Annotated in this window: 45 protein-coding genes, 2 pseudogenes and 1 riboswitch (1 of these 48 cut by a window edge); of the genes and pseudogenes, 24 read left to right on the top strand and 23 right to left on the bottom strand. The window is 61.5% G+C overall.

Going from position 1 to position 57,671, the window contains the following annotated elements; all coding sequences use genetic code 11:
- On the bottom strand, positions 1-84 hold the beginning of the coding sequence (locus AC1D2N_RS17090) for a DUF1003 domain-containing protein (RefSeq protein WP_026188414.1). The gene continues 447 nt to the left of window position 1, outside the view; 84 of the gene's 531 nt are visible here — the first part of the coding sequence; its start codon is at positions 82-84; its stop codon lies off the left edge, out of view.
- Positions 85-276: 192 nt separating this feature from the next.
- Here AC1D2N_RS17090 and AC1D2N_RS17085 point away from each other — a divergent pair, with 192 nt between their 5' ends.
- Positions 277-1,956 carry an NAD+ synthase gene (locus tag AC1D2N_RS17085; protein ID WP_130652518.1) on the top strand — a complete coding sequence of 560 codons (1,680 nt, stop codon included), beginning with the start codon at positions 277-279 and terminating at the stop codon, positions 1,954-1,956.
- Between the two features lie 25 nt (positions 1,957-1,981).
- A complete protein-coding gene (locus AC1D2N_RS17080) occupies positions 1,982-2,809 on the top strand; it encodes a TolB family protein (protein ID WP_130652517.1) in 828 nt (275 codons plus the stop codon).
- On the opposite strand, the gene AC1D2N_RS17075 is transcribed toward AC1D2N_RS17080, so the two are convergent.
- From AC1D2N_RS17075 to AC1D2N_RS17060, 4 genes are all read right to left on the bottom strand, one after another.
- On the bottom strand, positions 2,806-3,861 hold the full coding sequence (locus AC1D2N_RS17075) for a 3-deoxy-7-phosphoheptulonate synthase (RefSeq protein WP_130652516.1): 1,056 nt from the start codon (positions 3,859-3,861) through the stop codon (positions 2,806-2,808). The genes AC1D2N_RS17080 and AC1D2N_RS17075 overlap by 4 nt on opposite strands.
- A 399-nt stretch (positions 3,862-4,260) precedes the next feature.
- Complete coding sequence (locus tag AC1D2N_RS17070) at positions 4,261-4,842, bottom strand: hypothetical protein (protein WP_115157465.1); 582 nt, start codon at positions 4,840-4,842, stop codon at positions 4,261-4,263.
- Between the two features lie 60 nt (positions 4,843-4,902).
- Positions 4,903-6,777 (bottom strand): methyl-accepting chemotaxis protein, encoded by a 1,875-nt coding sequence (locus AC1D2N_RS17065; protein WP_130652515.1) that lies wholly within the window; start codon positions 6,775-6,777, stop codon positions 4,903-4,905.
- A gap of 270 nt (positions 6,778-7,047) precedes the next feature.
- Positions 7,048-8,451 carry an MFS transporter gene (locus AC1D2N_RS17060; RefSeq protein WP_130652514.1) on the bottom strand — a complete coding sequence of 468 codons (1,404 nt, stop codon included), beginning with the start codon at positions 8,449-8,451 and terminating at the stop codon, positions 7,048-7,050.
- A 174-nt stretch (positions 8,452-8,625) separates the two neighbouring features.
- Positions 8,626-8,813: riboswitch (cobalamin riboswitch) on the top strand.
- 42 nt (positions 8,814-8,855) lie between these two features.
- On the opposite strand from AC1D2N_RS17060, the gene bluB reads away from it, so the two are divergent.
- The gene (gene bluB, locus AC1D2N_RS17055) at positions 8,856-9,542 is read left to right on the top strand and encodes a 5,6-dimethylbenzimidazole synthase (RefSeq protein WP_130652513.1); all 687 of its coding nucleotides are present in this window, start codon (positions 8,856-8,858) and stop codon (positions 9,540-9,542) included.
- Positions 9,539-10,216: pseudogene (locus tag AC1D2N_RS17050) on the top strand (molybdopterin-dependent oxidoreductase); the annotation flags it as partial. The gene bluB and the pseudogene AC1D2N_RS17050, both read left to right, overlap by 4 nt.
- A gap of 109 nt (positions 10,217-10,325) precedes the next feature.
- On the opposite strand, the gene AC1D2N_RS17045 reads toward AC1D2N_RS17050, so the two are convergent.
- Together AC1D2N_RS17045 and AC1D2N_RS17040 are read right to left on the bottom strand one after the other, a co-directional pair.
- The gene (locus AC1D2N_RS17045) at positions 10,326-11,510 is read right to left on the bottom strand and encodes a phosphatase PAP2 family protein (protein ID WP_018242252.1); all 1,185 of its coding nucleotides are present in this window, start codon (positions 11,508-11,510) and stop codon (positions 10,326-10,328) included.
- A 531-nt stretch (positions 11,511-12,041) separates the two neighbouring features.
- The gene (locus tag AC1D2N_RS17040; protein ID WP_130652512.1) at positions 12,042-12,884 is read right to left on the bottom strand and encodes a PhzF family phenazine biosynthesis protein; all 843 of its coding nucleotides are present in this window, start codon (positions 12,882-12,884) and stop codon (positions 12,042-12,044) included.
- Between the two features lie 307 nt (positions 12,885-13,191).
- Between AC1D2N_RS17040 and AC1D2N_RS17035 the strand changes: the two genes are divergently transcribed.
- Positions 13,192-13,938, top strand: coding sequence for an SDR family NAD(P)-dependent oxidoreductase (locus tag AC1D2N_RS17035; protein WP_018242250.1), 747 nt, complete (start codon positions 13,192-13,194; stop codon positions 13,936-13,938).
- Positions 13,939-14,055: 117 nt separating this feature from the next.
- Here AC1D2N_RS17035 and AC1D2N_RS17030 read toward each other — a convergent pair whose 3' ends face one another.
- Together AC1D2N_RS17030 and AC1D2N_RS17025 are read right to left on the bottom strand one after the other, a co-directional pair.
- Positions 14,056-15,141, bottom strand: a complete 1,086-nt coding sequence (locus AC1D2N_RS17030) for a DUF2865 domain-containing protein (protein WP_130652511.1) — start codon at positions 15,139-15,141, stop codon at positions 14,056-14,058.
- 355 nt (positions 15,142-15,496) lie between these two features.
- Positions 15,497-15,652: a hypothetical protein gene (locus AC1D2N_RS17025; protein WP_162804580.1), complete on the bottom strand. Its 156-nt coding sequence runs from the start codon at positions 15,650-15,652 to the stop codon at positions 15,497-15,499.
- Here AC1D2N_RS17025 and AC1D2N_RS17020 point away from each other — a divergent pair.
- Positions 15,636-16,169: a ribonuclease H family protein gene (locus AC1D2N_RS17020; RefSeq protein ID WP_130652510.1), complete on the top strand. Its 534-nt coding sequence runs from the start codon at positions 15,636-15,638 to the stop codon at positions 16,167-16,169. The genes AC1D2N_RS17025 and AC1D2N_RS17020 overlap by 17 nt on opposite strands.
- A 157-nt stretch (positions 16,170-16,326) precedes the next feature.
- On the opposite strand, the gene AC1D2N_RS17015 is transcribed toward AC1D2N_RS17020, so the two are convergent.
- The gene (locus AC1D2N_RS17015) at positions 16,327-18,639 is read right to left on the bottom strand and encodes an NADP-dependent malic enzyme (protein WP_130652509.1); all 2,313 of its coding nucleotides are present in this window, start codon (positions 18,637-18,639) and stop codon (positions 16,327-16,329) included.
- A gap of 234 nt (positions 18,640-18,873) precedes the next feature.
- On the opposite strand from AC1D2N_RS17015, the gene AC1D2N_RS17010 reads away from it, so the two are divergent.
- On the top strand, positions 18,874-20,313 hold the full coding sequence (locus tag AC1D2N_RS17010) for an FAD-binding oxidoreductase (RefSeq protein WP_026188413.1): 1,440 nt from the start codon (positions 18,874-18,876) through the stop codon (positions 20,311-20,313).
- Positions 20,314-20,611: 298 nt separating this feature from the next.
- Here the strand turns inward: AC1D2N_RS17010 and AC1D2N_RS17005 are convergent, their stop codons facing one another.
- Positions 20,612-21,361, bottom strand: a complete 750-nt coding sequence (locus AC1D2N_RS17005) for a histidine phosphatase family protein (protein ID WP_018242245.1) — start codon at positions 21,359-21,361, stop codon at positions 20,612-20,614.
- Positions 21,362-21,568: 207 nt separating this feature from the next.
- On the opposite strand from AC1D2N_RS17005, the gene AC1D2N_RS17000 reads away from it, so the two are divergent.
- Together AC1D2N_RS17000 and AC1D2N_RS16995 are read left to right on the top strand one after the other, a co-directional pair.
- Positions 21,569-22,408 carry a UDP-2,3-diacylglucosamine diphosphatase gene (locus AC1D2N_RS17000; RefSeq protein ID WP_018242243.1) on the top strand — a complete coding sequence of 280 codons (840 nt, stop codon included), beginning with the start codon at positions 21,569-21,571 and terminating at the stop codon, positions 22,406-22,408.
- Positions 22,409-22,573: 165 nt separating this feature from the next.
- On the top strand, positions 22,574-23,794 hold the full coding sequence (locus AC1D2N_RS16995; protein WP_018242242.1) for an MFS transporter: 1,221 nt from the start codon (positions 22,574-22,576) through the stop codon (positions 23,792-23,794).
- Here the strand turns inward: AC1D2N_RS16995 and dgcA are convergent.
- A complete protein-coding gene (dgcA, locus tag AC1D2N_RS16990) occupies positions 23,746-24,729 on the bottom strand; it encodes an N-acetyl-D-Glu racemase DgcA (protein ID WP_018242241.1) in 984 nt (327 codons plus the stop codon). The two genes, AC1D2N_RS16995 and dgcA, sit on opposite strands and share 49 nt — an antisense overlap.
- A gap of 100 nt (positions 24,730-24,829) precedes the next feature.
- On the opposite strand from dgcA, the gene AC1D2N_RS16985 reads away from it, so the two are divergent.
- The 5 genes from AC1D2N_RS16985 to AC1D2N_RS16965 all read left to right on the top strand — a co-directional run bounded on the left by AC1D2N_RS16985 (position 24,830) and on the right by AC1D2N_RS16965 (position 30,263).
- Entirely contained in the window at positions 24,830-25,999 is a 1,170-nt protein-coding gene (locus AC1D2N_RS16985; protein WP_018242240.1) for an ABC transporter permease, read from the top strand.
- 1 nt (position 26,000) lies between these two features.
- A complete protein-coding gene (locus AC1D2N_RS16980) occupies positions 26,001-26,846 on the top strand; it encodes an ABC transporter ATP-binding protein (protein ID WP_003559847.1) in 846 nt (281 codons plus the stop codon).
- A 9-nt stretch (positions 26,847-26,855) separates the two neighbouring features.
- Positions 26,856-28,226 (top strand): MlaD family protein, encoded by a 1,371-nt coding sequence (locus tag AC1D2N_RS16975; protein WP_018242239.1) that lies wholly within the window; start codon positions 26,856-26,858, stop codon positions 28,224-28,226.
- 24 nt (positions 28,227-28,250) lie between these two features.
- Positions 28,251-28,862, top strand: coding sequence for an ABC-type transport auxiliary lipoprotein family protein (locus AC1D2N_RS16970; RefSeq protein WP_018242238.1), 612 nt, complete (start codon positions 28,251-28,253; stop codon positions 28,860-28,862).
- Between the two features lie 147 nt (positions 28,863-29,009).
- Positions 29,010-30,263 (top strand): sensor domain-containing diguanylate cyclase, encoded by a 1,254-nt coding sequence (locus tag AC1D2N_RS16965; protein WP_130652508.1) that lies wholly within the window; start codon positions 29,010-29,012, stop codon positions 30,261-30,263.
- Between the two features lie 145 nt (positions 30,264-30,408).
- Here AC1D2N_RS16965 and AC1D2N_RS16960 read toward each other — a convergent pair whose 3' ends face one another.
- The gene (locus AC1D2N_RS16960) at positions 30,409-31,284 is read right to left on the bottom strand and encodes a D-alanyl-D-alanine carboxypeptidase family protein (RefSeq protein ID WP_130729040.1); all 876 of its coding nucleotides are present in this window, start codon (positions 31,282-31,284) and stop codon (positions 30,409-30,411) included.
- 434 nt (positions 31,285-31,718) lie between these two features.
- Here AC1D2N_RS16960 and AC1D2N_RS16955 point away from each other — a divergent pair.
- Positions 31,719-32,930: pseudogene (locus AC1D2N_RS16955) on the top strand (caspase family protein); the annotation flags it as partial.
- Between the two features lie 181 nt (positions 32,931-33,111).
- Here AC1D2N_RS16955 and AC1D2N_RS16950 read toward each other — a convergent pair.
- Positions 33,112-40,023 (bottom strand): apolipoprotein A-IV repeat region-like domain-containing protein, encoded by a 6,912-nt coding sequence (locus AC1D2N_RS16950; protein WP_130652505.1) that lies wholly within the window; start codon positions 40,021-40,023, stop codon positions 33,112-33,114.
- A 462-nt stretch (positions 40,024-40,485) separates the two neighbouring features.
- On the opposite strand from AC1D2N_RS16950, the gene AC1D2N_RS16945 reads away from it, so the two are divergent.
- Both AC1D2N_RS16945 and AC1D2N_RS16940 read left to right on the top strand, forming a co-directional pair.
- Positions 40,486-40,869, top strand: coding sequence for an Hpt domain-containing protein (locus tag AC1D2N_RS16945; RefSeq protein ID WP_017964526.1), 384 nt, complete (start codon positions 40,486-40,488; stop codon positions 40,867-40,869).
- 262 nt (positions 40,870-41,131) lie between these two features.
- Positions 41,132-41,452, top strand: a complete 321-nt coding sequence (locus tag AC1D2N_RS16940) for a 2Fe-2S iron-sulfur cluster-binding protein (RefSeq protein WP_003540151.1) — start codon at positions 41,132-41,134, stop codon at positions 41,450-41,452.
- Positions 41,453-41,768: 316 nt separating this feature from the next.
- Here the strand turns inward: AC1D2N_RS16940 and AC1D2N_RS16935 are convergent, their stop codons facing one another.
- Positions 41,769-42,395, bottom strand: a complete 627-nt coding sequence (locus tag AC1D2N_RS16935) for a DUF922 domain-containing Zn-dependent protease (protein WP_018242231.1) — start codon at positions 42,393-42,395, stop codon at positions 41,769-41,771.
- A 101-nt stretch (positions 42,396-42,496) separates the two neighbouring features.
- On the opposite strand from AC1D2N_RS16935, the gene folP reads away from it, so the two are divergent.
- From folP to folK, 3 genes are read left to right on the top strand one after another with little or no spacing between them, the layout of a single operon-like run.
- Complete coding sequence (gene folP, locus AC1D2N_RS16930; RefSeq protein ID WP_018242230.1) at positions 42,497-43,366, top strand: dihydropteroate synthase; 870 nt, start codon at positions 42,497-42,499, stop codon at positions 43,364-43,366.
- The gene (gene folB, locus AC1D2N_RS16925; RefSeq protein WP_003540148.1) at positions 43,363-43,728 is read left to right on the top strand and encodes a dihydroneopterin aldolase; all 366 of its coding nucleotides are present in this window, start codon (positions 43,363-43,365) and stop codon (positions 43,726-43,728) included. Before folP ends, folB begins: the two co-directional genes overlap by 4 nt.
- Positions 43,721-44,239, top strand: a complete 519-nt coding sequence (gene folK, locus AC1D2N_RS16920) for a 2-amino-4-hydroxy-6-hydroxymethyldihydropteridine diphosphokinase (RefSeq protein WP_197728286.1) — start codon at positions 43,721-43,723, stop codon at positions 44,237-44,239. Before folB ends, folK begins: the two co-directional genes overlap by 8 nt.
- A gap of 68 nt (positions 44,240-44,307) precedes the next feature.
- Here the strand turns inward: folK and AC1D2N_RS16915 are convergent, their stop codons facing one another.
- A complete protein-coding gene (locus tag AC1D2N_RS16915) occupies positions 44,308-44,859 on the bottom strand; it encodes a hypothetical protein (protein ID WP_003540146.1) in 552 nt (183 codons plus the stop codon).
- A 9-nt stretch (positions 44,860-44,868) separates the two neighbouring features.
- Between AC1D2N_RS16915 and AC1D2N_RS16910 the strand changes: the two genes are divergently transcribed.
- Positions 44,869-45,006 (top strand): hypothetical protein, encoded by a 138-nt coding sequence (locus AC1D2N_RS16910; RefSeq protein ID WP_165403092.1) that lies wholly within the window; start codon positions 44,869-44,871, stop codon positions 45,004-45,006.
- Positions 45,007-45,069: 63 nt separating this feature from the next.
- Here the strand turns inward: AC1D2N_RS16910 and AC1D2N_RS16905 are convergent, their stop codons facing one another.
- From AC1D2N_RS16905 to AC1D2N_RS16895, 3 genes are all read right to left on the bottom strand, one after another.
- Entirely contained in the window at positions 45,070-46,149 is a 1,080-nt protein-coding gene (locus AC1D2N_RS16905; RefSeq protein ID WP_130652503.1) for a YcjF family protein, read from the bottom strand.
- Positions 46,146-47,621: a YcjX family GTP-binding protein gene (locus tag AC1D2N_RS16900; protein ID WP_130652502.1), complete on the bottom strand. Its 1,476-nt coding sequence runs from the start codon at positions 47,619-47,621 to the stop codon at positions 46,146-46,148. Before AC1D2N_RS16900 ends, AC1D2N_RS16905 begins: the two co-directional genes overlap by 4 nt.
- 76 nt (positions 47,622-47,697) lie before the next feature.
- Positions 47,698-48,192 carry a SixA phosphatase family protein gene (locus AC1D2N_RS16895; protein ID WP_018445180.1) on the bottom strand — a complete coding sequence of 165 codons (495 nt, stop codon included), beginning with the start codon at positions 48,190-48,192 and terminating at the stop codon, positions 47,698-47,700.
- Positions 48,193-48,468: 276 nt separating this feature from the next.
- Here AC1D2N_RS16895 and dksA point away from each other — a divergent pair, with 276 nt between their 5' ends.
- Entirely contained in the window at positions 48,469-48,888 is a 420-nt protein-coding gene (gene dksA, locus AC1D2N_RS16890) for an RNA polymerase-binding protein DksA (RefSeq protein WP_017964517.1), read from the top strand.
- A gap of 138 nt (positions 48,889-49,026) precedes the next feature.
- On the opposite strand, the gene AC1D2N_RS16885 is transcribed toward dksA, so the two are convergent.
- Positions 49,027-49,662 (bottom strand): DUF1062 domain-containing protein, encoded by a 636-nt coding sequence (locus tag AC1D2N_RS16885; protein WP_130652501.1) that lies wholly within the window; start codon positions 49,660-49,662, stop codon positions 49,027-49,029.
- A gap of 417 nt (positions 49,663-50,079) precedes the next feature.
- On the bottom strand, positions 50,080-51,138 hold the full coding sequence (locus tag AC1D2N_RS16880; RefSeq protein WP_130723520.1) for a flagellar biosynthetic protein FliO: 1,059 nt from the start codon (positions 51,136-51,138) through the stop codon (positions 50,080-50,082).
- 297 nt (positions 51,139-51,435) lie between these two features.
- Here AC1D2N_RS16880 and cckA point away from each other — a divergent pair, with 297 nt between their 5' ends.
- Positions 51,436-54,039 (top strand): cell cycle histidine kinase CckA, encoded by a 2,604-nt coding sequence (cckA, locus tag AC1D2N_RS16875; RefSeq protein ID WP_130652500.1) that lies wholly within the window; start codon positions 51,436-51,438, stop codon positions 54,037-54,039.
- Positions 54,040-54,283: 244 nt separating this feature from the next.
- Here cckA and AC1D2N_RS16870 read toward each other — a convergent pair whose 3' ends face one another.
- Entirely contained in the window at positions 54,284-55,210 is a 927-nt protein-coding gene (locus tag AC1D2N_RS16870; RefSeq protein WP_018445184.1) for a pseudouridine-5'-phosphate glycosidase, read from the bottom strand.
- A gap of 88 nt (positions 55,211-55,298) precedes the next feature.
- The gene (locus AC1D2N_RS16865) at positions 55,299-56,243 is read right to left on the bottom strand and encodes a carbohydrate kinase family protein (RefSeq protein ID WP_130652499.1); all 945 of its coding nucleotides are present in this window, start codon (positions 56,241-56,243) and stop codon (positions 55,299-55,301) included.
- 229 nt (positions 56,244-56,472) lie between these two features.
- Here AC1D2N_RS16865 and recA point away from each other — a divergent pair, with 229 nt between their 5' ends.
- Entirely contained in the window at positions 56,473-57,567 is a 1,095-nt protein-coding gene (recA, locus tag AC1D2N_RS16860; RefSeq protein ID WP_003540131.1) for a recombinase RecA, read from the top strand.
- Positions 57,568-57,671 lie beyond the last annotated feature (104 nt).

The following is a 57,671-nucleotide window of genomic DNA, read 5'->3' as shown; positions in this document are numbered from 1 at the left end:
CGCCAGCACGCGCTTTTCGACGTCGCCGAGTTCGTCGGCCGGCTTGTCGAAATGATGGTGCACGAAGTCCGAAAGATTAGACATTGCCTGTTTCCGATGCCGGTTGTCGATACGGTCGCTTTCGGCGCCAGTATTCCGCTCCGCTAACAAATTGCAATGCGTATCGATGCCGCGCTGTGCCATGCGCGATCCGTTCATAAAAATTTCGTCGTCGCGAAGTGTCGCTTTCGACGCGAACGTGTTGCGGTCGCGAAAGGCGCAGGCTAAATAAATGACATGACACAGGAAAACGCTCTTTCTGATATCTTCCGTATCGCCATCGGCCAGCTCAACCCGACGGTCGGTGATGTCGCAGCCAATCTCGCGAAAGCGCGCGAGGCCCGCGCCGATGCGAGCCGGGAGGGCGCGCATCTGCTCGTCCTGACCGAGCTTTTCATCTCCGGCTATCCGCCGGAGGACCTAGTGCTGAAGCCCGCCTTTATCCGTGCCTGCTGGAAGGCGGTCGAGAGCCTGGCTGCCGACACTGCCGATGGCGGGCCCGGCGTCATCATCGGTTTTCCCCGGCAGGACGAGACCGGGCGCTACAATTCCGTCGCCGTGCTCGACGGCGGCAAGGTGATTGCGGTGCGCGACAAGATCGACCTGCCGAATTACGGTGAGTTCGACGAGAAGCGGGTCTTCGACCAGGGCGCCATGCCGGGGCCGGTGAATTTCCGCGGCGTGCGCATCGGCATTCCGATCTGCGAGGATATCTGGGGCGATCTCGGCGTCTGCGAGACGCTGGCCGAAAGCGGGGCTGAAATCCTGCTGTCGCCGAACGGTTCGCCCTATTATCGCGGCAAGGTCGATATCCGCCATCAGGTGGTGCTGAAGCAGGTGATCGAGACCGGGCTGCCGCTGATCTATGCCGCCCAGCTCGGTGGCCAGGATGAACTCGTCTTCGACGGCGCGAGCTTCGCCTTCAATGCCGACAAGTCGCTTGCGTTCCAGATGAGCCAGTTCGAAACCGCGCTGGCGGTGACGACATGGAAGCGCGGCGACAGCGGCTGGCACTGTGCCGAGGGACCGATGGCGCATATTCCAGAGCGCGAGGAAGCCGATTACCGCGCCTGCCTGCTGGGCTTTCGCGACTACGTCAACAAGAACGGCTTCAAGACCGTCGTGCTCGGCCTTTCCGGCGGCATCGACTCGGCGATCTGCGCGGCGATCGCCGTCGACGCACTGGGCGAAGAGCGGGTGCGCACCGTCATGCTGCCTTACCGCTACACCTCCGAGGATTCGCTGAAGGACGCGGCCGATTGCGCCAAGGCGCTCGGTTGTCGTTACGACATCGTGCCGATCGAACAGCCGGTGACGGGTTTCAGCAGCGCGCTCGCCAGCCTTTTCGAAGGCACGGATAGCGGCATTACCGAAGAGAACCTGCAGAGCCGGGCGCGCGGCGTCATCCTGATGGCGATTTCCAACAAGTTCGGCTCGATGGTGGTGACGACGGGCAACAAGTCGGAAATGTCGGTCGGCTACGCCACGCTCTACGGTGATATGAACGGCGGCTTCAACCCGATCAAGGATCTCTATAAGATGCAGGTCTATGCGCTTTCCCGCTGGCGCAACGAAAACGTACCGCCGGGTGCGCTAGGGCCGTCGGGCGAGGTGATCCCGCAGAATATCATCGACAAGGCGCCTTCGGCCGAGCTTCGTCCCGACCAGAAGGACCAGGATTCGCTGCCGCCCTATCCCGTTCTCGACGATATTCTCGAGTGCCTGGTGGAGAAGGAAATGGCGGTCGAGGAGATCGTCGCGCGCGGCCACGATGTTGCGACCGTCCACCGGGTCGAGCATCTGCTCTATCTCGCCGAATACAAGCGCCGGCAATCGGCGCCGGGGGTAAAGATCACCAAGAAGAATTTCGGTCGCGACCGGCGCTATCCCATCACCAATCGGTTCCGGGACCGCTGAGACCATAGAAATATCGGGAGGAAACATGCGCAGCTCGGTCGAGATCTACAACGTCAGGACGGGCAGGGCCCGCGAGGTCTGGCAGACGGAGAAACTGGTCGAGGCGCCAAATTTCTCGCCCGATGGTTCCTACCTGCTCTTGAACGGCGACGGGTTGCTCTACCGGTTGCCGCTCGATGGCGGCGAGATGGTCAGGGTCGATACCGGCTTTGCCGTCAACTGCAACAATGATCACGGCATTTCGCCCGACGGGACGAAGATTGTCATCTCCGACAAGACCGAATTCGGCAAGTCGGCGATCTATACCTTGCCGATCGAAGGCGGCACGCCGCGGCTTGTCACTCAGAACCTGCCGTCCTACTGGCATGGCTGGTCGCCGGATGGGCGCCAGCTTGCCTATTGCGGCATCCGCGACGACGTCTTCGATATCTACACCATCTCCGTCGACGGCGGTGCCGAGACGCGGCTGACGCATGGCGAAGGCCGCAATGACGGGCCGGATTATTCCGCCGACGGGCAATGGATCTATTTCAATTCCAGCCGCACCGGGCTGATGCAGATCTGGCGCATCCACCCCGACGGCACCGGGCTCGAGCAGGTGACCTCCGACAATCAGGGCAACTGGTTCGCTCATCCGTCGCCTTCGAATGACAAGGTGTTGATCCTCTCCTACGACCCCTCGGTTTTCGACCATCCGCGCGATCTCGACGTGCGGCTGCGGCTGATGGACATGGACGGCGGCAATCTGAAGACGCTGTTCGAGCTCTTCGGGGGGCAGGGCACAATCAACGTGCCCTGCTGGTCTCCTGATGGCGAAGAATTCGCCTATGTCCGCTATTTTCCGGCTGACTAGGTCCGGCGCCGCTCCTGGGCGGATTTTGCCAGATCCTCCAGCACCGCGACCGACATATCCCAGTCGATGCAGCCATCGGTGATGGACTGGCCATAGACCAGCGGCTTGCCGGGAACGAGGTCCTGGCGGCCGGCGACGAGGTTGCTTTCGATCATCATGCCCTTGATGTCGCTGTTGCCGGCGGCAATCTGCGCGGCGACGTTCCTGACGACGAGCGGCTGGTTCATCGGATCCTTGCCGCTATTGGCATGGCTGGCATCGATGAGGATGCGCGGGGCGACGCTGAGCCTGACGGCTTCGCCGGTGACCGCTTCGACATCGGCCACTTCATAGTTCGGCCGCTTGCCGCCGCGTAAGATTATGTGGCAGTCGTCATTGCCAGTCGTCGAGGCAATTGCTGCCTGGCCGTCCTTGGTCACCGCCGGGAAGTGATGCGGCTGCGAGGCTGCGAGGATGGCATCCAGCGCGACGCGAACGCCGCCATCGGTGCCGTTCTTGAAGCCGATCGGGCAGGAAAGGCCGGAGGCAAGCTGACGATGGACCTGGCTTTCGGTCGTGCGCGCGCCGATCGCACCCCAACTGACGAGATCGGCAATATATTGCGGCGTGATCGTGTCGAGAAATTCGACGCCGGCCGGAAGACCCATCGCATTGATATCGAGTAGCAGGCGTCTCGCAATCCTCAACCCTTCCTCGATCCGGTAGCTGCCGTCGAGATGCGGGTCGTTCATCAGGCCCTTCCAGCCGACGGTCGTGCGAGGCTTTTCGAAATAGACGCGCATGACAATCTCGAGATCGTCGGCGAAGCGGCGTCGCTGTTCCTCCAGCCGTGCGGCATATTCCCGAGCCGCAACGGGGTCATGGATGGAGCAGGGGCCGATGACGACGATCAGGCGATCGTCTTCGCCCTGGAGGATCTTATGGATCGCATCACGGTTGCTGGTCACGGTGTCCGTGACAGTAGCATTGCGGTGAATTTCCGCGATGATATCGGCAGGTTTGGTGAGTGGGGTGATCTCGACGATACGCAGATCATCAATGGTATCAGACACGGTATGGCTCCTGTTTGGTCATACCGTGCGGAACAAAAAAGCCGCCAGGTAGACTAGCGGCTGTTCGGGTTGTCGTCGCGTCGAATTCAGTTACGCATGGACCCGCATCCGCTGAGAGCAGCGGTACCAATAAAATCCCAAGGCGTTGATTGATGTGATCGACATGGGGCGTATGTAGCGCCACGCCTGCGTGATGTCACGTAGAATTTTCTGTCTGAAAATCTAGCGCTCCGGGGGACGGCAACGGCTTCTACGGAGGGATACCCCGGCGAGGCAAGAAGCGCGTCGCGCTCGATCTCGTGCATGCGACGCGCTCTAAGCTTTGTTTAAACCTGTCGCTCTAAAGATGCTCTCGGGCGACGGTCATTCGCACTGTTCTAGAAAACGCAGTTCCTGAGATCACAGGGCGTCGACGTTCACGCCGACGGTGATGGCGCCGATCGGCGTTCCCGCGTCGTCTGATATCGTGACGCTTGCCTGCGACTGGAGCGTCTGGGTCGATTCATCCTTTTCGATCTCATCGACGAAGACGGCGTCCTTGCCGGCTCCGAAGGACTTCTGGAACTTGCCCTCATCGCCCTGCCAGTAATCGGATGTGGTGTCGCTTTGACCGACATTCAGCCCCTTTGCGTCCATGACGAAGATCTCGGTGATCTTGCCGCCAGAAGCTTCCTTCTTGCCCTGAAGGAATTTCGACAGCGCATTGTTGAGCACGCCGTCGATCATGGCGTGGTCGGAGCCATCGACTTCGGCACGCCACTTCTTGTCGAGGGCGTCGATATCGGCAGCGCTGAGATTGGCGTTGGCAGCATTCTGCGCCTTGACGGCCTCGATGATGGCAGGGTCGTTCAGCCAGGGCTTTACGTCGCTCGTCACGTAGTCGGAGATCGGGGCAAGCTTGGCATCCTGTGCCAGGGATACGCCCATCGGCATGGCAAATGCGGTGCAGGCCAAAAGAAATGCGGGCACGAGTTTCGTCATAACTGTTTCCTTCCTGATTATAGGTTGTTGAGAACTAAGGCTTATCGGGCGAAGACGACGTCAGAACTCCTCCCAGGCCCCGGGAGCAGCGGCAACGGCGGCATTTCCTGCATGCCGCTGCACGGAGGCTCTCGGCTCGGGACGAGATTGGCGGGTGGGTTGAACGGCTTTGGGCTGGCTTGCCGCAGACGCGCCGACGATGAACCTGCCGGCCGAGTCCTGCAGCAGGCGTCCTTGCGACAGCAGTTCGTGGCAGGCCGCGTTGGTTTCCTCGACCATTGCCGCGTTCTGCTGTGTCGTCTGATCCATCTGGTTGATCGCGCTGTTGATTTCCTGCAGGCCCGTCGCCTGTTCGCGATAGGATTGGACGATGGAAGCGATGCTGTCGCTGATGCGGTTGATCTGCTCCTCGATCTTCAGGAGGGCATCGCCGGTCTGGTTCACCAGCCCGACGCCCGCAGCAACTTCGTCGCCGGACACATTGATCAGGTTCTTGATTTCCTTGGCTGCATTTGCAGACCGCTGGGCGAGCTCACGCACTTCCTGCGCAACAACCGCAAAACCCTTGCCGGCTTCGCCTGCACGCGCCGCCTCGACGCCGGCGTTCAGCGCCAGCAGGTTCGTCTGGAAGGCGATTTCGTCGATGACGCCGATAATGCGGCCGATCTGGCTCGACGAGGTTTGAATCCGGTCCATCGCCCCGATCGCATCACGCACCACCGTCGCCGAGACATGGGCGCTCCGCTTTGTCTCCTCGACCAACTGCCCGGCATTTTCAGCCCGTTGCGACGATGTTCTGACCGTCGTGGTCACCTCATCCAGTGCGGCGGCGGTCTGTTCCAATGCTGCTGCCTGTTGCTCGGTCCGCCTGGCGAGTTGATCTGCGGAGGTCGCCAGCTCGCTCGAGCCGGTTTCAACCGCCACGGAAGCGGTCTTGATCTCTGTCAGAGCGGCCGCGACCGCATCGACCATGTTGTTGAAATCCTGCCGCAATTTGTCGAATTCGGGACCGACATCGGCCAGGTGTATCGAGAAGTCGCCGGCGGCGAGCCCTTCCAATGCATTCGCGAGAGCGTTCATGACCAGCCGTTGCGTGTTGCTGGCCTCTTCGGTCAACAATGCGTTGCGCGCCCGTTCGGCGTCGAGCGAAGCACTCTGCTCGGCAGCGGCCTGCTCTCTCTCGACTTTCGCAATCGCCTCGTGACGGAAAACTTCCAGTGCACGCGCCAGAAATCCGATCTCGTCGCCATTTTCCCTGTAGGTGACGGGAGAGACCAGATCGCCTTTCTGCAACGCACTAATTCGTTCGCTGATCACCCTGATGGGCCGGCCGACCAGGCTGCGCATGGCGAGAAGGAAGGCAACGACGGCCATGGCGGTGATCGCGGACTGCGTGAGCAGCGAAATGAGAACTTTCTGCCTGACTTCGGAAGCGATTTTTTCGACAGACCAGTTCGTGACGATGTAGCCGGTGGCCTTGCCTGCCTTATCCAGCGGAAGCGGCGCGATGATCGTGACCACGCCGGCGGAGGTTCCGCTATCATCGACAGTCGTCTTTTCCGGTTTCGCGCTGAGACGCTTCGCCAGATCGGCGGGTGCAGGCAAACCGTTGATGCCGTCGCGTGTCCACGTATCGACGGAGGCCGGTTCCGCGTTGAATGCGGCAAACTGTACAAGATCGAGCGAGGGGTCGTCGCGGTAGAGCGAATAAGCCTCGCGAACGGCGTTCGCCTTCCCCCATTTCACGCCGCCGGCGGCCAGAGATGCAAACTGCTCCGCATCCTTGGACCAGTTCGCCTTGGCGCCATCGATCAACGCCCGGGTTTCGTACATCCAGGTATAGGTGGCGAAAGCGGAAATGCCGCAGAGGTTTACGGCAACGATAATCGCCGCCAGCTTGGCTGTCAGAGGCATCGTTTTCAAAAATTGGAACATTCCGCGGCGGCCTAGAATTGCGGCTCAGTCGGACATGTTCCCGACTGGCGTATCAATACGGGCATCGACGCTGACGGTCGCATCACGAGCGCTCATGCCCATGTCCAGATAGCAACCCAAAACGCGCAAATGCAGTGTGTATTTGATGTGTGAATAAATCATAAAGTAGAAAGGAATGCTGAGCACACGCGTGCCATTCGCGCCTGCTGCCGCCGGCGCGGAGCCTTGCGAACCGGTGGGTGCAGGAATGCTTCCGTGGCGTCAGGGAGATCAGCTATTTTCAGCCACGGCCTCTTCGGGTTCGGCGTGCCGGCGCTTGCGGCCGCGCGCCGTCAGTTCAGCGCCGGCATCTTGGGGCAGGCGCAGGAAGGTGATGCAGGCCAGCGCCGAAATCGCCGAGACGCTGAAGAAGGCGATGTGGAAATCCGAGACCAGCAGCCTGTCGTCGTGGAAGCTGCTGGAAATTTCGAGGATGCCGCCGGCGATCGCCACACCCATCGCCATGGAGATACGCTGGGCAACGGCATTGATTGCGGTTGCCTGGCTGCTGTCGGCATCATCGACGTCGCCGAAGGCCATGGCGTTGACGCCCGAGAAAGCCATGGAGCGGAACAGGCCGCCGATCAGCAGGCAGGCCATGATCAGGAACAGTGGCGTTTCGGCGGTGAAAAGGCCGTTGATGCCGAGGAAGATCGCCGCCAGCAAGGTGGTGAGGGAGATCACTGTGCGGAAGCCGAAGGCGTTGAAGGTGCGCGAGGCGGCGAATTTCGAACCCATGGAGCCGAGCGCGCTGACGAAGGTGACCGAGCCCGATTGCAGCGGTGTCAGGCCGAAGCCGAGCTGGAGCATCAGCGGCATCAGGAAAGGCAGGGCGCCAAGTCCCATGCGGAAATTCGAGGCGCCGAGGATCGCCGCCCGAAACATCGGGTAACGAAACATCTTCGGATCGAGAAGCGGATAAGGCACGCGGCGGGCATGCAGGAGGTAGAGGAGGCCGGCAAGGATGCCGATCGCAACCGTGACATAACCGTAGATAACGGGCACGGCCGGCAGGCTGATCACCGACAGGCCGAAGACGAAGCCGGAGAAGCCTAGGCCGCAAAGGAAGAAGCCGGGGAAGTCCATCGGCCGCAGAGTGCGCGGCTCGACCGCCGGCAGGAAACGGGTGACGAGGATGATGCCGAGCACGCCGATCGGGACGTTGATCCAGAAGATCCAGTGCCAGGTGAGGTAGGTTGTGAGGAAGCCGCCGATCGGCGGACCCATGATCGGACCGATCAACGCTGGAATGGTGAGCCAGGCCATGGCATCGACGAGTTCGTGACGCGGCGTTCCCCGGACCAGCAGCAGGCGGCTGACCGGCGTCATCATCGAGCCGCCGGCGCCCTGGATCAGGCGTGAGATCACGAAGGCCGTGATCGAATTGGAAAAGGCGCAGGCGATCGAGCCGATCATGAAAACGAAGATCGCCATGCGGAAGATGTTGCGCGCGCCGAAACGATCGGACATCCAGCCGCTGATCGGGATGAAGATCGCCAGCGCCACGAGATAGCTGGTAACGGCGAGCTTCAGCGCGATCGGCGAGGTGCCGATATCGGCTGCGATCGCCGGTAGGCTGGTGGCGATCACGGTCGAATCCATCTGTTCCATGAACAGGGCGACCGCAAGGATCATGGGCGTGAGGCGGGGCACGGGCAACCAAAGTGCAAAGAGAAAAAGTGCGGCGCCATGGGCGTCGGTCAGGATGGGTTTGTTTCTAAGGCAGCGATGCGCCTCTGTCCATGAAGTCGATGTCGCATGCAACGTGTCGGCGGTATGAGGGCCGGCTTGCCGCCGCCGCGCTTTCCTGAAATAGATGCGCCGTCAGGTGCCCGCCGTCCAGGCGGGAGAATCGGGAATCCGGTGCAAAGCCGGAACGTGCCCAACGCTGTAAGGCCGACGCTTGCCGCTTCATCACGCCACTGGCTTCTCGCCGGGAAGGCTGCGGCAGGCGGATGACGCCGAGTCAGAAGACCGGCCTGGCTAGATAGACCGATCCGCGCGGACGGCGGGGCGGTTGCGTTGTTGGGGATTTGACGATGCGACCCTTTGATGAGGATGCCCTTTCGGCGGCGTCCGGTTTTTCCTTGGCCGAACGCGAGGCCGTCTATCATGCGATCATGACGCGGCGCGACGTTCGCAGCGAGTTCCTGCCCGATCCCTTGCCGGATGACCTTGTGCAGCGGCTGCTGACGGCTGCCCATCATGCACCCTCCGTCGGCTTTATGCAGCCGTGGAATTTCATTCTGGTGAAAAGCGCAACCGTGCGGGCGCGCGTCCGGGATGCTTTTGCGAGGGCCAACGAGGAGGCGGCGCTGATGTTCGAAGGTGAACGACGGCAGGCCTACCGCTCGCTCAAGCTCGAAGGCATTGTCGAGGCGCCGCTCGGCATATGCGTGACCTGCGATCCTACCCGCAGCGGCAGCGTCGTGCTGGGGCGCACGCACAATCCCAGGATGGATAGCTATTCCACAGTTTGCGCCATCCAGAATCTCTGGCTTGCGGCGCGGGCGGAAGGGGTCGGGATCGGCTGGGTCAGCATCTTTCATGAAGGCGAGCTGAAGAGCATTCTCGGCATACCCCAGCATATCGAGGTGGTCGCCTGGCTCTGTGCCGGTTTCGTCGACCGGCTCTATGACGAGCCGGAACTGTCCGTCAAAGGCTGGCGGCAGCGGCTGCCGCTCGAGGAACTCGTCTTCCATGATGGATGGGGACTGAACACCTAGAGGTCGTCTTCTTCGGCACCGACAAAGGCGAGGTCACGATTCGCGACATCAAGATGCAACAGAACTTCGCTCGCAGCATGTCGCTCGCAGACGCGATGAACCCCGACAATCTGCTCTGCTACGAAATGAACGGAGCGACCCTGCCTGCCCCCAACGGTTTCCCGCTGCGGCTGATAACTCTGGGCTGGTACGGGATTGCCAACGTCAAGTGGCTGAAGGGCATCGAGGTTCGCGACACCCGCTTCATGAGCCTGCTGATGGGCCGCGACTATGTCACCATCCGGGAGGAAGAGCACAAAGGCGAGACTGTGCGGGCCGAGACCTCGGTCGGCCGGGCCTTGCTGAAATCCGCGCCCGCCAAGGTCACGCGCAACGACTCGGGTCACCGGGTCGTCGGCGCAGCCTGGGGTGCACCGATCGACCGGGTCGAACTGAAAATTGATCAAGGGCCCTGGATGCCGGCAGTCATCGATCACAGCGAGGAGGCCGAATACGCCTGGAAGATTTGGTCACTGGATTGGCCAAATCCCTCGCCTGGAGAACACACGGTGACCTCGCGCGCGATCAGTACCGCAGGGCAAATTCAACCGGCGATGGACGATCCCTTGATCGCCAAAAAGCACACATACTGGGAAAGCAATGGCCAGGTGACGCGCCGCATCCGCATCGTTTGAGAAACGTTGCTGCCTCGCACGTCGGCTGCTGAGTGAACGGAACGTTCCACCGAGAACCCTTCGCTTAGGATTGCGACATTTCGGGAGAAAGGCGCTAGCGGCCCTTCCGCTAGTCTGCCCCGTCTTTTTTTGCCCGCTCGATGAATTTCCCGGCGACTGCTTTGCCAAGTGCGGCACCGGCCCGGTTGTCCATTTCATAGTGGATGCCGGCCCAGATGCGGGAATCGCCCGCTTCCTTGCCGACCGTTCGGATGAACTCCGCCTGGTCGGGGAACAGATAGGCAAGCACCTCGCATCGGGCAGTCGACAACGTGGAGTGATTCGACGGATAACTGGGATGGGCCGGCACTGCGAACAGGGGAGTGATGCTCGGGTCAAGCATGTTGGGCCGCAGGTACCAATAAGCGTATTTCCCGTCGTTGCTTGCAATGTAGGCGTCGTAGTAGACCGTTGCGAGCATCGCGTAAGCCCGTGCGGCGCGCGGCGGGTTCGAATCCGTCTTGTCCTCGAACATCCACTTGCTGGCATAGTCATACCAGTCTGTGAACAGGCCGGATGGACTTTGCCAGTAGAACGCCTTGTAGCTGTTGGGGAATTTTCGCTCAAACTGGCGGACTGCATCCGTCTCGGCCTTCACGGCCGCAGACTTGCAGTCGGGCGGAGTCGGTGGCCTGAATTCATCGGCTGTCTCGAGCAGGATCGGCTTCCAGTTTGGCATGGTTGCATTGGCGGGTTTGTCTCCGACCCACATGCACGGCCCGGTCGGCACGGTGCCGGTCCAGACGGCATCGGAGCCGTCGGCCTTTGCCCGCGCAATCACTTGCTCTGCCACGCGTCGCCCCAGTTCCAGGCCGGCGGATGAATCGCTTGGGAACTGGACACCGGCAAGGACACGCGACTGTGCGGCTTCTTCGGCCATCGCCTGGAACGACGACGCCTCGTCGGGAAAGAAATAGGCAAGAACGGTCGCGGCGGCGGCGGCGGCGGCCGCGTGTTCGGATGGATAAGCGGGACTCCGAGGCGTAGGCAGCGCAGTCGGCAGTGTCGTATCCACCTCGCTCGGGCGGGGGCGATTGTAGAAGTATTTCGACTCCCAAGCCGCGATGGTGGCGTCGTAGACCGCCATCGTCAAATAGGTGTAGACGCGATGCGCGTTGGGGATCGTCTGGTTTGCGAGAAGACGGTTGTTGACCAGGTCGATCCATCGATAGCCGGGCGAACCGGCGTCCCAGAATGTGATCTTGGCGGCGACCTGCGCATCGTTCTTTGCGACAAGTTCGCGAACCTGCTCCAACTCGGTTGCGGAAGTATCCGGTGGGGGCGGGACTCGGAAGTCTTTGCCCGACGTGATTACCCACGTCTTCCACATTCCAGCGTTTGGCTCTATCTGATCCGATTGGGCGAAAGCGAAGTTCCCTGACAAAAGGATTAGCGCGCAGGCCCTGCTAAAGCCGCTAAGCATTTTCGACCCCCATAGTTGATCCCCGGCCCAAAGACGGAAGGTTTTCTGTTTTGACGGCCGTCCCATTTTCTATTTTAGCCCGCTCTAATTATACCGCGAAGCGCTGCCAAGTGAAAGGATCAATGAGAGCAGGATCAAGGAGGCCGCTCTAGCCAAGATCGATCCGTATAATGGACAATCGCCTGGCCGGTTCAGGGCTGGCGACAAGCTATTGGCGTTTTTAGACAAACTCTGATCCCTGCCGGAGCTAGGGACATCGCGGTGAGGGCCGCGACGTCCATGCCGACCCCACCAATTATCGAGGAACTTTCAGTAGGCAGGAAAGCGCCAATTGCAGTCATCGGCCTCAGGTCGATGACTGTCTTAGAGGATAGCTTTTCCGTTTATGCAGGTAACGACATTGCCGCCAACCCAAATATCTTCAGATTCGAGCCGGACATGTACCCGCCCTGACCTGCCCAAGACCGTCCCTTGCGCAGCGATGTATGAAGGCGGCGCGAGATTTGCGGAAATGAGCCATTTTGCCAAACCCGCATTTAGGCTACCAGTGACTGGGTCTTCGTAACCAGCGGCGGTGAAGGCGCGGACCTCGAAATCCACACCATCGACGTCCCCCAAACATGGTGCAATCAGGCCTACCCTTAGTCCGGAAATACTCTGGTAGTTCGGACGGACACGTAGGACATCGTCTCTGCTTTTCAGGAGCAAGGCCATCCAACCGGGACCGTTGTCTACCCAACTCGCATCGACTATCATCTCAGGTGACAGACTTAGACCGCTCATAACTCGTTTCATTAGATCGTTATCGATATGTCCAGTCTTGATCAAATCTGGAGCCAGAAATGAGAGGATATCGCCGTCTCTTCTGATCCGGATCAAACCCGCCTGACATTCCTGGATGACAACTGGCTGCTTTGGCTTTCCGCCCAAGGTCAGCCATGCGTGGCAGCTACCCAAAGTCGGGTGTCCGGCAAAGGGTAGCTCCTGATGCGGCGTGAAAATTCTGACGCGATAATCAGCATCCGGGACCGTCGGCTTTAGGAGGAAGGTCGTCTCGCTTAGATTGGTCCAGTTGGCAAACTTGGCCATCGTTGATGTATCAAGATCGTCCGCATCCACTACCACCGCAAGTGGATTTCCACCCATTCGCTCCGAGGAAAAAACATCAACCTGTTGAAACGATAGCTCTTTAAGATTGCTGTTCATAGCATCTCCTACTGTTCGAATAGCGTGCGCCAATGTCTATACACAAGGGGGCTGCAGAATGCCTTTCGGAGTAACGGATGCAGACAAAGATTTCCGCTTCGGGCATACCCGGTCTTCCAAAGCGTTCAAATTATGCCGAGCTTTTAATCCTTGATTACCGGAAATCTCGGGCTTTAGGGAATGGGCTCGGCATAGTTTCGGACTCGGGATAAATTCCTGACCTTCATATCGATACGCTGAAGGCGAAATCCTGGAATTTCCAATAGATATTCGGCTATCGGTGGCTCACTCGGAGGATAACGGCCCAATGAACATGATCGACTTGAAGGAACGGATCATCGTGATCACAGGCGGTGCGCGCGGCATCGGCTACGCTATCGCAGAGCGCGTCATCCAGTCCGGTGGCAAGGTGGCCATCTGGGACCTGAACGAAAACATGGCGAAGGACAGCGCTTCCGCTCTCGGATCTGGCACGGTCGCTTTCGGCGTCAACGTCGCAGATCCCGTATCAGTGAAAAATGCGGCGGCGGCGACCGAGGAGATTTTTGGCCGTATCGACGGCCTCGTCAATTCCGCCGGGATTACCGGTCCGGTCAAGCCCACGATCGAATACGATTTCGGTGAATGGAAAGACGTCGTCGATGTCTGCCTCACGGGAACCTTCAATTGTTGCCGGCACGTCGTTCCGGTCATGTTAAAGCGCGACTACGGGCGGATTGTGAACATCTCTTCGGTTGCGGGCAAGGAAGGAAATCCGAACATCGCCGCCTACAGCGCAGCGAAAGCTGGTGTGCTGGGCTTCACCAAGTCTCTTGGCAAGGAACTCGCAAAGACAGGAATCGCCGTGAACGCGGTAACGCCAACCACAGCAAAGACACCTATATTGGACGGGCTGACATCCGAGTTTATCGAATATATGCGCGTCCGCATTCCGCGCGACCGTTTTGTTGAACTTCACGAGATCGCTTCGATGGTCGTCTGGCTGCTCTCCGAGGAGAACTCCTTCACGACCGCATCGACGTTCGACCTGAGCGGCGGTCGTACGACCTACTGACCATGCTCAAGCGACCCGCATTCACATCCCGCCGCACGTTCACGTGACATCGCCGTCATCTCATGCGGCCTGGCACAACGCCGCTATTGCTCCGCCACCGCAGTTCCAGCTGTTCAATCACTGCTGCTGTTGTGGCTGCGGGCCTGGCGTTGCCGGATTGGCGAGGTCGATCGAGCCCTGATCGCCGGCCAGAAACTGCGGGCCGACCTGACGGACGCGGTTCTGTGTGGGATCGTAGGGGCGCTCGGGAACGGACGGTTGCGGCGCGGCGGCATCCTTCGCCTTGGTGCGGATGGTGGTGATCGAGCCCTGCTGCGGCGGTTCGCTCACCGCCTGCTTGCCGCGCATCTCCTCATAATAGGCTGTGAGATTGCAGGCGCAGGAGGACTTTTCCCCGGGCGTGCGGTTCTTGTAGGCAAAGGCATTTTTCATGGCGCTGTAGGGCGTGCCCGTTGCGACCGAGATCATATTCGAGGCTTCGGTGCTCGTCACGTCACGATAGAACAGTTCAGTCTCGATGCCCGGGCACATCTTGGCGCAGGTCTGAGCATCGCGGCCGAAATCGACCGACGTGGCGTTCGAGCTGATCGGGAAGAAGCCGCCGTCGCAGCTGCGCACGCACATGGTGCTGACCGGCGAGAGCATCTCGGCCCGCGGCAGGCCGTAACGCGGATCGACCTCTTCGCCGCCGCCGAGCGGAATGAAAGTATCGGTGCGTAGCGCCTGTTCCTCGACGCTTGGCGCGGGGTCGGCGGCGCTGCGATCGCTCGGGGCATAGAAGTTTTCGCTGTTGCAGCCATTGCGGTCGAGAGCCGCGACCAGTTCGCGGCGTGCGTCGTCATCGGCGCCGTTCTGGTCGGCCAGTTCGTTGCGGCGGTCCTGGAGATAGTGGATATTGTCGATCATGCGCGCTTCGGACTGCGAAAGTTCGGCGCAATAATCGTCATTCTCGCCGCCGATCACCACCATGCTGCCCGAGGTGCAGCCATTGCTGCGCAGCTCGTTGCGAACCTTGCGCAGCTCGAGGTTCTGCTCGGCCATGGCGCTGGAATATTGGCGGGCTTCCGGGCCGTTGCCATTGCCGATCGATCGCGGCAAGTCGGCAAGGCGACCGCGCAGGTCCTCACAGACGGCGCTGTTTTGCGCGGCGGCAGGCGCCGCAAAGGCAAGGAGAAGGGCAAGAGACAGGTTTCGGCGTTTCACGGCGTCGTCCCGGAATGAGCAAAGAATCGATCGGTCGATTGCGGCCTCGATCGCCGCGCGTTGTCTCTTAACGTGTTTCTCTTAATAAGCTTGGAGAAATTCCTAGCGCATTTTCGCGATCTTATCCAGCAAATGCGGGCGACCCATCTGTGGGGAGAATTTGTTGTGCCGCCAAAAGCGGGACTTTCTTCTTTCAATTTTCCGGGACTTGATTCTTCTTCTCGCTCGCCAGATCAGCTTTCATAGCTACCTCCGCCACTACCCCCCCAACGAGGGATAGGGAGAACTCCGGTCGCTGCAATGCCGCTTGGCGCCGGGTAGGTTTACAGACGGTGCATTCTTTATGATACCGCACTTACCACGCCTCGATCACGGCCAGTGCTTCGATGTTGACGCCGCCGCGGGAGGTGATCAAGACGTGGGATATGGGGCAGGTCGCCGCAAGCCGCAGTGGTCTTGCGGTGGGCGCGGCGAAGGCGAGAAGGACGGCGAAAATGTCAGGTATTTCCAACGAATTTCGCTCCCCTGCTGCGACAGTCGGGATACCCGAAGCCCAACACGGCCTCCACGTCTTCGTGGACGGTTGTTATGAACCCGGTTCCGGGCACGGAGGCTGGGCATTTGTCGCCTATCGTGATGCCGCCGAGATCGCCTCCGGCTTCGGTGGCGTCGAGGATTCCGCCAATAATTCGATGGAATTGACCGCCGTCCTCAGGGCGGCAATCTGGATCAACAGCGGAGCAAGCGGCGAGCCCGCGACTATCTGGTCCGATTCCGTCTATGCCGTCAAAGGCTGCAACAGCCGGCGACATATCTGGAAGAACAGCGGCTGGAAGAAAAGCAACCCGAACGGGAATACCCGAAGCCGAACGATCGCCAATGCGGAACTCTGGAAAGCGGTCGATCTTCAACTATCCCAGAATGGTCTGGTGACCATCGCCTGGTGCAAAGGCCATTCCGGCATTGCCGGCAACGAGCGCGCGGATGCGCTCGCGGATAAAGGGCGCCTGTCCCTGCGGAGTGCCTGAGACGGCATCAGGACATGTGTCGGAGCGGCTTCAAGGCCGCTCGTACCGAAGGATTATATCCCAGGCCCCGCGCATGCAAATCAACCGGCTGCAGATGCTCGGGACAAGCCCGAGCATGGCGAGGAGTTGGCCGACTTTGTCAGCAGTCTGAGCCGGCTCAGGCCGGTTGCGATGCCTCGACGACGGCGAGTGCCGCCATATTGACGACGCCGCGGGAGGTGACCGAGGGGGCGAGGATATGGGCGGGCAGGGCGGTGCCGAGCAGGATCGGGCCGACATGCAGGCCGTCCGTCATCGACTTCACCACACCGAGCGTGATGTTGGCGGCATCGAGGTTCGGGAAGACCAGGAGGTTCGCCTCGTCGTGCAGGGTCGTGTCCGGCATGACGCGCTTGCGCAGTGCCTCGGTGATGGCGCTTTCGCCGTGCATCTCGCCATCGACCTCGAGGTCGGGTGCGGCTTCGCGCACGAGCTGCAGGGCGTTGCGCATCTTCGTGGCGCTTTCGGATTCACGCGAGCCGAAGTTGGAATGCGAAACGAGGGCCGCGCGCGGGGTGATGCCGAAACGGCGGATTTCCTCGGCGGCCAGCACCGTCGCCTCTGCGATCTCTTCGGCGTTCGGATTGAAGGTGACGTAGGTGTCGGTGAAGAAAGTGGCGCCGCGCTGCGAGATCATCAGGCTGAGGGCTGAGAAGTCGCGGACATCCTTGCGTTTGCCGATGATCAGGCGGACGTCGCGCAGATGCTTCTCGTAACGGCCTTCGAGGCCGCAGATCAGCGCATCGGCCTCACCGCGCCGCAGCGCCAGCGCGCCGATGACGGTGGTGTTGGTGCGTACGATCGTGCGGGCGGCTTCCGGGATGACGCCGCGGCGGCCGACGAGGGAGAAATAGAGATCGACATATTCGCGGAAGCGCGGATCGTCTTCCGGGTTGATGACCTCGAAATCCTGCAGCGGCCGGATGCGCAGGCCGTAGCGCTTCAGGCGTGTCTCGATGACCTGGGGGCGGCCTATCAGGATCGGTTCGGCAAGGCCTTCCTCGAGCAGCACCTGGGCGGCGCGCAGTACGCGTTCGTCCTCGCCTTCGGAGAAGATGACGCGCTTGCGCTCTGCCGCCTTGGCGGCGGTGAAGATCGGTTTCATGACGAAGCCGGAGCGGAAGACGAAGCGGTTCAGCTGGTCGAGATAGGCGTCGAAATCCTGGATTGGGCGGCGCGCGACGCCGCTCTGTTCGGCGGCCTTGGCGACCGCAGGCGCGATGCGCAGGATCAGGCGCGGATCGAAGGGCGAGGGGATCAGATAGTCGGGGCCGAAAACCGGGGTCTCGCCGGAATAGGCGCGGGCGGCGACATCCGACGGCTCTTCGCGGGCAAGGGCTGCGATGGCGCGCACGGCCGCCATCTTCATTTCCTCATTGATCGTCTCGGCGCCGCAATCGAGCGCGCCGCGGAAGATATAAGGGAAGCAGAGGACGTTGTTGACCTGGTTGGCGAAATCCGAGCGGCCGGTGCAGATCATCGCATCGGGTCGGGCAGCACGGGCGAGATCCGGCATGATCTCCGGCGTCGGATTGGCAAGCGCCATGATCAACGGCTTGTCGGCCATCTGCGCCAATAGTTCCGGCTTCAGCACGCCGGCGGCCGACAGGCCGAGGAAGACGTCGGCGCCGCCGATATTTTCGGCCAGCGTACGCGTCTCGCTCTTCTGGGCATAGATGGATTTCCATTCGTCCATCAGCTCGATGCGGCCCTCATAGACGAGGCCTTCGAGATCGTGAACCCAGATGTTTTCGCGTTTTGCCCCGAGAATGACAAGCAGGTTGAGGCAGGCAAGGGCGGCGGCACCGGCACCGGAGGCGACGATCTTGATGTCGGCGATGTTCTTACCGGCGAGTTCCAGCCCGTTCAGGATCGCGGCGGCGACGATGATCGCCGTACCGTGCTGATCGTCGTGGAAAACGGGGATCTTCATCTTCTCGCGCAGGCGCCGCTCGACCTCGAAACATTCCGGCGCCTTGATGTCCTCGAGGTTGATGCCGCCGAAGGTCGGCTCCAGCGAGGCGATGGTCGAAACCATCTGGTCGACGCCTGCCGCGTCGATCTCGATATCGAAGACGTCGATGCCGGCGAATTTCTTGAAGAGCACCGCCTTGCCCTCCATAACAGGCTTGGAGGCAAGCGGGCCGATATTGCCGAGGCCAAGCACGGCGGTGCCGTTGGAGATGACGGCAACGAGATTGGCGCGCGAGGTATATTCGGCCGCCATTTCGGGATTGTCGCGGATGGCAAGGCAAGGGGCGGCAACGCCGGGCGAATAGGCAAGCGCCAGGTCGCGCTGGTTGCCGAGCGGCTTTGTCGCCTGGATCTCCAGCTTGCCGGGGCGGGGATAGCGGTGGAAGAAAAGCGCCTGTTCGTCGAGATCGCCGCTCGTCAGATTCTTTTCCGTCTTCGATTTTTCCGGGTGATCCATCGCCGCCTCCGTGCACGTCTTTTGGGGAGTTCCCTCCATACATCAATCGGATACGGGCGACAGTATGGAAATGAGGGATGGGAGAAGTTTTCGTGAGATGGGCGGGGGGCCCGCGGGACGACCATTCGTCCCTGATGCCAATGGCTAATCCTTTTGGAAAACTTGTTTGACGACCTCAACAGGCGCAGGATGCCGGCCGCGACGGTGCGGGGCGCCGGTCGCATGGAGGAAATCATGGACAATTTGAACCTCACGACCCTGCAAAGGGGGCAGACGATGGTCAATGACGTGGCCATCGATGCTTTTGCCGCCGGATTTCGCGGCAGTCTCCTGACCAGTAAAGACATGGATTACAACGAAGCGCGGACGATCTGGAATGCGATGATCGACCGCCGGCCCGGGCTTATCGCGCGCTGCGCCGGTGCTGCCGATGTGGTGCGGGCGGTGCGGTTTGCACGCGACAATAATCTGCTCGTTTCGGTGCGTGGCGGCGGCCACGGCATCGCCGGCAATGCTGTCTGCGAGGGCGGTATCGTCATCGACCTGTCGGCGATGAAATCGGTGCGGGTCGATCCGCAGACGCAGCGTGCCAGGATCGAGCCGGGCGCGACACTCGCCGACGTCGACAAGGAAACGCTGGCCTTCGGGCTGGTGCTGCCGACCGGCATCAATTCCACCACCGGCATCGCCGGCCTGACACTCGGCGGTGGTTTCGGCTGGCTGACCCGCAAATTCGGGCTGACGCTCGATAATCTGCTTTCGGTTGATGTGGTGACGGCCGATGGCGAGCTGGTCAAGGCGAGCGAAAAAGAAATGCCGGATCTCTTCTGGGCGCTGCGTGGCGGCGGCGGCAATTTCGGCGTCGTGACTTCTTTCGAATTCCAGCTCAACCCACTCAACACAGAGGTTCTCGCTGGGCTCGTCGTGCATCCCTTCGCCGATGCTGAAAAGGTGCTCAAGGAGTACCGGCAGGCGCTGGAGGCGGCCCCTGACGAACTGACCTGTTGGGTGGTGATGCGTCAGGCGCCGCCGCTGCCGTTCCTTCCGGCCGAATGGCACGGCAAGGAGATCGTGGTGCTGGCCATGTGCTATTGCGGAGACATTGCGGCGGGCGAAAAGGCAACGGCCAGATTGCGCGCGATCGGAAATCCGATTGCCGACGTCGTCGGCCCAGTGCCGTTCACCGGCTGGCAACAGGCATTCGACCCGCTGCTCACGCCCGGTGCGCGCAATTATTGGAAGAGCCAGGATTTCGCCTCTCTCTCGGATGCGGCGATCGACGTCCTGCTCAATGCCGTGCGCAAGCTGCCCGGACCGGAGTGCGAGATCTTCATCGGCCATGTCGGTGGTGCCGCTGGCCGCGTACCCACCGAGGCGACCGCATTTCCGCAACGAAGCTCGCATTTCGTCATGAATGTGCATGCGCGCTGGCGGGAAGCCGGGATGGATGGAAGCTGTATCGGTTGGGCGCGGGAGCTCTTCGAGGCAACCAAGCCGCATTCGGTCGGCACCGCCTACATCAACTTCATGCCGGAGGACGAGGTCGATCGGGTCGAAAGCGCTTACGGCGCCAACTACGGTCGCCTTGCCGAAATCAAGCGGCGTTACGATCCGAACAATCTGTTCCGGATGAATCAGAACGTGAAACCGATGGCGGCGGTGCGAGCTGCCTGACGGGACTGGCGTGGAATCAAGGCGTTGGAGCCTCCGCCGCGCGTTTGCTTAACGCGCGGCGGACCTGCCCAAGGCGAGCCGCAACCGCGCGGTGATGTCGCTCCAATGCATTGAGGCGATCCTCATGATAGAGTCGGTTTGTGGCCAACGTCCTCGCCATCAAGGGGCTCTAGTTTCGGGGCAAGGCCACATGACGCATTGATGTTCGCTGCGCTTGAGGATTGGGCCGAATACGGCGCTGGCAATTTGGTGAGCGTGACCCGCCACTGGTTCTGTAGCGGCGCTCTGCAAGGCGTCGCTAACCGCCGGGCATCGGCGTAAGCGTCACGTCTGCGCCATAGGCATCGCGCAGTTCGCCTTCCTGTCCCGGCTGCCGGTCGGCGGCCTGATGCAGCAGGATCGACTCGTATCCTTGCGAGCGCGTCCCCTCGATCAGCGTGATATCGGCGTTTCCAGGATTGTCGGAGCGCTCGAACCACTCGACAGGGCGGTGCAGGAAATTCATTTCGACCGCCCGGTTGGTGACGCCATGACCGACGATCACAACGTCGCGGTCGCTATTTTCGGCATCGTGCATAACGGTCTGCAGGAACAGGCGCACCCGCTGGGCCACATCCGCCCGGCTTTCGCCATCCGGCGGCCGCGCGTAGAACTTGCCGCTGTTGCTGCGCAGCCTCGCCCATTTTTCGAACTCCTCGGGAAACTTCTGCTTCTGTTCGGCGTGGTCATAGATTTCGGTGAAGAGACCGAAATCCTGCTCGCGCAGCAGATAATCTTCCCTGATATCGCCGACGACGCTTTCCGGCAGGGCTTCGAGCAGCGCATCCTTGCTCTGCCGCGTCCTCAGAAAGGGCGAGTACCAGATCTGCAGCTTGCCGAAACCCGCGCTCGGCAATGCGTTGAGATAGGAGGCGATCACGCCGCCTGCCTCGAGTGCCTGCCGATGGCCCCACTGCGTCAGCGGCACGTTGTGATCGCCGAATTGGCGGTAGGCCTGTTCGTTGATGTTGCCGAGGGATTCGCCGTGGCGAACGAGAAAAAGACGCATCAGCCATCCCGCATTGTCGGATATGAATCGCCGCCATCATGAACGCCCTGAATGCGCAGGGCAACATGGTAGGCCTGGCGGCGACGGGCATCCTGCCCGCGCGGCGACAGGCATCCTGCCCGCGCGGAATGATCGGGTTTGCAGCGCTTTTCCCGGTCTTGTCATCTTCCTGAAACACGAGTCTGTTTTTGGAAGGCTAGATGAAAGATGGGACATGAGCGGCAGCTCGTGAAAGACATGATGGAACCCAGACATTTCCGCACGCTCTTCATTTCCGATGTCCATCTCGGCTCGAAGGCCGCGAAGGCCGACTTCCTGCTGGATTTCCTGCGCCACCACGAGGCCGATACGATCGTGCTGGTCGGCGACATCGTCGACGGCTGGCGCCTGAAGCGCAGCTGGTACTGGCCGCAGGTCTGCAACGATGTCGTCCAGAAGCTGTTGCGCAAGGCGCGCAAGGGCACGCGCGTCGTCTATATTCCCGGCAATCACGACGAATTCCTTCGGGCCTTCCCGGGCATGCATTTCGGCGGCATCGAGGTCGTCGAGCGCATGATGCATGACGGCGCCGACGGCAGAAAATATCTGATCCTGCACGGCGACGAGTTCGACGTCGTCGTCCGCAATGCCCGACTGCTCGCCTATCTCGGCGACTGGGCCTATGACACGGCGATCCGTATCAATATCATCCTAGCGGCGGTGCGCCGTCGCCTTGGCATGCCCTACTGGTCGTTCTCGGCCTGGGCGAAGCTGCAGGTCAAGCATGCCGTCAATTTCATCGGTGAATTCGAGCGTGTCGTGGCAGAGGAAGCCCGCAAAAATGGCGCCGATGGGGTGATCTGCGGACATATCCATCATGCCATCATCCAGGATATGGACGGTATCCGTTACATCAACACCGGTGATTGGGTGGAAAGTTGCACGGCGGTCGCCGAGCACGAGGATGGTACGTTCGAACTGATCACCTGGCGGGCGCTCGCCAGCAGTGTAACAGCACTTGCCGCCGTCGAGCGGGAAGACGCAGAACTGGCTCCACAAGCCGCCTGATTTTGGCGCCGGCGCATCCGCGCCTGCGCTCCCTCGAATTTAGCCGTTACCGTTAGGCGACAGGCCCTATTTATTTTCTAAAACGTTTCAGGACGGCTATTTCTCGCAATAGTCGCCTCCAGGGTGGTGTGTTAGGACAACGTCCAGTTTCCTTCAGGTCCACCCATGATTCCCGCTCAAAATTCCCCGACGGGTGAGGGAGCGCCGCCGCGCTTCCGGATGCTTAGCGCGCTTTCCTATTGCGCGCCGCTGCTCGTCAACGGCATCGTCCTGCCGTTTTTTCCCGTGTGGCTCGCAACCCACAGCTTCAGCGACCACGAGATCGGCATCATCCTTGCCATACCGATGGTGGTTCGCGTGTTGGTGGCGCCTGTCGTCGCCATGATCGCCGATCGATTGAAGGAGCGCGCCGACGTGCTGCTCTGGTCGGGTTGCCTGTCGCTGCTGACGGCGATCGCGCTGTTCTGGACGACGACCTTCTGGCCCGTGACGATCGTCTATGCGCTGCAGGGCGCCACTTTCGCGCCCTATGTGCCCGTCGTTGAATCGATCGTCATCTCGGGCGTGCGCCGCTGGGGGCTCGATTACGGATCGATGCGCGTGTGGGGCTCGATCGCGTTCATCGTCTCGACGCTGGTCGGGGGCCAGTTGATCAGCCGGTGGGGCGGCGAAATGGTGCTGCCGGTCATGGTGTTCGGCTTTATCATGACCGTTGTCATGGCGATCTTCTGTCCGCGCATCGGACCGACGCGACGGCGCGGCCAGCCGATCAACATTCCGGCAGCCACCGGCAGCGGTCTGCGCGAGCCGCACCTTCTGCTGCTTCTGATCGGCGTCGCCATCCAGCAGTCGAGCCATGCGGTGCTGAACGCCTTTTCCTCGATCTACTGGCATCATCTCGGCTTCTCCGGCACGCAGGTCGGCCTGCTCTGGAGCGCCGGCGTCGCTTCGGAAGTGACTGTGTTCTTCCTGTCGAAGCGTCTCAACCGTCGCTTCGACGCCTGGACGCTGATCCGCTTCGGTTGCGCCATCAGCGTCTGCCGCTGGATACTGTTTCCGATGAATACAGGCTTTGCCGGTTTCTTCCTGCTGCAATGTTTCCATGGCTTTACCTACGCCTTCGTGCATACCGGCGTGCAGCGGCGGATCGTGGCGACCGTGCAGGAAACGCAGGAATCCTCGGCGCAGGGCGCCTATTTCTTCTATGTCGGCATGGCGATGGCGCTGATGACCCTGGCGTCGGGTTATCTCTATGCCTGGCTCGGCGTCGTCAGCTATTACGTCATGGCCGTGGTCGCGTTCTCCGGCCTCGGCCTCGTCATCTCAGCCTATTATCTTCAGCCCCAGAGGGTGGTTTCGGGCGGAAAGACCAGGGAAGCGGCGTAACGAAGACCGGGTTCGCGGTCGCGGGCAAGCAGCAGCGGACCGTCGAGATCGACAAAATCGGCATTCTGAGCAAGCAGAACGGCGGGCGCCATGGCAAGCGAGGTGCCGACCATGCAGCCAATCATGATGCTGAATCCAAGCCGTTCGGCCTCGGCCTTCATCGACAGCGCCTCCGTCAGGCCGCCCGTCTTGTCGAGCTTGATGTTGATCGCGTCGTAGCGGTCGGCAAGGCTTGCGAGATCGCCGGTGTGGTGGACGCTCTCGTCGGCGCAGACGAGGAGCGGGCGGCGGATTTCAGCAAGCAGCCCATCGCGGCCGGCCGGCAGCGGCTGCTCGACGAGGGCCACACCCGCTTGCGCCGCGATATTGAGGTGACGTTCCAACACCGCTTCCGGCCAGCCTTCATTGGCGTCGAGGATGATTTCGGCATCGGGCGCGGCGGCGCGGACGGCGCGGATGCGGCTTTCATCGTCGCCGGTGCCGACCTTGACCTTGAGCAGGGCGCGGCCGGCATGCTCGCGCGCCTGGGCGGCCATCACCTCCGGTTCGCCGAGCGAGATGGTGTATGCGGTGGTGAGCGGCTGCGGAGCGGAAAGGCCGAGGCGGGCGGCGACGCTGTCTCCTGTCTGCTTCGCCTCGAGGTCCCAGAGGGCGCAATCGACGGCGTTGCGGGCCGCACCCGGCGGCATGGCGGACAGCAGGTCGCTGCGTGAGATGCCGGCCTCGATCAGCGGTCGAGCCGCCTCGATTTGGGCGAAAACGCTCTCCATCGTCTCGCCGTAGCGGCGATAGGGCACGCATTCGCCGAGCCCCTGCGCTCCCTCTTCGACAAGCGTGCAGGTGATGACCTCGGCTTCGGTCTTTGCCCCGCGCGAGATGGTGAAGGTCCCGGCAATCGGAAAGGAATTCATCTGGATATCGAGGGTGCGCGGCATTATTGCTCTCCTGCAAGCATGGAAATTGCACGGTGCTTCTGTATATTGACGCGCCGGGCGAACGATCTGCTTCGCGATTCGCGCAATGTCGCTGTAAGCCTTGAAAGACACAAGTATCTTGAACGCCGAGAATCGCAACGCCGCCTCACTGCAAGTGGACGACCAGGCTGATGGCTCGGGACAGCGTGTGCGTCTTCAGGGAAATTGGCGCAGCGCCTACATCCATCTGGTGCTGCGCGATTTCGAAAAGCTCCTGCAGAAGAAGACCGGCGACCTGACGGTAGACCTCTCGGACATTGCGGAGATCGACACAGCCGGCATCTGGCTGCTGTGCCGGCTGAAGAAACAAGAAGAGGCTGGCGGGCGTACGGTTCGCTTCGAAGGCACCAACCCGCATATCGACGAAATGCTGGAGATGTTTTCCGAGGAGCCGGCCAAGCCCGAGCCGGAGCAGACTGAAAAAGTATCGCTTGCCGCGCGCATCTTCGCGCCGATCGGCAAGATGACCTACGACCTCTGGGACAATTTCGCCGCCTCCATGTATATCCTCGGCTCGGCGGTGCGCGGCGCGCAGATGAAGTTCGGCCGCGGCAGCGGCGTTTCGCCAGCCTCCATCGTCAACCAGATCGACCATATGGGCGTTCGCGCCGTTCCGATCATCTTGCTGATGTCTTTCCTGATCGGGGCCATCATCGCCCAGCAGGGCGCCTTCCAGCTGCGTTACTTCGGCGCTGAGGTCTTCGTCGTCGATCTCGTCGGCATCCTGCAATTGCGCGAAATCGGCGTGCTTCTGACGTCGATCATGATCGCCGGCCGTTCGGGCAGCGCCATCACCGCCGAAATCGGCTCGATGAAGATGCGCGAGGAGATCGACGCGCTGAAGGTGATGGGGCTGAACCCGATCGGCGTGCTGATTTTCCCGCGGCTGGTGGCGCTGACCATCGCGCTGCCGCTCTTGACGGTGCTCGCAAATTTCGCTTCGCTGGGCGGGGCTGCCGCTGTCGCCTGGGGCTATTCCGGCATCACCTTCGCCAATTTCCTCTCGCGCCTGCATGAGGCGGTGACCCTGTCGACGGTGCTCTCAGGCATGATCAAGGCGCCGTTCATGGCGCTGGTGATCGGCATCGTCGCCGCCGTCGAGGGGCTGAAGGTTGGTGGCAGCGCGGAATCGCTCGGCCAGCATGTGACGGCCGCGGTGGTGAAGGCGATTTTCGTCGTCATCCTGATGGACGGGCTTTTTGCGATGTTCTATGCAGCGATCGATTTCTAGGATGGCGGACCGCGTGGACGAAAAACCGATCGATACGGAAGACAAGGACGAAAGGGACATCGTGCTGTCGGCGCGCGACGTCACCGTCGGCTTCGGCTCCAAGGTCGTGCTCGACAATCTGAACCTCAATATCTACCGCGGCGAGATCCTGGGCTTCGTCGGCGCGTCCGGCACAGGCAAATCGGTGCTGATGCGCACCGTGCTCCGGCTGCTGCCGCGCCGCTCCGGCACGATCAAGATCCTCGGCCAGGATTTCGACGAACTCGACGAGCCGCAGCGCAACGCGCTCGACATGCGGCTCGGCGTGCTGTTCCAGCAGGGGGCGCTGTTCTCGTCGCTGACAGTCAAGGAAAACATTCAGGTGCCGATGCGCGAGTATCTCGACCTGCCGACCTCGCTGATGGACGAGCTGGCGCATCTGAAGATCCGTATGGTCGGGCTTGCAGCCGATGCCGCCGACAAATATCCATCCGAACTGTCCGGCGGCATGATCAAGCGCGCAGCCCTTGCGCGCGCGCTGTCACTCGATCCGGAACTCGTCTTCCTGGACGAGCCGACCTCCGGCCTCGACCCGATCGGCGCGGCCGAATTCGACGAACTGATCGCCAACCTGCGCGATAGTCTGGGATTGACCGTGTATATGGTCACGCACGACCTCGACAGCCTGTTTTCGGTCTGCGACCGTATTGCCGTGCTCGGAAAGAAGCGAGTAATGGTGGAAGGCACGATCGACGACATGCTGGCCTATGACGATCCGTGGGTGCAGGCCTATTTCAAGGGCAAACGCGCGCGGTCGATCGTGCCGCAGAACGCTGCTGCCGCGCGGCACGACAGCAGCGGAAAGTGACCGGATAAGATGGAAACCAAAGCCAATTACACGATTGTCGGTTTTTTCACGGTGCTGGTGATCGCAGCCGCCTTCGGCTTCGTCTACTGGATGGCCGAATATGGCCGCGGCGGCCCGATGACGGAACTGATCGTTCGTATTCCGGGCTCGGCCAACGGCCTCAGCGTCGGCTCGCCGGTGCGCTTCAACGGCATCCAGATCGGCTCGGTGCAAACGCTGTCGATCGATGCCGACGATCCGCAATATTCGCTGGCCTTCACCCAGGTGCGCACCGATGCGCCGATCTACCCCTCCACCAAGGCCGCCCTGGAAATCCAGGGTTTGACCGGGGCTGCCTATATCGAACTGTCAGGCGGCCGCAAGGGCGAGGAAAGCATCCTCCAGCATGCGATCGACAACGGCAAACGCGCCGTCATCGTCGCCGACCAGTCGAGCGTCACCAATCTTCTGGCGACGGCCGACAAGATCCTCGATCGCGCCAACGACGCCGTCGGTGAACTTCAAGGTTTCATCGAGGATTCGCGCGGGCCGCTGACCGAGACGTTCAAGAATGCCGAAACGTTCTCGGATGCACTGGCCAAGAATTCCGGCAATATCGACGCCTTCCTGCAGAGCGTCGGCCAGCTCTCGGAGACGGTGAAGGCGGTTTCCGGCCGAGTCGATTCGACGCTTCAAGCCGTCGAATCGCTGGTCAAGGCGGTCGATGCGCAGAAGATCGACAACATCGTTTCCAATGCCGAGAAGATTACCGCCAATGTCGCCGATGCCTCGGGCGACCTCAAGGGCGCGATCCAGAAGTTCGACCAAACGGCCACCACCTTCAATGATTTCGGCAAGCAGGCGCAGGCGACACTCGACCGCGTCGATACGCTCGTTGCCCAGATCGATCCGGCGAAGGTGAAGGGCTCCGTCGACGATATCTCGCAGGCGACCAAGGATGCGCGCGCCGCCGTCGCCTCGATCCGCGATGTCGCCAACACGGTTTCGGCGCGTCAGAAAGATATCGACCAGACGATCCAGGACGTGTCGCAGCTTTCCAACAAGCTGAATTCGGCCTCGACCCGCATCGACGGCATTCTCATCAAGGTCGATGCGCTGCTCGGCACCGACAATACGCAATCGCTGTTCGCTGAAGCGCGCGATACGCTGGAATCCTTCAAGAAGGTCGCCGACAACCTGAATTCGCGCATTGGGCCGATTGCCGACAATCTGCAGAAATTCTCGAGCGGCGGCTTGCGCGACGTGCAGACTCTCGTCAACGACATGCGCGGAACCGTGAGCAATCTGAACGATACGATCACCAACTTCGACCGCAATCCGCAGCGCCTGATCTTCGGCGGGGACACGGTGAAGCAATATGACGGCCGGACGCGGCGTTAACTGGGAAATCAAGGGTAGCCTAATATGGTCGCATCGCATCTGTTGTCGCACCGTTCTTGGATCAGGGGAACGGTGATCGCGCTGCCGCTGACGGCGATGATTCTTTCGGGGTGCGGCACCGCGGCCAAGAACGACACCTATGACCTGCCCGCCGCCGTCGACGGCAGCGGACCCGCGGCCAAATCCCGCCAGATCCTGATCGCCAGCCCCACAGCGCTAAGGTCGCTCGACAGCGAGCAGATCGTCATCCGTGTTTCGCCTTCGGAAATCCAGTATCTCTCAAAGGCGCAGTGGGGCGACAAGCTGCCGCGCATCGTGCAGTCGAAGCTGGTGGAAGCCTTCGAGAACTCGGGCAAGCTCGGCGGCGTCGGCATGCCGGGGCAGGGGCTGGCGATCGACTACCAGATCGTCACCGATATCCGCTCCTTCGAGATCGATGCTTCGAACGGCAACCAGGCGGTGGTCGAGATCTCCGCCAAGATCCTCAACGATCGCAATGGCTCGGTGCGCACTCAGAAGGTTTTCCGGGCCATGGCGCCGGCCGGCGGCGACAATGACGGCTTCGTCAAAGGCCTCGATCGCGCCTTCTCCACGGTTGCCTCCGAGATCGTCAGTTGGACCCTGCGCTCAATCTGAACTGGAATTCCGCGGCCACCCCGTGAATATCGGGGGTTGTCGATTGTGAAAATTATTTGATCCCATGGCATAGGGGTCGTCATCGTATTCAATTTCTTCATGAATTTGTGGAACGCATCATGTTATCGCTGTCAGGAGGCATGCTGCATGGTGGCTGCACGAGTATTCGGGAAATCGTCATTGGAGGCGATCCAACGCGAAAATGATCGCCTGGCTGCGCTGCAGCAGCTCGATCTCCTCGACACTCCGAGGGACGAGGGCTTCGAGCGCATCGTACGCCTGATAAAGGAAATCTTTTCCATCGACATCGGCATTGTGTCGCTGATCGATGCGCATCGGCAATGGTACAAGGCTTGCTCCGGCCTTTCGGCCGACGAAGTGTCGCGCGAAGACACGTTCTGCCGCTACGTCGTGGACTGTGAAAGGCCTGTTGTCGTGCAGGACGCCACCAAGGACTCGCGGTTTTCACAGCATCCTTCGGTGACGGGCGAGGACAATATTCGTTTTTACGCCGGCGTGCCGTTGAGAACAAAAGCCGGGCACATGATCGGAACGGTATGCGCGATCGACCGCAGGCCACGATCGTTCGGCAACAGAGATCTCGGCATTCTCGAGGAACTGGCGGGGGCTGCGATGGACCGCATCGAGCTCATGCAGTCGGCCGCGATTGACAGCCTTACCGAGGCGATGACGCGGCGGGCCTTCAAGCAGGAGGCCGATCAGCTCATTTCGCTCGCTCTGCGGCACAAGCACGACCTCTCATGCATCGTCTTCGATATCGACCATTTCAAGAAGGTGAACGATACGCATGGACATGCCGCCGGAGACGAGGTCCTCAAGGTGGTGGCATCGACTTGCAAGGCGACCCTTCGAGCCGGTGATCTGTTCGGCCGTCTTGGCGGCGAGGAATTTGCCGTCATCCTGCCGCATGTCGATCGGGAAGGTGCCGTCGCAGTCGCCGAGAAACTCAGAGCCGCCATCGCCTCTCAGATCATTCGCGGCGATCATGGCGCTCTGACCGTTACAGCCAGCTTCGGAACTTCGGCACTCTCGATCGTAAGCAAAGAGATCGAAACCCTGCTGGCTCAGGCGGATGCGGCGATGTATCAGGCCAAGCATGGCGGACGGAATCGTTGCGTGTCGTGGAGTTCCATCCACGCCGATCACGCCATTGGCGCTCGACGGCGGGTGCTGAAGGCGGGTTCGATCCTGTTCAACGATCGACGCTCGACCATCGACTGCACAGTCAAATCCATTGGATCGCAGAGCGCCGGCATTTCGGTCTCCAATACATCAGGCATTCCTTCGGAATTCATTCTGGCCATCAAAGGCGAAGGATTCGAAACGAATTGCAGGGTGATCGCGCAAGACCGGCAGCATCTGGAAGTGGCTTTCAGATAACCCGTTAGAGCGCCGTGCGTCCTTTCGGACGCATTAAGGACGCTCTAACTCTTTCAATCCTCGTATCGTGCTTTCCGAAAATCGATTCCGATTTTCGGGCCGATGCGCTAGCAAAAACCTGCCGGCAGGTGTCTGCTCATCGGGCCTATTTGGTCGGCTGCGAATCCGTCATCGTCGCTCCCGGCTGGCTGCCCGGTGTCGTGGAAGCTGTGGCGGTCGATGACGGCGAGAGAGTGCTGTCCAGCAGGCTTGCCATCTTGTCGTCGCGTATGCTCGCGGTCTTTTCGCCCATGACGACGCCGACCACGCGGCGGCCATCCTTCAGCGCCGACGTCACGACATTGTAGCCTGATGCGTCGGTGTAGCCGGTCTTGATGCCGTCGACGCCGTTATAGCGATACATGAGGTTGTTATGTCCGCGCAGCTTCATGCCGCGGAACTGAAAGCCGCGCATGGAGAAGAGCTTGAACTCCTCTGGGAAGTCGCGCATCAGCGAAACGCCGAGTGTCGCCATATCACGCGCCGTGGTGACCTGCTCAGGATCGGGAAGGCCCGACGGATTCTTGAAGACCGTATCCTTCATGCCGAGCTGACGTGCCTTGTCGGTCATCGCCTTGGCGAAAGCTTGTTCGGAGCCGCCAAGCTGCTCGGCGATCGCCACGGCCGCATCGTTGGCGGACAGCACGACAATCCCTTCGACCGCTTCGCGTAGCGTCACCTTGCGGCCGGCGCCGACGGCGAGCTTGAAGGGCTCCTTGCTCTCGGCATTTTCCGACATGGTGAGCTTCTCATCCCAGTTGAGGCGTCCGTCATGCAGGGCCTCGAAGGCGAGATAGAGCGTCATCATTTTGGTCAGCGACGCCGGATAGTTCAGATCGTCCTGATTGGAGCCTTCAAGGACCTGACCGGACTGCACATCAACGACGAAGCTTGCCTGGCCTGCCTGAGCCAGAGTGAAAGCGCCCATCAGGAAAACAGAAGAGAGCGCGGTGGCAAGGAGCCGGGATGTCGTCTTGGTCATCAATGTTGCTGTCTCTATCGTTTGGATGGTGGAGTGAGCCATTCGCTTTAATGTGAGCGGATCAGAAAAGTTTGTGACGGAATGAAGGACAGGGGGCAATAAAAAAGGATCATCCACAGCTGATTCCTTTTGTCTCACCATTCAGGCTTTGGCCTTGCCGACGTCGAGCGTCTTTCGGCCTTCAGCGAGGAATGAAGCGTCGGATCTCGCACAATCCTTGCGGGCACGCTCATTTCGATCTAAGGCGCTGGAAGACAGCATTGCGCTGCGTGAGGTGGGATTTCTATGATGCGCTCGGCAATGGTTTTGGGCGTTGGCATATGTGTGCTCATCTTCTCTGCTCTTTCCAGCCTTGCGTCATCTGGACGCGTTGCGCTGGTGATTGGCAACTCGGCCTATAGCCGGGTCGAAAAGATTCGGAACCCGGAAATGATGCGACTGCTATCGGCGCAGCGCTTCGGCGAATGGGTTTCGAGGTGACGGTCGTCCATGATGCGACAAAGGTTGAATTCGATTCCGCTCTGTCGACGTTTTCCGATGTTGCGGCCGGGGCAGATATTGCCGTGGTATTCTACGCCGGACACGGAATGGAGCTTAACGGCTCCAACTATCTCATTCCGACAGATGCCACTTTAAGCACAGATGTGCAGGCGACCTCTGAAACCGTGACGTTGGACAACGTTCTGGATGCTGTTCGCAGCGTCAAAGGTCTTCGCATCGTCCTTCTCGACGTATACCGCAAGAATCCCTTTGTGCTGAAAATGAAGCCAAACGGAGCCAGCCGTTCCATCGGACGAGGGCTTGCGGGGATCGAACCAACGCCGAATTTGCTCGTCAGCTATTCGGCGGAGGCGGGCGCCACTGCAAATGGCGTCGATTCCGATCACAGCCCCTATACCGAGGGCCTGCTGAAGTTCCTAGAGATGCCCGGGCTTGAGGTGAATTTTCTTTTCAGACGCGTCTCTGCCTATGTCCGAAATAAAACCGATGGCCAGCAGACACCGTTCGAATATTCCAGCTTGCCCGAGGAACCTGTCTATCTCAGCCCATCCTCCGCCACCAATTTGCCGGCTACCAAAGCTCAAATGGTTCTCTATGAGGAGAGAGTTGGGATGCCGGAGCCGACGGCATTGGCTGGCTCGGTGACTTGGTCAATCGATATGCGGACTGACGCCAAGGGCCACTCCGATCCAGTCGTGCGGGGCCACATGGAAATTCCGCAGCGTAACCTGACGGCTGTACTGACGCTGGAAAGAAATACGGATCMATCGATCGCTGCGAGCCATCTCTTCGAACTATCGTTTCAGATCGCGGCAGGATTTGAAGGAGGAGGAATTAATAGTTGGACGAGCATGTCGATGAAGACCACGGAAGGCGCTCGCGGTGACATGTTGATAGCCGTGGCCGGCAAGGTCACTGACACTCTCTATATGCTGGCGCTCAATGGTTTGCCTGATGCTCGCGCCAAAAACATCGAATTGCTTTGTAAACGCCGATGGATTGATTTGCCGATCTTTTATCAGAACGGCACACGAGCGCTGCTGACGCTTGAAAAGGGCGAGGATGGTGAGCGTGTGTTCAATCAGGCAATTCAGGCTTGGGCGTCAGATGATCTGGCCCGGACTGATGGCGGCAATGCTCAATAGAAAGATGGCAGCATCATATCCGGTCTACGAACTGCCGCCCTAGTTTTCAGGTTCAGACCGCGGCCCATGGTCACCAACGAAAGCCGCCTGACGTCAGTTCAAGCGGCTTTCTCCCATTCGACGATCGAATTGGCTCCGTTCGCTCGGGCGGTTTTCGCCCGAGGGTATCAGTCAGTCAGGCTCAGCCGAGCCTGCCTGCGGCGTGGGCGAGCATGGTGTAGACCTTGCCCGTATCCGAGGTGAGGTAGGACTGCGTCACCGTCCGGTTCGGGTCGGTGCGGGCGACGTCGGCGAGCAGCTTTTCGAAATCACCAATGTAGCGGTCGACGGCGGTGCGGAACTCCGGTTCGCGGTCGTATTTGCGCTTGATCTCGTCGAAGGTCTGTTGGCCCTTCAGCGTGTAGAGGCGGCGGGTGAAGACGTCGCGCTCTCCGCGCTGGTATCGACGCCAGAGATCGACCGAGGCGTCATGGTCGATGGCGCGGGCGATATCGACCGAGAGCGAGTTCAGCGATTCGACGACGTGACGCGGATTGCGGCTGTCGTTGCTGCGCGCGACCGGTGCGGCAGTTTCCGCCGGGCGGGCCGGAGCACGGGCAGCCGCCTCGTCGGCGGCCTCCTCACGCGATGCGCCACGCAGGAGGTCGCTGATCCAGCCGCCGCTTTCCGGACGCGCGGGCTCCTGACGGCCTGTTTCCTGGCGAGTGGGGGCAGGCTGCGGGGCGGCGCGCTGGGGAGCGGCAGCCGGCGCAGATGGTGCGATCGTTCCGCGCAGACCTGCCGCTTCAATCGGCGGGGGTGCTGCCGGCTGCGGCGGCTGGGCTGCGACCGGCTGGGCGGGACGCGGGGCAGGCTGCACCTGAGCGAGCGTGCGGGCGACAGGCTCGGAGATCTCGAGCTGCTGGCTGGAGCGGCCGACGAGCTGGGATATATCCTGCAGCGCCTTGATCTGCTCGGCGACGGCCCGGCGCATGGCCGAGGCGCTTTCCTTGGCTTCCTCGGGAAGATCGAAGGCGCCACGCTTCAGCTCGGCGCGAGTGGCGTCGAGCTCGTTACGGATGTCGGCGGCGGAGCGGCGGATATCCTCGGTGGCGCCGGAGAAGCGGCCGACGGCATCATCGATCGCTTCGCGCAGCGCTTCCCGCATGTTCTGGGCGGCACCGTCGGAGGCACGGCCGGCTTCCCCGAGCATACGCTCGACTTCCGACAGCGAGGCCGTGAGACCGCCGCGAATGCGATTGGAGAGATCGCCGGAACGGCGTTCGACATTGGCGAAGGTGCCGTCGATCGTCGTATTGGCCTCGTCGCCGGCGCGGGTGATCGCCTCGCGCATCGTCTCTGCCGCTTCCTGGGCACGCTTCTCGGTTTCGGTGAGAATGCGGCCGATATCGGCGAAGGAGGATTGCACACCTTGGCGCAGATTGCCGGTGACCTGGTTGGAGCGTTGCTCTGCCCGCTCGAACACAGTCTCGATCATGCTGCCGAGGCCTTGCATGGTCTTTTCGATCTCGGCGGAGCGCTGGACGAGGCCGACAGAGAGTGTCTGCAGCGCGCTCTCGCGCTCTTCGAGCGTCGAGGCGAGGTTGGACTGGGCGGCGCCGAGAAGCTGCGAGGCCTGAGTCAGGACCTTGGAGTGTTCGTCGAAGCGGCCGATGATCCCGCCGACCTGAGCCAGCGTCTGGCCCGAGATGTCGGAGAGGCGGTCGATCTTGCCTTCGAGGAGCCTGGTCGAGGCGGAGACCATTTCAGCGGCCTTGGTGGCGGAGTCGGCAAAGCGCGTGGTGGTGTCGCCGAGAAGGCCGTCGACGCTGGCCAGTTGTTCGGCGGAGCGGTTCATCATCATCGCCATCGCCGCACTGCTTTCCGACATGCGCTGGACGAGGCCATTGACGTTGCCGACCAGGCTATTTTCGATGGCGCTGACGGCATTGGCGACATTCTCGGTGCGGGCGGCAACGGCGCTGGCGAGTGCTTCGTTTTCGGCGCGCAGACGGTCGGCGCTGAGATTGGCCGCGGCGGTGATGCGGGCGGCGGCCTGCTCGCCGGCATCGGTGTAGCGGTCGATGATCGGGCGGGCCGTTTCGTCGAGGATGCGCGTCAATTCGACCGAACGGCCTGATAGCATCGAGTTGAGGTCGCGGGTGCGCTCTTCGAGCGTCGAGCGGATCGAGTTGCCGCGCGTTTCCAGTGCCCGGTCGATGTCGGAGAACGTCGTATCGATCTCGCGGGCACGCTCCTCGAGATTGGTGCGAATGGCGCTGCTGCGCGCTTCGAGCGCCCGGTCGACATCCGCCATGGTGGCGGAAATCTCGCTGCCGGCGCTCGACAGTGTCGAGCGGATGGCATTGCCGCGTGTCTCCAGAGACTGGCCGGCATCCGACAGCACCTTGGAGATGGCATTGACCTGCGTGCCGACGATGGTCTCGGCCTCGGCGACCTTGTTGACGATGGCGTTACCGGCTTCCGAGAAGGTCTGGGCGACGGCAGCGGCCTGGCTTGCCAGCCGGTTCTGAGCTTCAGCGACACGGGTGACGATCTGCGACGAGCGCTCATCCATGGTGCGGGTGAATTCGTCGCTTTTCGCATTGAGATCCTCGGCGAATTGCTGGCCGGTCTTGCCAAGCAGTTCGGTGGTTCTCGTCGCCTCGCCTTCCATTCCCTGGGCCGCGTCGGCAACCGCGCTGCGCAGCGTCGAGGCGAGACCGGCGGCCTTGCCTTCGATGGTGCGGTTGACGGCCTCGAGGCCGACGGTCAACGCACGGTCCATGGTGGAGAGGCGTTCCTCGATGCGTTCATTGCCGCGGTCGAGCGTTTCGCCGAGGCTCGCGGTGCGGCCCTCGATGGCGCCCGTCAGGCTGGTGGTGCGGCTGTCCAGCGTCTCGGCTAGATTAGCGGTGCGGCTGTCGATCGCGTGGGTGAGGTTTGCAGCACTGCCTTCGAGCGTCGCCGAGATGCGCCGAGTGGTATCGTCGCTGAGCGCGCCGAGACGGGAGACGCCGTCGGCAAGCACGCCGGACAGCTGGCCGGTGGCCGCTTCGACCTTTTCGGCAACGCCGCCGACGCCGTCGCGGATGCGGGTCTCGATCGCTGCGAGACCGGTTTCCACACGTGATCCGGTTTCTTCAAAACGGCCCGTCAGGCTTTCGACCGACCGATCGAGATGGGCGGAGAAATTCTGGGTGGAGCTCGAAATCGCATGTGCCGCCTCCTGGAAGCGGCTGGCGATCTGGCCGGCGCCGGCATGCATGCGATCTTCCAATGTCTGGGCGCCGGCATCGATCGCCTGGCGGATCGCGGCTTCACGGTGCTCCAGCGACAATTCGAGCATGCCGACACTCGTCGCCACCGATGTGCCGATGCTGGTCGCCTGTTCGGCCAGCGTATCGCTGATCAGAGCATGGGCCTGGTTCAGCGATAGGTCGATGGCGTTGGCGCGGTCTTCGAGCGTCGTGCGGATGCGCTCATGGGCAGAGGCGAGCCCACCCTCGATGCGCGCTGCGGCCTCGTCGGCGAGGCCTCCGAGCCGTGTATGTGCATCGGTCAGACGGCCTTCGATGCGGCCGGTCAAACCGCCGACGAGATCCTCGAAGCGGGCGCCGCCGGTATCGAGAACGCCCGAGAGGGCGGCGCTATGTTCGGAAAGCGCATTTTCGAGCCGCTGCTGATTGTCGGTATAGGCGGTGCGGATCGCATCGGTCTTGTCGGAGAAGGCGCCGGCGACTCGTGCCTCGGCACCGGAGACGGCCTCCATAATGGCGTTGCTGCGGGCTTCGAGCACACTGTCGAAGCGGCTCTGGTTATCGTCGAGCGAAATGGCGAGCGCCATGGTCTTTTCATCGAGCGTATCGGTGAGCCGGTCGTGGGTTGCCGTCACGGCGCCGATGATCGCGGCGGTGCGGTGCCCCAAGGCTTCCTCGAGGCGGGCCTGGCCTTCATTCAGCGAGGCGGCAAGGGCGGCGGCCTTCTGGTCGAGCACACCGTTCAGGCCTTCGTGCGTGCCGGAGACCGCATTGGTGATCGCTTCGGCGCCTGTTGTCAGCGTCTCCTCGAGACGGCTCTGGCTCTCGTTCAGCGAGATGGCAAGCGCCATCGCCCGGTCGTCGAGTGTCTCGGACAGGCGGTCGTGGGTGGCGGAGACCGCATTGAGGAAGGATTCCGAGCGGCTCTCCAGCGTGTCCTGCAGGCGGCTCTGGCCTTGGTTCAGGGAGGCGGCGAGCGCCGTCGCCTTTTCGTCGAGTGTGTCCTCGATACGCGTCTGAGTTTCGTTGAGCGAAATGGCGAGCGTCATCGCCTTTTCGTCCAGCGTCTCGGAGAGGCGATCATGGGTGCTGGAGACGGCATTCAGCAGAGCTGCGGAGCGGGTTTCGAGCGTATTCTCGATACGGGCCTGGCCTTCGCTCAGCGAGGTGGCAAAAGCTGCCGCCTTGCCGTCCAGAGTCTCCGAGAGACGGTCATGAGTGCCGGAGACGGCGTTCAGAAGGGCCGCGGAACGGGTTTCGAGCGTGTCCTCGATGCGGGCCTGGCTCTCGTTCAAGGTATTGGCCAGCGCCATGGCCTTCTCGTCGAGCGTCTCGGCAAGGCGATCGCGCGTGCCGGACACGGTGTTCAGCAGCGCCTCGGCGCGCGCTCCAAGCGCATCCTCGATGCGGGCATGGCGCTGGTCGAGCGAGGTCGTAAGGGCGGCCGCCTTGCTGTCCAGCGTTTCTGACAGGCGATCATGCGTGCTTGATACGGCGTTGAGAAAGGCCTCGGAGCGGGTCTCGAGCGTATCCTCGATACGAGCCTGGTTTTCGTTGAGCGAAATGGCGAGAGCCATCGCCTTTTCGTCAAGCGTCTCGGAGAGGCGGTCATGCGTGCTTGATACCGCATGCAGCAGCGCTTCGGAGCGGGTCTCGAGCGTGTCCTCGATGCGGGCCTGGCTCTCGTTCAGAGAGATGGCCAGCGTCATCGCCTTTTCGTCGAGCGTCTCGGCAAGACGGTCATGGGTACCGGAGACGGCATTGATGATGGCGTCGGAGCGCGTCGCCAAGGCTTCCTCGAAGCGGCCGTGATGGGTGGTCAGCGCCTCGACGAGCGCGCCACCGCGCTCTGCCATGACGCTGTCGATACGGCCGTGGGCCGTGCCGAGCGCTTCGCTGATTTCTGCCGCACGGGCAGTAAGCACGCCGCTTAGCTCCTCGGCGCGACCGCCGAAGGCAGTGGTCACCTGCTCGGTGCCGGCGGCAACGGCAGTCGTCAGATCGGTGGTGGTGGTGCGCAGAGTGTCGCGGAATTCGGCCGAGCGTGTCTGAAGGTTGTTCTGCAGCTCGGAGGTACCGGTCGCAAGCGTCAGCGCGATGTCAGACGTAGCGCTCTGCAGCGCCGAGGTCAGTTCGCCGGTGCGGCTGGTGAGTACTGTGGTGATTTCGTCCGCGCGGCTGCCGAGGGTGCTTTCCAGGACTTCGTGGCCGGTGGCGAGCGTGGTGGCGAGCGCCAGCGACTGGTCGGTCATCGACGAACCAAGGCGGTCGATGCCGGAATTCAGGATGCCGTCGATCGAATCCGAGCCGCCGGTCAGCGTCTCGTTGATACGGGCGAGGCTCTCCATCAGCTTGGTGTCGAGCGAGCCTGTGCGTTTGTCGAAGGCGCTGGTGAATTCGGCGACGCGTTCGTCGAAGGCGGTCGACAACTGGGCGACAGTCGTCTGCAGCCGCTCCTCGAAGAAGCCGGAGCGCACGTCGAGATCCATGACGGCGTCGTCGGCGGTGGTCTGCAGGCTCTGGCGGAAGCTTGCACCCTTTTCGTCGAGCGCGCTGTTCAACTTCGACAGCACGTCGTCAAGCGTGCCGCCGATCGTGCGTTCGCCTGACGTCAGGCTCTCGTTGATCTCGCGGGTGCGGGCGATCAGGATCTCATTGAGCTGGTGCGTACGCTCGTTCAGCGCCGCATTCAGCTTTTCCGTGCTGCTGTCCATGGTCGAGGCGCGCGTCTCGAACTGGCTGAGCAGCCTTTCGCCATGGTCGTTGAGATTGACGGAGAGGGCTTCGAGGCGGTTGTCGAATTCGGTGGCCAGCGCAAAACCCGATGCGTTCAGTGTCTGCAACAGGGTATCGGTCTTGGCTGCGAGCAGGCTGCCCATCGACTGCAGGGCGCTGTCCGACTTTTCCAGGATCGTCGCGGCGCGTGTATCGATCAGCGAGGCGAAGGCTTCGCCCGATGTGGCAAGCCGTACCGCGATCTCTTCGGTCGCAAGCGACAGCTCTTCCTTCAACTGGTCGTGTACGCTGCCGATCGAGGTGCGGATACGATCGGCATGGTTGACGATCGCTTCGCGCTCGGAGCCGAGTTCGTGGACGAGGCCGCGCACGCGCAACTCGTTGTCGGCATAGGAACGTTCAAGGGCATTGACTTCGGAATGGACGAGCGTTTCCAGCTCGGAGGCACGGGCGATGGTGCGCTCGATGCCCTCATTCATGGCAGAGACCTCACGGCGCACGGCCTGGCCGACCGTCATGATGCGCTCGGAGGCGATGGTTTCTGGCTCTGCCAGGCGCAATGCCACCTCTGCCATGGAGCGGGCGGCGTTGCGCATGTCCTGAGCGCGGGAGATCATAATGGCGAAGGCATAGAACATCATCACGGGAATGACGATGCCGACGAGGCCGGCGATGACGCCGGGCAGGGCGACGAGATCGGCGAGCGAACGGATCTGCCAGATCTGCGGAGAATAAAGCAGCGACATCAGACCGAGGCCGGCCATGACCCAAAGCACGGAAAACAGGGTGGCGGTACGCACCGCCGAGCGGCTGGAGGCGCCGTCAAAGGATTTCAGGATCGAGGCGGGCGTATTGCGGCTGGCATCGTTGGCGGGCGCGAAGGTCGGGCCCCTGGAAGCCTGCTCGCCGGCGGCACCGCGGCGGCTACGGCGCTGCGCTTCTTCCTGGGCCTGCTGATTGCGCGCATTTACTGGATCAGACACATTAGCCTCCGGGGCCTGGGGCGCGTCGCCGCGGCGAGACGGTACGTTATCCTTGCTGAAGTCGATCTGGAGCGCCTCGTCCAATGCCTTGAACGCCTTGTCCTCAATCGACTCGTTATATTTGTTGTTCGCCATTCGGGTATGCCTCGTTACTGTCAGCCGGCCCAACCGCGCATCCGGGGCTTCCGCCTCACCCGGGAACAACTTTGCCGTTCCAGCCTCCCATCCCAACGAAGGACGGATAAGCATGTCATTTCAGAGTAGATAGCCGCTTTTTCAAACGGAAGGTATCAAAACACTACCATTATCCACTCGCTCGGCAAAGGCGCGTACCATAAACCCGCTCCACCAGTATCGTAGTGACACATCTGGGCTCTTCACACAATTAATGAAGGCTTGAGATTCACGGCCCGTTAACCCGTTGTTAACATCTTTGAATCCTAGACACCGCTTAAAAACCAATAATTTAGGGATGTTTAACGGACGTTAACCATATGGCGAGATTTCCACCCTGAGTGTGCCGGAATTTAACGTGATAGCCACCCTCCTGACGCAGAACTGTTGCAACTGCGGACGACAGAGACGGGAGAATTGGCAATGGCAGCCCAGATGGCAGCATTGAACATCGTATTCGAGGCGCCGGATAATGCAAAGGGACCGTGTCCCTCGAAGGTCCGGCCTATCGATCTGGTCCATCTCGCAAAGCAGACGATGGGCGACAAGACGCTGGAAATCGAAGTCCTTCAGATGTTTGCGCGCCAGGCCCGTGCATGTCTACAGGATATTGCGAGCGGTGAAACCATCCGTATCGGGGCAGCCGCGCATCGGCTGAAGGGCGCGGCAAGCTCAGTCGGCGCGTTCCGCGTGTCGCAGACGGCGGAAGCGGTCGAGGAAACCGGCGGCGATGCCGGCGCGACGGCAGCGCTGGGTGCCGCCGTCATCGACGCCGAGAATTTCATCCTGAAGCTCTGCCGCGGCTGATCTCTAAGTCTTTATTTAATGCATGTCATTGTCCCAAAACCGCTGCACACTGTTGGACGACATGCAGGAGATACTGTTTTAACGAGGCCCGTTGTTCCATTGCGGAACCGCGGGTCTTTTTGCGACGTCCCGTATGACGCTTTGAAGACGGCGGGCGAAGGCCCGATCTGCGAGGCTATGGCGGATTTCGCCAATATTGACTGACGCGTCGAATTGTCGGAAGAAAATCCGCCCACCCACCTGAAGACCGGAAATAGTCCTAATGCCCAAACTTACCATCGTCGCCTTCGACGGCACGCGCTTCGACCTCGACGTCGACCAAGGCTCCACCGTGATGGAGAATGCCGTGCGCAATTCGGTGCCCGGCATCGAGGCCGAATGCGGCGGCGCCTGCGCCTGCGCGACCTGTCATGTCTATGTCGATGAGGAGTGGACGGAAAAGGTCGGCCAGCCGGAAGCGATGGAAGAGGACATGCTCGACTTCGCCTTCGATGTGCGCCCGACCTCGCGGCTGTCCTGTCAGATCCGGATGAAGGCTGTCTATGACGGGCTCGTGGTCCACGTGCCGGAACGCCAGGCCTGAAGCACGTCACGCTTCAAACGTCGCCGCAACATTCGATATCAAAAAAGACGCCCCGCGCGCTTGAGCGAGCGAGGCGAGGCGGGCGCATTACCTACGGATGAGGGAGGAACATCCGCGGCTTCGGAACGCGCCAGGAGAACCCAGCGATGAAAGTGCAGATGCCGTACCTGAACTTTCGAATGTGTTCATATTAACGCGTTCCGGTTGAGTCTGCCAGGATGAAAAATGACCATTCAATCGCTGGGGAGGGTGCAAGTTTCGCACAAGTTTCGTTGTGCAGCTAAGGTTTTCCGCTCGCAACCAGATTGAAAAAGCCTTATTTTTCGCCGGCCCGACCGTTGATTCGATTATTCAGCAACCTCAACATTCGCTTCTGAAAATTGACCGCCTCGACCCGGTCGAAGCGCGCCTGCTGCCGGTCGTGCTCCTCTATACCGCGAGCTGATTCGTTGGAGACGAGTTCCTGCATGGCTTCGCAGCTGCGCTGCTGGCGTAGCGCCCGAATGGCGCGCTCCATGGCGCGGGCCTGATCGCGGGCGATCTCGGCATGGCGCTCCTCGTGGCGCTTGATATCGCTCGACAGCGCGTCCCAGATCATCGACAGCTCCTTGCTGGCGCCCTTGCGGCTGCTCCAGCGCGGCAGGATGATCTGGGTGTGGACCGTGACCTTGACGTTGCCGACGCGGCAGCGCCCGTTATCCTGGATGTAGGTTGCCTCGCCGCCGAAGCGAATCTTCGTGGCGCCGGGATGGCGGGCAGAGGAACCGCTCGCCGTCGGGCCCCGCCGGCTGAGTTCGCGGTCGAGCTCATCCGCTGTTTTGCCGCGAATGTCGAAATAGGAATAGCTTTTCGATGCGATCACTTCGGCTGCCACGGGGCTGCAAAGGGAAAGAGCAATGGAAAAGGCGATAGGAAGGACCATATAACGCACTGCAAGCGGCATTCTGTACGCAACCCGTGTTGAAATCGACAGGAGCTTGGGGCATAGCCACCGCAAGCGCAATATCGGATGGCGCTTTTTTCGTCCTCAATGGGATAAGTCTGGTGACAGGGCTCGAAGGCAGTATATGGCGTGTCGGCCATGGCCGGGAGATCGAACTCGGCCGTCGTTCGACGATCATGGCGATCATCAACGTGACGCCGGACTCCTTTTCAGACGGCGGTCGCTTTGAAACCGTCGATGCGGCGGTCGAGCAGGCGCTGCGGGCGGTGAGCGAGGGTGCCGGCATTGTCGATATCGGCGGCGAATCGACCCGGCCGAACGCAGCAACCGTCAGCCCTTCCGAGGAGCAGGCGCGCGTGCTGCCCGTCATCGAGGCGCTACGCGGGCGCACCCAGGCGCTGATTTCCATCGACACCTATCGCGCCGAGACGGCACGGCTTGCGATCGGAGCTGGCGCCCATATCGTCAATGACGTCTTCGGGCTGCAGAAGGAGCCCGATATTGCCAATATCGCCGCGGTGACCGGAGCCGGGCTCTGCATCATGCACACCGGCCGCGATAGGGTAAAACTCGTCGATGTGATTGCCGATCAGGTACATTTTCTCGAACGGTCGCTTGCGATCGCCGCTGCATCAGGCGTCAACCGCGACCGCATCGTACTCGATCCGGGCTTCGGCTTCGCCAAGGAGACGGCGGAGGAGAACCTGGAGCTGATGGCGCGGTTTTCTGAACTTTCCCGTTTCGGCTTGCCGCTGCTCGCCGGCACGTCGCGCAAACGCTTCCTCGGCGCGGTGACGGGCCGTGAGGCACAGGACAGGGATGCGGCGACGGCTGTGACCAGCGCGTTGCTCAGACTTCAAGGGGCTGCGGTTTTTCGGGTGCACAATGTCGCAATCAACAGGGATGCGCTCGATATCGTCGATGCTATGCTCAATGCGCGCCAGGAATTCGAGAGGAAGCGGCCGACATGACCACCTACACGATCACGCTGCAGAACTGCGCCTTCTTTGCGCGCCACGGCGTGCATGACGAGGAGGAATTCCTCGGTCAGCGCTTCTTCGTCGATGCCGAACTCGATGTCGTCGCCGGCGAGGCACTAGAAAGCGATTCGATCAACGATACCGTCAATTACGGCATCGCCTTCACCGTGATCGAGCAGATCGTCACCGGCAAGCGGCGCTACCTGATCGAGTCCCTGGCGCTCGATATCGCCAAGGGGCTTTGTGAGACATTCCCGCAGATCCGGCGGGCGAAGATCACGGTGCGCAAGCCGAACGCACCGGTGCCCGGCGTGCTCGATTTCGTGCAGGTGAGCGTTGAGCACTTTGCCTGAGGCCGCATTGCAATCCGCCACACTCGGTCTCGGCGGCAATATCGGCGACCCCGTGAAGGCGATGGCGGCGGCGCTGCAGAGGCTGGACGGACGGGACGACTGTCAGGTTACGGCGGTGTCGCGGCTCTATCGCACGCCCCCCTGGGGAAAGACTGACCAATCCTTCTTCTTCAACGCCTGCGCCGCCGTCGAGACCAGCCTGGAGCCCGAGGCTTTACTCGATGTCTGCCTGTCGATCGAACGTGAGATGAAACGCGAACGCATCGAGCGTTGGGGACCACGGACGCTGGATATTGATGTGCTGACTTATGGCGACGTGATCCAGGACGCGCCGCGGCTGGAACTGCCGCATCCGCGGATGACCGATCGCGGTTTCGTGCTGATGCCGCTTGCCGATATCGCGCCAGGTCTTCTCGTCAGGGGCAGGGCGGTGAGTGACTGGCTTGATGATGCCGAGGTGACCGACATCGAGGTTGCCGACAACAATCGAGACTGGTGGCGGAGCGCCTGAAGCAGGGAAGCTGAAACGGAAAACGGCGGGAAACCCGCCGCTTCAGGAAAATCCGCTGTGCGGTTTGTCTACTGGATAGAACCGACGGCCATCTCGTCGACCTGGCGGGTCAGCGTCAGGCCAATAACCGGGATCATCTGGCTTTCGACCTTGACCGAAACGGTGACGTTCATCGTCTTGTCGTCGCGCACGCGGGCGATCATCGCACCATTCAGCTTGGCGCGGTTGATGCCGACAACGACGGTATCCTCGCTGACGGCGCCGGAGACGACGTCAAGGCCCTTGCCGGCGGCACCGTCGAGGAACTTGCCCTTGTAGCTCGAGCCCGACTGCGAGATGACGGCGGTCATCGGCTGCTTGAAGACGCCGACGCGGCAGGTGCCGTCGAGCTTGATGCCGGCGCTGCTGTCGCCGGTGGGCTCACCGATCAGGTTGCAGGTGAATTTCGTGCCCTTGTACTTGCCGGCGACGATTTCGCCGGGACCCTTCCAGGAGCCGGCGACGGAATCGAAGAAGGCCTTGTCACGGGTTGCAGCGGTGGCTGCCGGAGCGACATCTGCAACGGGAGACAATGCCGCGGCGGCCAGGCCGCATACGATGAGAAACTTGCGCGAATACATGGATTTTCCTTGGCAAACACCACTCACGAACTGGCTGCAAGTTTTGCCGAAGAATGGTTAATCCTTCCTTTCGATTGTGCCGAAATGCAAGGCAATACAGGGTTTTTGCGCGGTGATGATTTTAAAATTTCGTCCCTAGAGCATTGAATCTGCTCAAATTTCTCTGGCATTACCTTAGGGGAGGCGAAAGCTGCGGAATCGCTGCTTCGTTCAAGGATTGTTGCCGCGCGGCGACATGGAGGGAGTGAGATCGCCGATGAAATCACCGATTCCCGGCCGCTTCAGGGCGTGGAAGGCAAGCGGGCGGCAGAGATCCATCGCCGCGATTCCGATGCGGGCGGTCATCAGGCCGTTGATGACACCTTCGCCGAGTCGGGCCGAGAGCTTCGAGGCAAGCCCATGGCCGAGCACCTGCTGGACCAGGCTGTCGCCGACGGCGATCGAGCCGGTGACGGCCAGGTGCGCCAGCACGTCACGCAGCAGGCGGAACATGCCGAGCGTGCCGGGACGGCCGCCGTACAGCTCGGCCATAGCGCGGATGAGGCGTACCGCCTCGTAGAGCACATAGAGCAGATCGACGACGGCGCGCGGGCTGACGGCGGTGACGATCGAGACACGCTTGGAGGCGTTGACGATGAGCGCCCTGGCCTTGCGATCGAGGGGAGCGAGCAGTTCGCGTTCGGCTAGTGCAATCAGATGTGGGGGATCGATGACCTCGCCTTCGGTCGCCTTCAGCGTCGCGCGACCCTTCGATGTCTCAGGATTTGCCGACAGCAGCGTGGTCAGCTGGGCGACGACTGCGCGCGCCTTGGCCGGCCGAGTCTCGAGTATCGCCGCCTCGGCTTCGGCCTTGATCTTCTGGACGGCGGCAAGGCGCATCATGCCAACGGTTTCGCGGATGACGAGGGCCAGCACGGCAAGGATGCCGATTGCCAGCACGGCAAGGGCTGCATAACCCAGCCAGTCGGCGCGGGTGAAGAGATCGCGGATCAGGCTATCGGTCCAGAGGCCGATTGCGAGCGACAGCAGGATGCCGAATGCGCCGGCGGCGATCTTGCCGAAGGAGGTCCGACGTCTCAGCGGCGTTGCAACGGGGACCGCGCTCAGATCCTTCTCTGGATTGAGGAAGGGATCGTCCTCGTCAGGTGTGACAACGATATTTTCGGAGAAGCTTTCCGGCTTGCGCCGCCGCTCTCCTTGCCGGCCGTTGTCGCGCAGCTCGGCAGCCTCGTCCTCATAGTTGAAGGCAGCGGGTGCGCGGCGCGGCGGATCGGACGGGGGCTTGCTCATGCGAGACGGTCTCCGAACAGGAACTGCATGGCGCGGTCGAGGCGGATATGCGGCACCGACAGCTTGATGCCGCCGCCGGTTTCCTCGAGTTGCGGCGGGCGGAATCTGACGACGTTGACATCGGGCAGTTGCAGACCGGTGTCGCCCGCGGCGAGGCGATCGAACAGGCTTTCCGGATCCTCAGGCAGGTCGCCGGGGAAGATCGCGGTCTTTCTCTGGCCGTCAAAGCGCTCGCCGGCGATGGTTTCGCCCTCCATCGGCGTGCCGACGATGACCGGCAGTTCATGGCCATCACGTTTGACGGTCGCTTCGCGGGTGGCGCGCACGGAGGCAAGCGCCATGACGTCGATTCCGGCGCCTGCCATGCCGATGCGGTCGATGGCGCGATCCACTAGGCGGCGGGTCAGGGCATCGAGCCGGTCGTGGCTTTCATGGTGGAGATGGTCAGCCTTGGTGGCGGCGACCAGCACGCGGTCGATGCGGCGCCCGAGCAGGGAGGAGAGCAGCGAATTGGTGCCAGGGCGGAAACAGGCGAGCACATCGGTCAGCGCGCGTTCCAGATCCTGCACGGCTTCGGGGCCGCGGTTCATCGCCTGCAGTGCATCGACCAGGACGATCTGGCGGTCGAGCCGGGCGAAATGTTCGCGGAAGAAAGGTTTGACGACGACCGATTTGTAGGCCTCGTAGCGCCGCTCCATCATCGTCCAGAGCGAGCCGCGGCCGGGACGCCCGTCCGGCGGCAGCGCTAGCGGCGCGAAGGTCAATGCCGGCGACCCGTCGAGATCGCCGGGCAGAAGCAGGCGGCCGGGCGGCAGGGTGGAGAGCGAGCGTTCGTCGGCCTTGCAGGCCTTGAGATAATCGGCGAAGGCGGTGGCGAGATCGCGGGCGACCATCTCGTCGGCACCGGCATGGATATCGGCGGTGCGCGTCAGCGCCAGCCATTGGCGTGACAGCTCGGAGCGGACGCCGGTTTCGGCAAGCGCAATCGTCTCCTCGCTGAAGGTACGATAATCCTTGCCGAGCAGTGGCAGGTCGAGCAGCCATTCGCCGGGATAATCGACGATATCGATCGACAGGCGGCCGGGCGAAAACAGCCGGTTCCAGCCGCTGGCGCTCTGATAATCCAGCGTGATGCGCAGTTCGGATATGGCGCGGGTCGAATCCGGCCAGATACGGTCCTTCACCAGTGCGCGGATATGGTCCTCGTATTGAAAGCGCGGCACGGCATCGTCAGGCTGCGGCTCCAGCCGCACCGCCGAGACGCGGCCGGATTGGACCGGCTCGAACAGCGGCAGGCGGCCGCCATTCAACAGATTATGGACCAGCGAGGAGATGAAGACCGTCTTGCCAGAACGGGAGAGGCCGGTGACGCCGAGCCGCACGGTCGGATTGACGAGGCCGCTCGCCCGATCGGCGAGATTGTCGAAGGCGATGCGGGCGTCATCGGCAAAAGATGTCAGGCGTGGCGGCAAGGCGCGATTCCGGTTGGTGACTGCCCCGCAATATAGGGAGGGCGCGCCGCCCGCAAAAGAAGCGGCGCGAAAGTCTTCAGACGACCACGAAATCGGTGAGGCGCCAGACGGCGGCGGAAGCATCGTAATCGACGACGGCAAGGCCTGCCGTCGGGAAGCCGCCGGGAAGGGCGCTTACCATCGCCTCGTGACCGATCAGCGCCTCCAGCGCCTGCTCCATGGTTGGATTGTGGCCGACCAGCATGACGGCAGATTCGTCCTGTGCATCGATGATCTCGAGATAGGTGTCGACCGTGGCATTATAGAGCGCGTCAACATAACGAACCTCGAGCGTGAGGCCCATCGCCCGGTACACCGCATCGGCGGTATCGCGGCAGCGCAGCGCGGTCGAACTGATCAGAAGATCGGGACGGTAGCCCTTGTCGGCGGCCTTGTCGGCGATGATTTCGGCATCGCCAAAGCCCTTTTCGTTCAGCGGCCGGTCGAAATCGCGCTGTCCGGGTTCGGCCCAGGCGGCCTCGGCATGGCGCAGGAGATAGATGCGGTTGGGCGGAGGCAGGGGTACGGTCATGGGCAAATCCAGGATCCAGCGGGCCTTTTCAGTAGCGGTTGCAATCGGCCGGCGTCAACAGTCAGCGCTGCTCCAGCTGCCCAAAACGCGGCTGATAACACGGCGTTTTGAAGGCGAAGCAAAAAACGCAAGCCGGAATAATGATGAGAAAATAGTCTGTTAGCCGAAAACTGTGACAGATTTAAAAATCTGTTTACCTGTCGTATTTGGCTTGAATCGCGACTAGCGCTTGGGATATACACCCGGCCAGATGAGATGTTCTTCAGGAGAATCGCGTTGAGTGAGAAGATCGATCTTAGCAATTACGTTCCCTCGGAAGAGGAAGAATTCATGAACGTAAACCAGCGTGCCTACTTCAGGGCGAAGCTGGTTGCATGGAGAAATGATATCCTTAGAGAAGCGCGCGAGACACTCGACCATCTGGCCGAGGAAAGCGCAAACCATCCCGACCTCGCCGACCGGGCGTCGTCGGAAACAGACCGGGCGATCGAACTTCGCGCCCGTGACCGGCAGAGAAAGCTGATTTCGAAGATCGACGCGGCACTGCAGCGCATCGAAGACGGCACCTACGGCTATTGCGAGGAAACTGGCGAGCCGATCGGCCTCAAGCGCCTCGACGCCCGCCCGATCGCGACACTGTCGATCGAGGCGCAGGAGCGTCACGAACGCCGCGAAAAGGTCTATCGCGACGAATGAGAGTTTTCATGCAGGCATGAGAGCAGAATAAGCGCCGCGATCTGATCGCGGCGCTTTTTTGTTATCCATTGTCCTCGCGTGTTGGGGAACAAGCCACAAAGGCCCGGGATCGAGCCGTTGTGGCCGCAGATTCCGTGATTACAGCCGATCTCCTGATGCCAGAGGTTTCCACGATTGCTCTCGATCGGCCTGCATGGCGAGGTCGATCACGATAAGGGTGCCATTCCTGATTCGTCGCCGCATGACGTTTGATCGGTCAGGATCTGTGCGAACCATGCCTTCATCATGAAGAGCCTGCAGCCGCGAGCGCGAAACTTTCAACTCGGACGCGAGCAGACGGTCAAGCCGTATGCTGGTTGGAAACGGGACTATCAGTTCGATTGCCAAACTCGTCCAATGTGCAGTTTCGCGCTGGATTTCTTTCGCGATTTCAAATTCAGCAAACTCGTCCACACGTTGCGACTTGTGCCGGAGAGCATCCAGGTTGAAGGTTTCCGCCCGGATCCAGTCCGGATCGTTGGATTGTAACGCGTCAAGGATTGCAGGGTCGATGTCGCGAACATTGCGGCGCTCGATGATTGGCCGGTTCCATGTCCTTTCACAGGTCAGGCATTTGTAGATAAGCCAAGCATCAAGCCTGCGACCGTTGGCGTTGAGCCGGATCTTGCCGCTGGATTGGAAGGCTCTCAGGCCTCCGCATCCACCGCATGCAATCCAAGGCTGGGGAGCTGTCTTTGGAATAATGGTCCATCGGACCTGAAGCGTATTGCACATACCGTCTTGGTCTTCCGCTCGGAAGTCCACCAAGATGGTGCATGAGAAAACCCTTGCGGGCGCGGTGTGGCGATGTTGTGGGCGGCTGAAGAGCTGAGACAGCGGAGCTGCACATGGCACATTGTAACAATGCCAAACCGGTCTCTCGCCACCACCCGATGAACATGTTCGCATGCCGCCAGCGTGTCGCTCTGCGGCAGTACGGGTGAAACTGGAGTGAGACCGGTATTTACTTAGGCAAAGTGCAACCTCGAATGCGCCGACGCTCTTCAACCCTAGGGATAACAAATGATCGGCATGAAAGGCAGCCCCCAAGCCGTTCGGGAGCTGAAAGCCAGGGAAATGCGGCTTTTATGCAACGTGATGATGAAGGAAGGGGCGCTCTGGTAATTCGACGTCAGGCAGGCGCGTTTGCCTTCACTTGTCGCGATTGACACTCATTTCGCCGAAGATGCGTGCGACTTCCTTCTGCAGTTCGGTATCGGCGCCGGTGATCGGGGCAAGCTCGGGATCACGGCGTGGCAGGTTGCCTGGCTGCGGCACGGCTTGGCGGGGCGCCTGATTTGCCGGCGCCGGCACGATGCGTTCGGCCGTCAGATTGCTCGACATTTCCTCTTCCAGCACCCGCTGGAAATCATGACGGATCGCCGCTGCCGGCTGCGCAGCCGCCTCGTCTTCGGCCGTTGCAGGTGCGGCGCGTGCGGCCGCCGGCATGTGCTGGACGGACGGGGCTGAGACCTCGGGTTCGATTCGCTGTTGCGGCAGCACGCGCTGGCGGGCGGCATCGAGGATCTCGGCGGCACTTGAGGCATCGTGAAACGGTGCGGGCTGCGCGGCTGGGGGAGCGGCGGGGCGCTCCGGCGGGCGCGTCTGGGGCGGGACGGCACGCAGAGGATTGTCGCGTTCGGCCGACAGCGGAGCTGTCACAGGCTCTGCCGGAAGAGGGCTCGTGACCACCGGCGGTGCCACGGCAGGCGGGGCCGGTGGTTGGGCCGACGGCTCTGGGCGCGGGCGCGGCTCCGGCGAAACCGGCGCAGAGAAAGTGGGTTCGGCGGCCGGCTCGACACGGGCTGCGACCGGCGGGCGTGGTGGCGAGATCGGCGGCGTTTCCGGCCGCGCGACGGATATCGGACGCTGCTCGACGGGCTGCGGGCGGCTGGCACTGTCCGGCTGTTCGGCCGCTGCGGGGAGGATACGGCTCTCGATGACGATATCGCTCGGGCCGCCGATCATGATCAGGTGCTCGACGTCGTCGCGGCGCACCAGCACCAGACGGCGACGGGCATCGACGGCTGCGGCATCCAGCACTTGCAGCCGGGGCTGCCGGTTGCGGCCGCCGCGCACGAAGGGCGAGGGCGCCCGGCTGCGGATCACCCAGAGCACGATGATGAGCAGGAGAAGCGCCAGACCGACGCCACCGGCGGCAAGCAGGAAACGGCTGCCATAAGCTCCGACAACATCATCCAACATAGTCACCCACTCCATTTCGCATTCGGCACATATTGACGACTTTTCCGTTCCTTAGGCAAGGCCCGCCGATCCTGTCCAGTCACGGGAGAACGCGATTTCGTGTTCCGCTGCTTGGCACTCGACGACCTTGCGCACGGGCAGCAGCTGGGCTTCTGGGGCAGATGGCGCTGTTGCCTGTGAATTCAAGCAGTCTTGCGGACTAGCGGTGTTTTTGCCGACGCAGCAAATTGCTAAGAAGGAAAGAGTGCCTGATTCCTGCTTCGTGTTCGTGCTACGAAGCGGGAGGGCTTATGTGAGGAATACATGACGAAACCGCGTCAGGCCGACGACTATAACGCACCGCTTGTGGATCGTGGGGGGCGTTCTGGCACGGTCTTGCGCATTCTTCTGCTGGCGCTCGTGCTGATCGCTGCCGCCGGCGCCTTCGTCTTCTTCAAAAAGTCGCTCGACAACGAGGTCGTGCTTGGCGGTCTCGGCGTGCTCGCCATGGTCGGCATCTTCTTCCTGGTATCCTCGGTCATCGGCTTCATTGAGGTGATGCCGCAGCGCCAGTCCGACAGCCTGGCGCGCGCCTTCCTCAACAGCCATCCCGACGGAACGCTGATCACCGACGAAAAGGGCCGGATCATCTATGCCAATGCCGCCTATGGTGCGCTGACCGGCGCTCGCAAGGCGACCGAGGTGCAGACGCTGGAAACGCTGCTGTCGCGTCATCGCGAATCCAACGAGGCGCTCTACAGGCTGGTCAACGGGCTGCGCGAGGGCAAGGAAGGCCGCGAGGAATTCCGCCTGCTGCGTGCCGTCGGCCCCGGCAGCAACAGTTCCGGCGCCCATTGGTACCGGCTGAAGGCACGGCTGCTGCAGCCGGAGGAGAACGGCGGCAAGCCGCTGCAGATCTGGCAGATCACCGACATCACCACGGAGCGCGACGACCAGGAGCGCTTCTTCAAGGAATTGCAGAACGCGATCGACTATCTCGACCATGCGCCGGCTGGCTTCTTTTCCGCCGGCAGGAAGGGCGAGATCTTCTACCTGAATGCGACGCTTGCCGAGTGGCTGGGCCTCGACCTCACCAAATTCGTGCCGGGCTCGATGACGATCGGCGACGTGGTGGCGGGCGAGGGGCTCGCGTTGATTCAATCGGTGCAGGCCGAACCCGGCCTGAAGAAGACCGTGACGCTCGATCTCGACCTGCGCAAGAGCAATGGCCAGAGCCTGCCGGTGCAGATCATCCACAGCGTTACCTCGATGCGCGACGGCGCACCCGGCGAAAGCCGGACGATCGTGCTGGCGCGTGAAAAGAGCGATGCCGGCGGCCAGTCCGCTTCGGCCGCTGCCATGCGCTTCACCCGCTTCTTCAACAACACACCGATGGCAATCGCCTCGGTTGACGGCGACGGGCGTATCCTGCGCACCAATGCACCATTCCTGAAGATGTTCTCTGGTGTCGTCTCGCGCGATGACCTCGAAAAGGCGCCGCATCTTGAAACCATCGTGCAGGAGAGCGATCGGCCACAGCTCGCCGCGGCGCTGGCGGCGGCCAAGGACCGGCAGGGCGACATTGCGCCGCTCGACACCCGCACACCGAGCGACGAGGCGCGCTATTTCCGCTTCTATGTCAATGCCGTCATCGACCAGAGCGACGAGGCGCCCGAGGAGGCGGCGATCGTCTACGCCGTCGAGGTGACCGAGCAGAAGGCGCTGGAAGCACAGATGGCGCAGACGCAGAAGATGAATGCTGTGGGAACGCTCGCCGGCGGCATCGCGCATGATTTCAACAACGTGCTGACGGCGATCCTGCTTTCCTCCGACCATCTGCTGCTGCAGGCGCGACCGGCCGATGCCAGCTTCGCCGACCTGATAGAGATCAAGCGCAACGCCAACCGTGCCGCCGTGCTGGTGCGCCAGCTTCTCGCCTTCTCACGCAAGCAGACGATGCGGCCCTCGGTGCTGAACCTGACCGATGTCGTCGGCGACCTGCGCATGCTGGTCGACCGGCTGCTTTCCGGCACCAATGTCAAACTCGACGTGCAATATGGCCGCGACCTCTGGCCTGTCAAAACAGACCTTTCGCAGTTCGAGCAGGTGCTGATCAATCTCTGCGTCAATGCGCGCGACGCGATGCCCGAGGGTGGCACGCTGACACTGCGCACCCGCAATCTGACCGCCGCCGAGGTCTCCGCCTTCAACTACTCCTACATGCCGGCCGAGGACATGGTGCTGGTCGAAGTCGCGGATAACGGCACCGGTATCGCCCCCGAGATCATGGACAAGATCTTCGAGCCGTTCTTCACCACCAAGGATGTCGGCAAGGGCACCGGGCTTGGCCTCGCCATGGTCTACGGCATCGTCAAACAGTCGGGCGGCTACATCCAGCCGGAATCCGAAGTCGGCAAGGGCACAACCTTCCGCGTCTTCCTGCCGCGCCACATTCCGGAGCCGGCGGTGGCCGCCGAAGCGGGCTCGATCGACGGCGCCATCGCCGGGGCCGAAGTGGTGCCGCTGCCGGTATCGCCGCATCAGCCGGAGGACCTGACGGGATCGGCCGTCATCCTTCTCGTCGAGGACGAGGAGGCTGTGCGCCGCGGCGGCAAGCGCATGCTGGAAACGCGGGGCTATACCGTGCACGAGGCGGGCTCGGGCGTCGAGGCACTCAGCATCTTGGAAGAACTCGACGGCAAGGTCGACATCGTCGTCTCCGACGTCGTGATGCCCGAAATGGACGGTCCGACGCTGCTGCGCGAGCTGCGCAAGACCTATCCCGACATGAAGTTCATCTTCGTCTCAGGTTATGCCGAAGATGCTTTTGCCCGCAACCTGCCGCCGGAGGCGAAATTCGGCTTCCTGCCGAAGCCCTTCTCGCTGAAGCAGCTCGCTGTTGTGGTGAAGGAGACGCTGGATGGGTGAGTGAGGTGCTGTCGGAGGGCACGCTCTGCCCTGCCGGGCATTTCCCCTACAAGGAGGGGAGATCGGCTGGGTGCACTGGCTCCCTAACCAAATATCCATGCAGCTCGGCGAAACGTTGATGCGATGCGAAGGTTTTGCCGCTTGTAATCTCCCCACCTGTGGAGGAGATGCCCGGCAGGGCAGAGGTGGGCTGGAACGGCACCACCTCTCTGCTAAAAATTGATACCTGCCAGCCCGTAAACCTTCATTCACTCAACGCAACCGCAATCTCAGCCGCAAGCCGCGCATTATTCTCAACAAGCGCGATATTGGTCTTGAGGCTCTGGCCGTCCGTCAGGTCGAAGATGGTGGAGAGCAGATAGGGCGTAACCGCCTTGCCGGTGACTTCGTCGCGCTCGGCGCTGTCGAGCGCCCGCTCGATATAGATTTCCATCTCCTCGCGTGCGATCTCGTCGGCCTCAGGCACCGGATTGGCGACGAGCATGCCGCCGTCGACGCCGAGCTGCTCGCGCACCGTCTGGAAATTGGCGATGGCGGCCGGGCTGTTCAGCGACAGCGGGCTGCGGATGCCCGAGGAGCGCGACCAGAAGGCGGGGAATTCCTCGCTCTCATAGGTGACGACCGGCACGCCGCGGGTTTCCAGCACTTCCAGTGTCTTTGGAATGTCGAGGATCGCCTTGGCGCCGGCGCAGACGACGATGACGCCGGTGCGCGCCAGTTCCTCGAGATCGGCTGATATATCGAAGCTTTCCTCGGCGCCGCGATGCACGCCGCCGATGCCGCCTGTGGCAAAGACACGGATGCCGGCGCGCGCCGCCGCGATCATCGTCGCCGCGACCGTGGTGGCGCCGGTGCGGCGCTCGGCGATGGCGAAGGCGAGATCGGCGCGCGACACCTTCATCACTTCGGTCGCCTTGGCGAGTTGCTCCAATTCCGCGGCTTCAAGACCGATATGCAGCGTGCCGTGAATGACGGCGATCGTTGCCGGCACTGCACCCTGTTCGCGGATGATCGCCTCGACGCTGCGGGCCATCTCGATATTGCCGGGATAGGGCATGCCGTGGGTGATGATGGTCGATTCCAGCGCCACCACAGGCGCGCCGCGCTGCTTGGCGCTGGCGACTTCCTTCGAATAGGCGATTGGCAAAAGAGGGGAGATGGGCTTGGTCATGGTCTTGTCCTGTGATCGACAGAGCATGATGCCGAAAAGTGTGAGCGGTTTTCGGACGACATCATGCTCAACTATTTAATTAGCCGCTTCAATGCAGAATTCTGACCTTGGGAACAAGGGCAAGCGCCTCATTCAGCAGATCGGGCGTCAGATTTTCGTTGACGGCGTGCCGCGACTGCACGGTCAGTATCGCGGCCGCGGTGCCGTGGCGGACGGCTTCTTCGAGCGGCAGGCCTGATATCAATGCGGCGAGTGTGCCGGCCGCAAGAGAATCGCCGGCACCCGTGACATCGGCGACAGTGTCGGCGATCGGCGGCTGCAACGTCACGGCGCGGCCATCGCAAAGCGCGACGAGCTCGCGCCGGCCACGGGTGACGACGGCGTTCCTGATGCCAATTTCGTTCAGCAACGGCGGCCAGCCCGCAGCCTCCTCCGGCCGCTCACCGGCAAGGGCGGCGGCTTCAGCCTCATTCAGGAACAGGTAATCGATATCCCCGATGCAGGGTTTCAGCCTGACGACCTTGGCCGGCGAGATGGCGATTGCCGCAACGGGCTTGGCGAGCGAATGCGCCTTTGCGACGATCGCCGCGATCGTCTCTTCCGGCAGGTTGGCGTCAAAGAGGATGAAATCATGGGCGGCGAAGGCCTCCCGCACCCAGCGGATGGAGAGACGCCGCGGCACGAAGAAGCGGTAGAGATCCATGTCGGCAAGGGCGATCACCAGATTGCCGTCCTTCTCGATGATCGCCGTGTAGCTCGGCGTCTTGCGGTCGAGGAAGACGAAAGGCCGGTCGTCGATGCCGGAGAAATCGGCAGCTTCTCCAACCGTCTCGCCCATCGGATCGCCGCCGCGCGGCGAGATCATCGTCACCTGAAAACCGAGCCTTGCGAGGTTGCGCGCCGCATTGAAGCCACCGCCGCCCGGCTCCTCGAACCAGGTGCCGGGATTGCTGGCGCCAGGCGCCGTCTCGCCCGAGATTCGGCCACGCCGGTCGATATGCGCACCGCCGAGAACAAGAATCTTTTTCTTCATCCGATCCGCTCTCCCGATGCCCGAAGGACGAATCGATACGGTGCGCCCTGCCGCGGCCGAGTCGGCACTTTTGGCCTAAGTCGTTGCTTTTCATTGATAAAACAAATGCAGAACACGTGTCGTTTTACCTTTTTCTTTCAACTATTTGATCGCCTGTTGCGAGAATGGAACAAATAGGGTACAAACTCGACATTGCTTGAGCGGCTTCAATAACCTAAAGGTGGATCGGATGTCTCAGAATTCATTGCGGCTGGTAGAGGACAAATCGGTGGACAAAAGCAAGGCGCTTGAAGCGGCACTCTCACAGATAGAGCGGTCGTTCGGCAAGGGCTCGATCATGAAACTCGGCTCCAACGAGAATGTTGTCGAGATCGAGACGATCTCGACCGGCTCGCTTGGCCTCGATATTGCACTCGGCGTTGGTGGCCTGCCGAGGGGCCGCATCATCGAGATCTACGGGCCGGAAAGCTCCGGTAAGACGACGCTTGCACTGCAGACGATTGCCGAAGCACAGAAGAAGGGCGGCATCTGCGCCTTCGTCGATGCCGAACATGCGCTCGATCCCGTCTATGCCCGCAAGCTTGGCGTCGACCTGCAGAACCTTCTGATCTCGCAGCCCGATACCGGCGAGCAGGCGCTCGAAATCACCGATACGCTGGTGCGCTCCGGCGCCGTTGACGTTCTCGTCGTCGACTCGGTCGCCGCACTGACGCCGCGCGCCGAAATCGAAGGCGAAATGGGCGACAGCCTTCCCGGCCTGCAGGCACGACTGATGAGCCAGGCGCTGCGCAAGCTCACCGCTTCGATCTCCAAGTCGAACACCATGGTTATCTTCATCAACCAGATCCGCATGAAGATCGGCGTCATGTTCGGTTCGCCGGAAACGACGACGGGCGGCAATGCGCTGAAGTTCTATGCTTCCGTGCGCCTCGACATCCGCCGCATCGGCGCTGTCAAGGAGCGCGAAGAGGTGATCGGCAACCAGACCCGCGTCAAGGTCGTCAAGAACAAGATGGCGCCGCCCTTCAAGCAGGTCGAGTTCGATATCATGTATGGCGAGGGTGTCTCCAAGACCGGCGAACTGGTCGATCTCGGCGTCAAGGCCGGCATCGTCGAAAAGTCGGGTGCCTGGTTCTCCTATAACAGCCAGCGTCTCGGCCAGGGCCGTGAAAACGCCAAGACTTTCCTGCGCGACAATCCGGATCTCGCCCGCGAGATCGAACTGTCGCTGCGCCAGAATGCCGGCCTGATCGCCGACCGCTTCCTGCAGAATGGCGGACCGGACCCGGATGACGGCGATGGCGATGCCACTGCGGAAATGTAATTTTCGCGCTTAAACTCATCGGACAGTTCCAACCGGCCGCATTCCTGATGAGAATGCGGCCGGTTTTGTTTGTCTGCTGGACAGTGGCGGGGGCGAACGTTAAA

The sequence above is a fragment of the Rhizobium sp. P1_B8 genome, assembly GCF_056406515.1.
The sequence above is the reverse complement of the archived record's forward strand: the minus strand, read 5'-3'. Positions and strand labels throughout refer to the sequence as shown.

Excerpts from the sequence above, each read along its gene's own strand:
- AC1D2N_RS16895 (WP_018445180.1), bottom strand. The coding sequence starts at position 48,192 with ATGACCGTACCCCTGCCTCCGCCCAACCGCATCTATCTCCTGCGCCAT.
- AC1D2N_RS16965 (WP_130652508.1), top strand. The coding sequence starts at position 29,010 with ATGGTGGCTGCACGAGTATTCGGGAAATCGTCATTGGAGGCGATCCAA.
- AC1D2N_RS17010 (WP_026188413.1), top strand. The coding sequence starts at position 18,874 with ATGGACAATTTGAACCTCACGACCCTGCAAAGGGGGCAGACGATGGTC.
- AC1D2N_RS17085 (WP_130652518.1), top strand. The coding sequence starts at position 277 with ATGACACAGGAAAACGCTCTTTCTGATATCTTCCGTATCGCCATCGGC.
- AC1D2N_RS16975 (WP_018242239.1), top strand. The coding sequence starts at position 26,856 with ATGGAAACCAAAGCCAATTACACGATTGTCGGTTTTTTCACGGTGCTG.
- AC1D2N_RS17035 (WP_018242250.1), top strand. The coding sequence starts at position 13,192 with ATGAACATGATCGACTTGAAGGAACGGATCATCGTGATCACAGGCGGT.
- AC1D2N_RS16970 (WP_018242238.1), top strand. The coding sequence starts at position 28,251 with ATGGTCGCATCGCATCTGTTGTCGCACCGTTCTTGGATCAGGGGAACG.
- AC1D2N_RS16945 (WP_017964526.1), top strand. The coding sequence starts at position 40,486 with ATGGCAGCCCAGATGGCAGCATTGAACATCGTATTCGAGGCGCCGGAT.
- AC1D2N_RS16870 (WP_018445184.1), bottom strand. The coding sequence starts at position 55,210 with ATGACCAAGCCCATCTCCCCTCTTTTGCCAATCGCCTATTCGAAGGAA.
- AC1D2N_RS17000 (WP_018242243.1), top strand. The coding sequence starts at position 21,569 with ATGGGACATGAGCGGCAGCTCGTGAAAGACATGATGGAACCCAGACAT.
- AC1D2N_RS16940 (WP_003540151.1), top strand. The coding sequence starts at position 41,132 with ATGCCCAAACTTACCATCGTCGCCTTCGACGGCACGCGCTTCGACCTC.
- folB (WP_003540148.1), top strand. The coding sequence starts at position 43,363 with ATGACCACCTACACGATCACGCTGCAGAACTGCGCCTTCTTTGCGCGC.
- AC1D2N_RS16885 (WP_130652501.1), bottom strand. The coding sequence starts at position 49,662 with ATGTGCAATACGCTTCAGGTCCGATGGACCATTATTCCAAAGACAGCT.
- AC1D2N_RS17060 (WP_130652514.1), bottom strand. The coding sequence starts at position 8,451 with ATGATCCTTGCGGTCGCCCTGTTCATGGAACAGATGGATTCGACCGTG.
- AC1D2N_RS16865 (WP_130652499.1), bottom strand. The coding sequence starts at position 56,243 with ATGAAGAAAAAGATTCTTGTTCTCGGCGGTGCGCATATCGACCGGCGT.
- recA (WP_003540131.1), top strand. The coding sequence starts at position 56,473 with ATGTCTCAGAATTCATTGCGGCTGGTAGAGGACAAATCGGTGGACAAA.
- AC1D2N_RS16980 (WP_003559847.1), top strand. The coding sequence starts at position 26,001 with ATGGCGGACCGCGTGGACGAAAAACCGATCGATACGGAAGACAAGGAC.
- AC1D2N_RS16915 (WP_003540146.1), bottom strand. The coding sequence starts at position 44,859 with ATGTATTCGCGCAAGTTTCTCATCGTATGCGGCCTGGCCGCCGCGGCA.
- dgcA (WP_018242241.1), bottom strand. The coding sequence starts at position 24,729 with ATGCCGCGCACCCTCGATATCCAGATGAATTCCTTTCCGATTGCCGGG.
- AC1D2N_RS16960 (WP_130729040.1), bottom strand. The coding sequence starts at position 31,284 with ATGACCAAGACGACATCCCGGCTCCTTGCCACCGCGCTCTCTTCTGTT.
- AC1D2N_RS17020 (WP_130652510.1), top strand. The coding sequence starts at position 15,636 with ATGTCAGGTATTTCCAACGAATTTCGCTCCCCTGCTGCGACAGTCGGG.
- AC1D2N_RS17065 (WP_130652515.1), bottom strand. The coding sequence starts at position 6,777 with ATGTTCCAATTTTTGAAAACGATGCCTCTGACAGCCAAGCTGGCGGCG.
- AC1D2N_RS16950 (WP_130652505.1), bottom strand. The coding sequence starts at position 40,023 with ATGGCGAACAACAAATATAACGAGTCGATTGAGGACAAGGCGTTCAAG.
- AC1D2N_RS17005 (WP_018242245.1), bottom strand. The coding sequence starts at position 21,361 with ATGCGTCTTTTTCTCGTTCGCCACGGCGAATCCCTCGGCAACATCAAC.
- AC1D2N_RS16905 (WP_130652503.1), bottom strand. The coding sequence starts at position 46,149 with ATGAGCAAGCCCCCGTCCGATCCGCCGCGCCGCGCACCCGCTGCCTTC.
- AC1D2N_RS17070 (WP_115157465.1), bottom strand. The coding sequence starts at position 4,842 with ATGACGAAACTCGTGCCCGCATTTCTTTTGGCCTGCACCGCATTTGCC.
- bluB (WP_130652513.1), top strand. The coding sequence starts at position 8,856 with ATGCGACCCTTTGATGAGGATGCCCTTTCGGCGGCGTCCGGTTTTTCC.
- AC1D2N_RS17040 (WP_130652512.1), bottom strand. The coding sequence starts at position 12,884 with ATGAACAGCAATCTTAAAGAGCTATCGTTTCAACAGGTTGATGTTTTT.
- AC1D2N_RS17015 (WP_130652509.1), bottom strand. The coding sequence starts at position 18,639 with ATGGATCACCCGGAAAAATCGAAGACGGAAAAGAATCTGACGAGCGGC.
- AC1D2N_RS16995 (WP_018242242.1), top strand. The coding sequence starts at position 22,574 with ATGATTCCCGCTCAAAATTCCCCGACGGGTGAGGGAGCGCCGCCGCGC.
- AC1D2N_RS17080 (WP_130652517.1), top strand. The coding sequence starts at position 1,982 with ATGCGCAGCTCGGTCGAGATCTACAACGTCAGGACGGGCAGGGCCCGC.
- AC1D2N_RS16935 (WP_018242231.1), bottom strand. The coding sequence starts at position 42,395 with ATGCCGCTTGCAGTGCGTTATATGGTCCTTCCTATCGCCTTTTCCATT.
- cckA (WP_130652500.1), top strand. The coding sequence starts at position 51,436 with ATGACGAAACCGCGTCAGGCCGACGACTATAACGCACCGCTTGTGGAT.